54 protein-coding genes (2 of these 54 cut by a window edge) are annotated in these 57,671 nt (G+C 57.3%); 27 read left to right on the forward strand and 27 right to left on the reverse strand.

Annotated features, from left to right (window positions below; translation table 11 throughout):
• The 5 genes from mtrB to secA all read left to right on the forward strand — a co-directional run.
• Positions 1-825, forward strand: partial view of an MtrAB system histidine kinase MtrB gene (gene mtrB, locus FB555_RS06365; protein ID WP_182484643.1) — the 3' portion only. 786 nt of this gene lie to the left of the window's left edge; only the last 825 of its 1,611 coding nucleotides appear in the window; its start codon lies beyond the left edge, outside the window; the stop codon is at positions 823-825.
• 5 nt (positions 826-830) lie between these two features.
• Positions 831-2,513 carry an LpqB family beta-propeller domain-containing protein gene (locus FB555_RS06370; protein ID WP_182484644.1) on the forward strand — a complete coding sequence of 561 codons (1,683 nt, stop codon included), beginning with the start codon at positions 831-833 and terminating at the stop codon, positions 2,511-2,513.
• Between the two features lie 123 nt (positions 2,514-2,636).
• A complete protein-coding gene (locus FB555_RS06375; protein ID WP_182484645.1) occupies positions 2,637-3,623 on the forward strand; it encodes a ComF family protein in 987 nt (328 codons plus the stop codon).
• A gap of 87 nt (positions 3,624-3,710) precedes the next feature.
• Positions 3,711-4,406 carry a ribosome hibernation-promoting factor, HPF/YfiA family gene (gene hpf, locus FB555_RS06380; RefSeq protein WP_182484646.1) on the forward strand — a complete coding sequence of 232 codons (696 nt, stop codon included), beginning with the start codon at positions 3,711-3,713 and terminating at the stop codon, positions 4,404-4,406.
• A 148-nt stretch (positions 4,407-4,554) separates the two neighbouring features.
• Positions 4,555-7,374 (forward strand): preprotein translocase subunit SecA, encoded by a 2,820-nt coding sequence (gene secA / locus FB555_RS06385; RefSeq protein ID WP_182484647.1) that lies wholly within the window; start codon positions 4,555-4,557, stop codon positions 7,372-7,374.
• A gap of 11 nt (positions 7,375-7,385) precedes the next feature.
• Here the strand turns inward: secA and FB555_RS06390 are convergent, their stop codons facing one another.
• Entirely contained in the window at positions 7,386-7,940 is a 555-nt protein-coding gene (locus FB555_RS06390; protein ID WP_182484648.1) for an Rv3235 family protein, read from the reverse strand.
• On the opposite strand from FB555_RS06390, the gene FB555_RS06395 reads away from it, so the two are divergent.
• The gene (locus tag FB555_RS06395; protein ID WP_182484649.1) at positions 7,939-8,805 is read left to right on the forward strand and encodes a hypothetical protein; all 867 of its coding nucleotides are present in this window, start codon (positions 7,939-7,941) and stop codon (positions 8,803-8,805) included. The two genes, FB555_RS06390 and FB555_RS06395, sit on opposite strands and share 2 nt — an antisense overlap.
• On the opposite strand, the gene FB555_RS06400 is transcribed toward FB555_RS06395, so the two are convergent.
• On the reverse strand, positions 8,802-9,047 hold the full coding sequence (locus FB555_RS06400) for a helix-turn-helix domain-containing protein (RefSeq protein WP_182484650.1): 246 nt from the start codon (positions 9,045-9,047) through the stop codon (positions 8,802-8,804). The genes FB555_RS06395 and FB555_RS06400 overlap by 4 nt on opposite strands.
• A gap of 134 nt (positions 9,048-9,181) precedes the next feature.
• On the opposite strand from FB555_RS06400, the gene FB555_RS06405 reads away from it, so the two are divergent.
• Entirely contained in the window at positions 9,182-9,835 is a 654-nt protein-coding gene (locus tag FB555_RS06405) for an SAF domain-containing protein (protein WP_182484651.1), read from the forward strand.
• Positions 9,832-11,226: a nucleotide-binding protein gene (locus tag FB555_RS06410; RefSeq protein ID WP_182484652.1), complete on the forward strand. Its 1,395-nt coding sequence runs from the start codon at positions 9,832-9,834 to the stop codon at positions 11,224-11,226. The genes FB555_RS06405 and FB555_RS06410 overlap by 4 nt, the downstream gene beginning before the upstream one ends.
• Here FB555_RS06410 and FB555_RS06415 read toward each other — a convergent pair.
• A complete protein-coding gene (locus FB555_RS06415) occupies positions 11,159-12,181 on the reverse strand; it encodes an alpha/beta hydrolase (protein ID WP_182484653.1) in 1,023 nt (340 codons plus the stop codon). The genes FB555_RS06410 and FB555_RS06415 overlap by 68 nt on opposite strands.
• Positions 12,182-12,198: 17 nt before the next feature.
• Between FB555_RS06415 and FB555_RS06420 the strand changes: the two genes are divergently transcribed.
• The gene (locus tag FB555_RS06420) at positions 12,199-13,692 is read left to right on the forward strand and encodes a sensor histidine kinase (protein WP_182484654.1); all 1,494 of its coding nucleotides are present in this window, start codon (positions 12,199-12,201) and stop codon (positions 13,690-13,692) included.
• Positions 13,693-13,764: 72 nt separating this feature from the next.
• On the opposite strand, the gene FB555_RS06425 is transcribed toward FB555_RS06420, so the two are convergent.
• Positions 13,765-14,013 carry a WhiB family transcriptional regulator gene (locus tag FB555_RS06425; RefSeq protein ID WP_182484655.1) on the reverse strand — a complete coding sequence of 83 codons (249 nt, stop codon included), beginning with the start codon at positions 14,011-14,013 and terminating at the stop codon, positions 13,765-13,767.
• A gap of 204 nt (positions 14,014-14,217) precedes the next feature.
• Here FB555_RS06425 and FB555_RS06430 point away from each other — a divergent pair, with 204 nt between their 5' ends.
• Positions 14,218-14,616: a hypothetical protein gene (locus FB555_RS06430; RefSeq protein WP_182484656.1), complete on the forward strand. Its 399-nt coding sequence runs from the start codon at positions 14,218-14,220 to the stop codon at positions 14,614-14,616.
• 30 nt (positions 14,617-14,646) lie between these two features.
• Here the strand turns inward: FB555_RS06430 and bcp are convergent, their stop codons facing one another.
• Complete coding sequence (bcp, locus tag FB555_RS06435) at positions 14,647-15,114, reverse strand: thioredoxin-dependent thiol peroxidase (protein WP_182484657.1); 468 nt, start codon at positions 15,112-15,114, stop codon at positions 14,647-14,649.
• A gap of 83 nt (positions 15,115-15,197) precedes the next feature.
• On the opposite strand from bcp, the gene rfbB reads away from it, so the two are divergent.
• Both rfbB and FB555_RS06445 read left to right on the forward strand, forming a co-directional pair.
• Positions 15,198-16,196 (forward strand): dTDP-glucose 4,6-dehydratase, encoded by a 999-nt coding sequence (gene rfbB, locus FB555_RS06440; protein ID WP_182484658.1) that lies wholly within the window; start codon positions 15,198-15,200, stop codon positions 16,194-16,196.
• 2 nt (positions 16,197-16,198) lie between these two features.
• Positions 16,199-17,041, forward strand: a complete 843-nt coding sequence (locus FB555_RS06445) for a sugar nucleotide-binding protein (protein ID WP_182484751.1) — start codon at positions 16,199-16,201, stop codon at positions 17,039-17,041.
• 8 nt (positions 17,042-17,049) lie between these two features.
• Here FB555_RS06445 and rsgA read toward each other — a convergent pair whose 3' ends face one another.
• Positions 17,050-18,171: a ribosome small subunit-dependent GTPase A gene (gene rsgA, locus FB555_RS06450; RefSeq protein WP_182484659.1), complete on the reverse strand. Its 1,122-nt coding sequence runs from the start codon at positions 18,169-18,171 to the stop codon at positions 17,050-17,052.
• On the reverse strand, positions 18,171-19,586 hold the full coding sequence (gene aroA / locus FB555_RS06455) for a 3-phosphoshikimate 1-carboxyvinyltransferase (RefSeq protein ID WP_182484660.1): 1,416 nt from the start codon (positions 19,584-19,586) through the stop codon (positions 18,171-18,173). The genes rsgA and aroA overlap by 1 nt, the downstream gene beginning before the upstream one ends.
• 97 nt (positions 19,587-19,683) lie before the next feature.
• Here aroA and FB555_RS06460 point away from each other — a divergent pair, with 97 nt between their 5' ends.
• From FB555_RS06460 to FB555_RS06470, 3 genes are all read left to right on the forward strand, one after another.
• Positions 19,684-20,286: a sigma-70 family RNA polymerase sigma factor gene (locus FB555_RS06460; RefSeq protein ID WP_246323629.1), complete on the forward strand. Its 603-nt coding sequence runs from the start codon at positions 19,684-19,686 to the stop codon at positions 20,284-20,286.
• On the forward strand, positions 20,279-20,518 hold the full coding sequence (locus FB555_RS06465) for a zf-HC2 domain-containing protein (RefSeq protein WP_182484662.1): 240 nt from the start codon (positions 20,279-20,281) through the stop codon (positions 20,516-20,518). The genes FB555_RS06460 and FB555_RS06465 overlap by 8 nt, the downstream gene beginning before the upstream one ends.
• A gap of 91 nt (positions 20,519-20,609) precedes the next feature.
• A complete protein-coding gene (locus FB555_RS06470; RefSeq protein WP_182484663.1) occupies positions 20,610-21,827 on the forward strand; it encodes an ATP-binding protein in 1,218 nt (405 codons plus the stop codon).
• Here the strand turns inward: FB555_RS06470 and FB555_RS06475 are convergent.
• Positions 21,824-25,549: a multifunctional oxoglutarate decarboxylase/oxoglutarate dehydrogenase thiamine pyrophosphate-binding subunit/dihydrolipoyllysine-residue succinyltransferase subunit gene (locus FB555_RS06475; protein ID WP_182484664.1), complete on the reverse strand. Its 3,726-nt coding sequence runs from the start codon at positions 25,547-25,549 to the stop codon at positions 21,824-21,826. The genes FB555_RS06470 and FB555_RS06475 overlap by 4 nt on opposite strands.
• A 182-nt stretch (positions 25,550-25,731) precedes the next feature.
• Here FB555_RS06475 and FB555_RS06480 point away from each other — a divergent pair, with 182 nt between their 5' ends.
• The 4 genes from FB555_RS06480 (at position 25,732) to FB555_RS06495 (ending at position 28,733) form a co-directional block, all read left to right on the forward strand.
• Positions 25,732-27,054 carry a hemolysin family protein gene (locus FB555_RS06480; RefSeq protein WP_182484665.1) on the forward strand — a complete coding sequence of 441 codons (1,323 nt, stop codon included), beginning with the start codon at positions 25,732-25,734 and terminating at the stop codon, positions 27,052-27,054.
• Positions 27,047-28,105 (forward strand): hemolysin family protein, encoded by a 1,059-nt coding sequence (locus FB555_RS06485; RefSeq protein WP_182484666.1) that lies wholly within the window; start codon positions 27,047-27,049, stop codon positions 28,103-28,105. Before FB555_RS06480 ends, FB555_RS06485 begins: the two co-directional genes overlap by 8 nt.
• Positions 28,106-28,230: 125 nt before the next feature.
• Positions 28,231-28,464, forward strand: a complete 234-nt coding sequence (relB, locus tag FB555_RS06490; protein WP_182484667.1) for a type II toxin-antitoxin system RelB family antitoxin — start codon at positions 28,231-28,233, stop codon at positions 28,462-28,464.
• A complete protein-coding gene (locus tag FB555_RS06495; protein WP_182484668.1) occupies positions 28,461-28,733 on the forward strand; it encodes a type II toxin-antitoxin system RelE family toxin in 273 nt (90 codons plus the stop codon). Before relB ends, FB555_RS06495 begins: the two co-directional genes overlap by 4 nt.
• 19 nt (positions 28,734-28,752) lie before the next feature.
• Here the strand turns inward: FB555_RS06495 and FB555_RS06500 are convergent, their stop codons facing one another.
• Positions 28,753-29,850: an NADH:flavin oxidoreductase/NADH oxidase gene (locus FB555_RS06500; RefSeq protein ID WP_182484669.1), complete on the reverse strand. Its 1,098-nt coding sequence runs from the start codon at positions 29,848-29,850 to the stop codon at positions 28,753-28,755.
• A 23-nt stretch (positions 29,851-29,873) separates the two neighbouring features.
• Here FB555_RS06500 and FB555_RS06505 point away from each other — a divergent pair, with 23 nt between their 5' ends.
• Positions 29,874-30,767 (forward strand): ADP-dependent NAD(P)H-hydrate dehydratase, encoded by an 894-nt coding sequence (locus FB555_RS06505; protein ID WP_182484670.1) that lies wholly within the window; start codon positions 29,874-29,876, stop codon positions 30,765-30,767.
• 30 nt (positions 30,768-30,797) lie between these two features.
• Positions 30,798-32,057 (forward strand): hypothetical protein, encoded by a 1,260-nt coding sequence (locus tag FB555_RS06510; protein WP_182484671.1) that lies wholly within the window; start codon positions 30,798-30,800, stop codon positions 32,055-32,057.
• Here the strand turns inward: FB555_RS06510 and metX are convergent.
• The 3 genes from metX to FB555_RS06525 are packed head-to-tail and all read right to left on the reverse strand — an operon-like array spanning position 32,047 to position 35,423.
• Entirely contained in the window at positions 32,047-33,252 is a 1,206-nt protein-coding gene (metX, locus tag FB555_RS06515) for a homoserine O-acetyltransferase MetX (protein WP_182484672.1), read from the reverse strand. The two genes, FB555_RS06510 and metX, sit on opposite strands and share 11 nt — an antisense overlap.
• A 38-nt stretch (positions 33,253-33,290) precedes the next feature.
• The gene (locus FB555_RS06520; protein WP_182484673.1) at positions 33,291-34,088 is read right to left on the reverse strand and encodes a crotonase/enoyl-CoA hydratase family protein; all 798 of its coding nucleotides are present in this window, start codon (positions 34,086-34,088) and stop codon (positions 33,291-33,293) included.
• A gap of 24 nt (positions 34,089-34,112) precedes the next feature.
• Positions 34,113-35,423 carry a bifunctional o-acetylhomoserine/o-acetylserine sulfhydrylase gene (locus tag FB555_RS06525; RefSeq protein ID WP_182484674.1) on the reverse strand — a complete coding sequence of 437 codons (1,311 nt, stop codon included), beginning with the start codon at positions 35,421-35,423 and terminating at the stop codon, positions 34,113-34,115.
• 149 nt (positions 35,424-35,572) lie between these two features.
• Here FB555_RS06525 and FB555_RS06530 point away from each other — a divergent pair, with 149 nt between their 5' ends.
• The 5 genes from FB555_RS06530 (at position 35,573) to FB555_RS06550 (ending at position 40,009) form a co-directional block, all read left to right on the forward strand.
• Positions 35,573-36,340, forward strand: a complete 768-nt coding sequence (locus tag FB555_RS06530) for a potassium channel family protein (protein ID WP_182484675.1) — start codon at positions 35,573-35,575, stop codon at positions 36,338-36,340.
• Entirely contained in the window at positions 36,324-37,037 is a 714-nt protein-coding gene (locus FB555_RS06535) for a uracil-DNA glycosylase (protein ID WP_182484676.1), read from the forward strand. The genes FB555_RS06530 and FB555_RS06535 overlap by 17 nt, the downstream gene beginning before the upstream one ends.
• Before the next feature lie 10 nt (positions 37,038-37,047).
• Positions 37,048-37,626, forward strand: coding sequence for a GNAT family N-acetyltransferase (locus FB555_RS06540; protein ID WP_182484677.1), 579 nt, complete (start codon positions 37,048-37,050; stop codon positions 37,624-37,626).
• Between the two features lie 238 nt (positions 37,627-37,864).
• A complete protein-coding gene (locus FB555_RS06545; RefSeq protein WP_246323630.1) occupies positions 37,865-38,806 on the forward strand; it encodes an ABC transporter permease in 942 nt (313 codons plus the stop codon).
• 3 nt (positions 38,807-38,809) lie between these two features.
• Positions 38,810-40,009: an ABC transporter ATP-binding protein gene (locus FB555_RS06550; RefSeq protein ID WP_182484678.1), complete on the forward strand. Its 1,200-nt coding sequence runs from the start codon at positions 38,810-38,812 to the stop codon at positions 40,007-40,009.
• A gap of 22 nt (positions 40,010-40,031) precedes the next feature.
• Here FB555_RS06550 and FB555_RS06555 read toward each other — a convergent pair whose 3' ends face one another.
• The 15 genes from FB555_RS06555 to FB555_RS06625 all read right to left on the reverse strand — a co-directional run bounded on the left by FB555_RS06555 (position 40,032) and on the right by FB555_RS06625 (position 56,890).
• The gene (locus FB555_RS06555) at positions 40,032-41,009 is read right to left on the reverse strand and encodes a glycosyltransferase family A protein (RefSeq protein ID WP_182484679.1); all 978 of its coding nucleotides are present in this window, start codon (positions 41,007-41,009) and stop codon (positions 40,032-40,034) included.
• Positions 40,999-41,928, reverse strand: coding sequence for an NAD-dependent epimerase/dehydratase family protein (locus tag FB555_RS06560; protein ID WP_182484680.1), 930 nt, complete (start codon positions 41,926-41,928; stop codon positions 40,999-41,001). Before FB555_RS06560 ends, FB555_RS06555 begins: the two co-directional genes overlap by 11 nt.
• Positions 41,921-43,147 (reverse strand): rhamnosyltransferase WsaF family glycosyltransferase, encoded by a 1,227-nt coding sequence (locus tag FB555_RS06565; RefSeq protein WP_182484681.1) that lies wholly within the window; start codon positions 43,145-43,147, stop codon positions 41,921-41,923. The genes FB555_RS06560 and FB555_RS06565 overlap by 8 nt, the downstream gene beginning before the upstream one ends.
• A 49-nt stretch (positions 43,148-43,196) precedes the next feature.
• Positions 43,197-44,258 (reverse strand): glycosyltransferase family 2 protein, encoded by a 1,062-nt coding sequence (locus FB555_RS06570; protein ID WP_182484682.1) that lies wholly within the window; start codon positions 44,256-44,258, stop codon positions 43,197-43,199.
• Complete coding sequence (locus FB555_RS06575) at positions 44,255-45,487, reverse strand: glycosyltransferase family 4 protein (RefSeq protein ID WP_182484683.1); 1,233 nt, start codon at positions 45,485-45,487, stop codon at positions 44,255-44,257. The genes FB555_RS06570 and FB555_RS06575 overlap by 4 nt, the downstream gene beginning before the upstream one ends.
• Before the next feature lie 40 nt (positions 45,488-45,527).
• A complete protein-coding gene (rfbA, locus tag FB555_RS06580) occupies positions 45,528-46,397 on the reverse strand; it encodes a glucose-1-phosphate thymidylyltransferase RfbA (RefSeq protein ID WP_182484684.1) in 870 nt (289 codons plus the stop codon).
• Between the two features lies 1 nt (position 46,398).
• Entirely contained in the window at positions 46,399-47,007 is a 609-nt protein-coding gene (locus FB555_RS06585) for a dTDP-4-dehydrorhamnose 3,5-epimerase family protein (RefSeq protein ID WP_182484685.1), read from the reverse strand.
• 34 nt (positions 47,008-47,041) lie between these two features.
• Entirely contained in the window at positions 47,042-47,845 is an 804-nt protein-coding gene (locus FB555_RS06590; protein WP_182484686.1) for a glycosyltransferase, read from the reverse strand.
• Positions 47,835-48,086, reverse strand: a complete 252-nt coding sequence (locus FB555_RS06595; RefSeq protein ID WP_182484687.1) for a hypothetical protein — start codon at positions 48,084-48,086, stop codon at positions 47,835-47,837. Before FB555_RS06595 ends, FB555_RS06590 begins: the two co-directional genes overlap by 11 nt.
• A 124-nt stretch (positions 48,087-48,210) precedes the next feature.
• Positions 48,211-49,281: a glycosyltransferase family 2 protein gene (locus tag FB555_RS06600; RefSeq protein WP_220475877.1), complete on the reverse strand. Its 1,071-nt coding sequence runs from the start codon at positions 49,279-49,281 to the stop codon at positions 48,211-48,213.
• Positions 49,256-50,806: a DUF2142 domain-containing protein gene (locus FB555_RS06605; RefSeq protein WP_220475878.1), complete on the reverse strand. Its 1,551-nt coding sequence runs from the start codon at positions 50,804-50,806 to the stop codon at positions 49,256-49,258. The genes FB555_RS06600 and FB555_RS06605 overlap by 26 nt, the downstream gene beginning before the upstream one ends.
• A 690-nt stretch (positions 50,807-51,496) precedes the next feature.
• Entirely contained in the window at positions 51,497-54,601 is a 3,105-nt protein-coding gene (locus FB555_RS06610; RefSeq protein WP_182484690.1) for a hypothetical protein, read from the reverse strand.
• Positions 54,602-54,748: 147 nt separating this feature from the next.
• Positions 54,749-55,153, reverse strand: coding sequence for a DUF2304 domain-containing protein (locus FB555_RS06615; protein WP_182484691.1), 405 nt, complete (start codon positions 55,151-55,153; stop codon positions 54,749-54,751).
• Positions 55,150-55,884 (reverse strand): glycosyltransferase family 2 protein, encoded by a 735-nt coding sequence (locus FB555_RS06620; RefSeq protein WP_182484692.1) that lies wholly within the window; start codon positions 55,882-55,884, stop codon positions 55,150-55,152. The genes FB555_RS06615 and FB555_RS06620 overlap by 4 nt, the downstream gene beginning before the upstream one ends.
• Positions 55,885-55,912: 28 nt before the next feature.
• Positions 55,913-56,890: a GDP-L-fucose synthase family protein gene (locus FB555_RS06625; protein WP_425485601.1), complete on the reverse strand. Its 978-nt coding sequence runs from the start codon at positions 56,888-56,890 to the stop codon at positions 55,913-55,915.
• Between the two features lie 94 nt (positions 56,891-56,984).
• Between FB555_RS06625 and FB555_RS06630 the strand changes: the two genes are divergently transcribed.
• Positions 56,985-57,671, forward strand: the 5' portion of a protein-coding gene (locus tag FB555_RS06630; protein WP_182484693.1) for a glycosyltransferase. Its footprint extends 90 nt past the window's final position; 687 of the gene's 777 nt are visible here — the first part of the coding sequence; the start codon lies at positions 56,985-56,987; its stop codon lies beyond the right edge, outside the window.

A 57,671-nucleotide genomic window follows, 5' to 3' on the forward strand; every position in this document is an offset into this window, starting at 1 on the left:
GCCACCCTGGCGCGCAGCTTCAATCACATGGCCGACAGCATGCAGGGCCAACTCACCGAGCTCGCGGAGCTCTCGGTCATGCAACAACGTTTCGTTTCGGATGTCTCCCACGAGCTCCGCACTCCGCTCACCACCATCCGCCTCGCTGGGGACATGCTCTACGACCAGCGTGAAGATTTTGATGCCACAACGCGCCGCACCACCGAGCTCCTACATACTCAGGTGCAACGCTTCGACAAGCTGCTGGCGGACCTCCTTGAAATTAGCCGCTATGACGCTGGATCGGTTGAGTTGGAGACCGAACCAACCAACGTGGTTCAGCTGACGCAAGACATTGTGGGATCCATGACGGGCGTTGCTGAAAGATATGGGTCTGAACTTTCGCTCCGCGCCCCCGGGGGTCATTTCGAAGCCAATGTTGATCCTCGACGCGTGCGCCGAATCGTGACAAACCTGATTGGCAACGCCATCGAACACGGCGAGGGCAAGCCCATTGAAGTTGAGGTGGACAGTAATGCCACCTCCGTCGCCATCGCCGTTCGTGATTACGGTGTGGGCATGTCCGAAGACCAAATGAATCAAGCCTTCAGCCGTTTTTGGCGGGCCGACCCATCGCGCAAGCGCACCCTAGGGGGGACGGGTCTGGGGCTCGCCATTTCCCTCGAAGATACGCGAGTGCACCATGGAACTCTGGACGTCTGGGCAAGCCCTGGATTAGGCGCCCGCTTCCGGCTGACCCTTCCGCGCAGCCAATTCATCGCCATTGATCAGTCGCCGCTTTCCCTGGAGCCCCTTGTTCCCGTTGTGGGTGGTGATGAGACATGACCGGAATGACCCGTACTCTTCTTGCCGTGCTTGTGGCTACGGCCTTGACGATCAGTGCTGCCGCATGCTCCGGAATCCCTCGTTCTGGCAACGTCCAGAAGGGTGCGGCCGTCGCCCAAGATGATTCCAACGCCATCGAGTTTCTTCCCGCCAGTCCCGTCGATGGGGCAACGCAGGAACAAATTCTGCGAGGTTTTCTCGATGCAGCCTCGAGTCCTCAAGATGACTATGCGATTGCGCGGGAGTATCTTGCCGGCACGTTCGTCGCGAACTGGGACGCAAGCGCGAGCGTAACCGTTGATTTTGGGGTGCGCTCCGTTGTGTTGACGTCAGATACCGCGGCCGTGCTGCAAACGGTGGCCTCGGCAACAGTGGATGGGCGGGGTGCGTACGCCGAGATAAAACCCTCCTCGCCGCTCAGCCTCAGCTATAAATTTGTTAGTGAAAAGGGACAGTGGCGACTGGTTGCGGTGCCCGCCGGAGTTGTCATCGATCGTTTCACTTTTGATCAGGTCTTCTCCACGCACGCTCTGTATTTCTTCGATCCGACCTTCATGCACCTTGTGCCGGACCTCCGTTATTTTCCGGCAGGCTCTTTCACCACCACGCGCATCATGAAGGCCCTCTTGCAGGGCCCGGCCGCATGGTTGGCCGACGGAGGGGCGGTCGTGAGCGCTTTTCCTGCCGGAACCGCTTTGGTCGCGGAAACTGTGCCGATTGCGGCACGCATTGCCATGGTCGATCTCACCTCTCAGGCGTTGCAGGCGACGCGTGAGGGCTTCATCCACATGCAGGCCCAGACGACGGCGAGCTTGAACTCGATCGATAGCGTATCGGGCGTTCAGCTTCTGGTCGCCGGCAACCAGCAAGACATTGCCGCGTCCACCAATCCCGACCTCGACATCACCACCCGTGTCGATGCCCGGCCGCTGGGAATGTTTAACGGCACGTTTGGGTTCCTGAACGGTGAAACCGCCGAACCAATCGCTGGACTTTCGGAACTTCTGCAACCGCTGAATGCCACCGCCATCACGGTCGCTTCCTCCCTCGTATTAGCGGCCGCGCGCACGGAAGCGGGCGTCGTCCTGGTTCGCTCCACATCGGGCGTGACAATGTTGGATACCCGGCCGGGCCTCATTTCTCCGAGCTTGGACCCCTCGAATTACATTTGGTCGGTTCCCGCCAATGCCCCCATGGAGATAAATGTGTACTCCACCGACGGGCAGGTTACGCAGGTTGCGGCACCCTGGCCAGAGGCTTCCCGAATTGTCTCGCTGAACATCGCTCGCGACGGAAGTCGTCTCGTGGCGCTGCTCGCGCTGGGAGACCAAACGCGGTTCGTCGCCGCAAATATCCAACGGGGAGACCGTAATCGCCCCGTCAAGATTGGCACACCGATCAATGTAATAACGGATGCTGGCATCCCCCTGGACGCAACATGGGCTGATCCCACCACCGTGGTCTCGCTCGTGAAGGGAGCGGATGGTTCTTCGCACCTCGCCAGCCAAACCATCGGCGGCCAGAGCCAAGAACTGCCATCGAGCGCTCCCGTGGTCTCCCTGGCCGGGGCCAACATGATGACACAATTACGCATCCGCGCCGCTGACGGCAGTCTCTACGTTCTGCGCGGAACGTCGTATTGGCAGTTGATCGCGAGCAACGTTTCTGTTCTCGCCACCCTCCAGTAGCCGCTTCCTGGCCTCCTTCTGGCTGCGCCTGGCCACTCCTCCACACGTGGTCAGAGCACTGGGCGGTTGAGGGGTTTCGGACGGTTGGGCTTGAGGCACCGTTTCGGCCGCGAGGCTGAGCACATGACCCCACCATCAACCACTAGCCTTTCGCCCCTTGCGCCCCTTGCGCCCCGTTCGCCGTGGTCAGCGCCGTGGTCAGCACGATGGTCAGGTGCCTGGGCGGCTTCTTTGGCAGAGTCGGCGAATGTGGGCGTCCTTCGCCGGGCAGGGCGCGATGCGCTCGCGATTGTTTTTCCGGTGAGTTGTGCCGGGTGCGCTGCCGAGGACCGAGTCGTCTGCGAGCAGTGTTGCGAAGATCTGGAGCCGCGCGTGCGTCGCGTGGATATTGAGGCCTCGGGGCGACCAACACTGGCAGTGTGGGCCGGCCTGCCGTATGACGGACCGCTTGCGGCTGTGTTGCACGCTTTCAAAGAGTCCGGGCGCACGAACCTGGGCAAGATTCTCGCGATACCCCTGGCCGCCGCCCTTCGGCAGGCACTCATGGCGCTTTCGCCCACCGAAGGCGTAACCCTCGTGTGTCCACCCTCCACGCGAGAAGCCCACCGCGCTCGTGGTTACGTGCCTTTGCGCGTATTAGCCAGGCGCTTGCGCGTTCGGCCGGCGGCCTTGCTCGTCGCTTCCAAGGGGCGACGGGACCAATCGATTTTGGGGCGTGAGGAACGCTGGCAGAATCTTGAGGGATCCCTTCGCGTTATTGCCCCCGATCGCGCGGCTGCTCCCTCTCGCTTTGTCGTGGCCCCCGGTGATCCCTCTCCTCAGGGCCGGCCCTTGGTGGGACGCCGCATTATTTTGCTGGATGACGTGGCCACGACGGGGGCGACCCTGCACGAGTGCGCCCGAGCGCTCCGTGCGGCGGGAGCGACCGTTCTCGGTGCCGCGGTACTGGCGCATACCGAGCGACGCATCCCCCTCCTCATTTCTCCCGTCCTTGCGCCGTCACCCCGATCCCTGAGCGGTATGCCGTTAGAAATAAAAACCGAGAATTCTGAAATGGGCGCAGCACGAGAACTTTTCGGCACTCTCTCAGCAAAATTACGTGACAGATAACGCTGGGCGCACTACCGTGAAGTAACACACGGCGTGAAATACCTCGCCCTCTTGGTTGGGCGGCACGCCAGGAACCGGGAGGCCACCATGGAACTCATCATTGTTGCTCGACACATTGAGATAACAGACCGATTCCGACGCTATGTCGATGACAAAGGTAGCAAGATTACGAATCTTGCGGATCGACCACTGGAACTCCACATCACCGTCAGCCGCCACCACGGCGGTAAAGGGCTTGTGGGCAGTGACCGCGTCGAACTGACCCTTATCGGAGCGGGACCCGTTGTGCGGGCCGAGTCCGATGGTGAAGACAAGTACGCCGCCTTTGACCTAGCTCTAGGTCGATTGCTGGAGCGGTTACGCCGGGCCAAGGATCGCAAGAAGGTGCATCGTGGAGGGGCTCACCGCCCTACGTCCCTACAGGAAGCCAGCAGTGAGGGGTTCCGTCAGGTTGACCTCACGCCGGCGTCGCCTCAGGATTTGGAACGTGTTGCTACGGGCGCGATCCCCACCACGACGCTGTCCCACCAGCAGGCTGCCGCCGCCGAGGTAGAAGCCGAGCGTGCCGCCGCAGTCGACGAAGACGAGATCTACACCCCCGTCATTATTCGCAAGAAAGTATTTGAGGCTCCGGCAATGTCGCTCGATGACGCGATGTACCATATGGAACTCGTGGGGCATGATTTCTATCTCTTTGTGGATGAAGAGACGCAACGCCCCAGCGTTGTCTACCGTCGCAAGGGCTGGGACTACGGCGTCATTGGGCTGGACATGGCAAGCTAAAGGGCTCCATCAAGAAACGTGCCCGCTAGCGTCCTGAGTTCCCAGAGATCACTCAGTGCATTGTTAGGTAGCATGGAGGGCGGCCCGACTTCTCATAAGTTTGGCCGCCCTTATGCCTTTGGGCACCCACAATCACGGGAGAGTTTTCGTGGCCACAATTCTTGACAAAGTTCTTCGCCTAGGCGAGGGTCGCATCCTTCGCAAGCTAGAAAGCAGCGCGAAGTCGATCAACGCTCTCGAGGAAGACTTCACGCACCTAAGCGATGAAGAACTCCGAAATGAAACCACGGAGTTTCGGAAGCGCTTCGCCGAGGGGGAGTCCCTCGACCACATGCTCCCCGAGGCGTTCTCTGCTGTTCGTGAGGCCGCCCGCCGCACCCTTGGTCTTCGCCACTTCGACGTGCAGCTCATGGGCGGCGCAGCCCTCCACCTCGGCAACATCGCCGAGATGAAGACCGGTGAGGGCAAGACGCTCGTCGCCACCCTTCCCGCGTACCTCAACGCCATTGCCGGCCGGGGCGTGCACATCGTTACCGTTAATGACTACCTCGCCAGCTATCAGAGTGAACTGATGGGGCGCGTCTTCCGCGCGCTGGGCATGACCACCGGCGTCATTATCGCCGGTCAAGACCCCGCGCTTCGCCGCGAGCAGTACCTCGCTGATGTCACCTATGGCACCAACAACGAGTTTGGTTTCGACTATCTCCGTGACAACATGGCGTGGCAAGCTTCGGACCGCGTGCAGCGTGGCCACTACTTTGCTGTTGTCGACGAGGTCGACTCCATCCTGATCGATGAGGCACGCACCCCGCTCATCATTTCTGGTCCGGCATCCGGTGAAGCAAACCGCTGGTTTAAGGAATTTGCCTCCATCGTCGAAACCCTCACCCCGGACGAGGACTACGAGGTAGACGAGAAAAAGCGCACAGTCGGTGTGCTCGAACCGGGTATTGAACGTGTCGAGGATTACCTCGGAATCGACAACTTATACGAGTCGGCCAACACTCCGCTCATCTCATTCCTGAACAACTCGATCAAGGCAAAGGCTCTCTTCAAGCGCGACAAGGACTATGTCGTGATGAACGGCGAAGTTCTCATTGTGGATGAGCACACGGGCCGCATCCTGTCTGGTCGTCGTTATAACGAGGGTATTCACCAAGCCATTGAGGCTAAGGAGGGCGTGGAGGTCAAGGCCGAAAACCAGACTCTCGCTACCGTCACGTTGCAAAACTACTTCCGCTTGTACGAAAAGATCTCGGGCATGACCGGTACGGCGGAGACCGAAGCCGGCGAGTTCATGTCGACATACAAGATTGGCGTTGTCGCGATTCCCACGAACAAGCCCATGCGCCGCCTGGACCAGTCTGACCTCGTCTACAAGAATGAGGTCATCAAGTTCGAGCAGGTAGCCGAAGACATTGCCGAGCGCCACGCCGCCGGGCAGCCCGTCTTGGTGGGTACCACCAGCGTAGAGAAGAGCGAGTACCTCTCCAAGCTTCTGGCCAAGAAGGGCATCCGTCACGAGGTCTTGAACGCCAAGAACCACGCTCGCGAGGCCGCTATCGTCGCTCAGGCCGGTCGCCTGGGCTCCGTCACGGTTGCCACCAACATGGCTGGACGTGGAACCGACGTCATGCTGGGCGGTAACGCCGAGTTCCTGACCGTCGCCGAGCTTGCGTCGGCGGGGCTCAGCCCCAGTGACACGCCGGATGACTATGAGGCCGCGTGGGATGAAGCATTTGCCCGTGTGAAGGCTCAAGTCCAGACCGAGGCCGACAAGGTTGTCGAGGCCGGTGGCCTCTACGTTTTGGGAACCGAGCGTCACGAATCACGCCGAATTGATAACCAGCTTCGTGGACGTAGCGGTCGTCAGGGCGACCCCGGTGAGAGTCGTTTCTACCTGTCGCTCACCGATGACCTGATGCGGCTGTTCAACTCTGGTGCCGCCGAGGCCATCATGTCCCGGAGCAACATCCCCGATGACACAGCGATTGAATCCACCATCGTGAGCCGCGCCATCCGTTCGGCTCAGTCGCAGGTTGAGGCGCGCAACGCCGAGATCCGCAAAAATGTGCTCAAGTATGACGACGTCTTGAACCGTCAGCGTGAAGCCATCTACAGTGACCGCGCTCATATCCTCGAAGGTGACGACCTGAGCGATCGTGCTCATGCGTTCTTAGAAGATGTTGTCGATGAGGCACTGAATGCGCATGTCGGCGAAGGCAATGGCGATGATTGGGATTTCGACGCGTTGTGGAACGAGTTGAAGAACATCTACCCCATCGGCCTCACGATCGATGAAGTCATTCAGGAGGCCGGCAACAAAGGTCGAGTGAACCGTGAATTCATGCGTCGTGAGATTCAATCGGATGCGGTGCAGACCTACAAGGCGCGTGAGGCCGCTCTGGGAGCTCCCGCGATGCGGGAGCTGGAACGTCGTGTCGTACTGTCGGTCATTGACCGTCGCTGGCGTGATCACCTCTACGAGATGGACTACCTCAAAGACGGCATCGGCCTGCGTGCCATGGCCCAGCGTGACCCGCTGGTCGAGTATCAGCGTGAGGGTTTTGCGCTGTACCAGGGCATGATGGCGCAGATCAAAGCCGAATCGGTGGGGTTCTTGTTCAACCTCGAGGTCGAGGTCAGTCAGGCACCCGGCGACCCCGCTCACCCCAGCATTGCGGCCAAGGGCTTGGCTCGCGACGACGCTGCTGTCGGTGACCTCAGTTACATTGCTCCGTCGGAAGATGGCAACGTTGAGGTCAAAGACGAGAGCGGACGCTTGGAACAGGCCGCTACGGCCAAGGCGCAAAACCTTGCCGACAATGGGAGCCAGGTGACGCCCGAGAAGGCTCAGGGGAGCGCCCCGGCGAAGGGCCAGACACCTCAGGCTAGCCGCGGGGCCTTCGGCCAGAAGTCAGCCGATGCTCCTCCCGCCGTGAACCGCGCCGACCGTCGCAAGAAGTAGTTTTCTTCAGATTAGAGAACGTGCACGGCGCTGGCTCGCCACCGGTTGTCCATGCCTTCAAGGCGGATGGCAACGGAACGCGAGCGGGCTTTGCCGTGAATAATGACAACGGCTTCGACGACCCCTTCGGCCGGGTGTGACACGAGAGTGCGGCCCACGGTGAAGCTGGGACGGTGCGCGGGGAGGTTCTTCAGCGTGCGGGCGCGTTGAGAAATGTGGACGCGCTTCAACAAATGTTGGTACACCTCGTCGGTAACCCATCGGGCGATTTGATCAAGCTCACGGGCTCCCGCGAGAATCTCGAGAACACTCCGAGCTAGGTTTTCGGCGAGAAGAGTGGGGTCGGGCAGGGCGTCGGTGGTTGTTGGTTGGTGGCCGAAGTAGTCCTCCGAGACAAAGCTGGCGAGACGTGTGTTGACGGCGCGCATCTTCGGGGCGGCGCCATTGCCACTGCCGGTGTTGGCTGTGTTGGCTGTGTTGGCAGTGTTGGCGGTGTTGGCCTTGCTCGCTGTGCTGGGCGCGGTCAACGTTTTCTCTTGTCGTACTCGGGGGATGGGAACACTCATGTTCGAGCTCCAAATTGAAGGGGAGAACACCGGCCGTGATGGTGCACTTTCGTCACTCAAGCAGGTGCGGGCCATGTCGCGGGGCTTTCACAGCCAATTTGTGGATAACTCACGCACATTCTCAGGAATGACTTCTAGCGTGCTCGCTATGCGCTGGGATAATTTGTTCGACGACCTCGAAGGCCAACTTGAGTCAGAGATTGGTCTGGCCGAACGCACTGCCGATGATGACGAGGAGCGGCAGCGTCAAGCCCATCTGACACTGCAGGAGCGTCTGCGAAACCTCACCGTGGCGTTCCCAAGAACTGCCGCGGGGATGACGGCTGAACCTTCAGCCACATGCGAAATGGCCGTGGAATCTCTGCAGATCACACTGACGTCGGGTCGCGCGTTAGAGGTATCTCTCATTCGGCACGGGCGCGATTGGTGCGCCGTTGATGTCATCTCACCGCCGGCCCTCGACGGGCACGCCATCCTTCCCATTGCGTCAATTGCTGCGCTACATCTTCACGCGGGCCAGCTCAGCGCAAGCATGGGGTTGAGTGATACTCGCGCGGTCTCGAGCCCGAAGACAATGGACGGCATGGTCCATCCGGCTCCTGCACTCCCGGACGGCCGGCAGGCGATTGCTCCTCGGATCGCCGACACCATCGGCCTGGGTTTTGTCTTGCGAGACCTTGCCCGTCGTCGGCGAACGCTTGAAATCCATTCGCTCCAGGGCGTTTTCGTGGGAACCCTCGACCGGGTGGGCGTCGATCACTGTGACCTCGCGGAGCATGCGCGGGGCGAGGCGCGGCGTGCGACCCAGGTTCGCGGCTACCGCGTGGTGACGCTGGCGAGCATCACGCTCATCCGCATTCTTTAGATTGCGCCGCTGTCGGCGAACTCCGACTGGTGCCAGAGGGCACGGCGGCGCGCCATTTCATACTGATCGTCAATGAAGGACTGCACCACGCTGACGTCGACGCGCCAGGGTCCTCGCTTGCCAACCCGCATAGCCGCTAGTTCACCGCGATGAACAAGGTTATAAACCTGTGTCACCGAGACAGTGAGTAGTTCAGCGGTTTCGCTAATCGACAGGAATCGCCCGGGGGTGAAATCGTTCATGGGCACAGCATATTTTGAGAGGCGATGTCGTGACCAAGAATGTGGGGCATGTGGATAACTCAGTCACCATCCCGCCGTGCGCCGCCACGATGGGGTCTTGCCCCGCAGTCTGCTGGGCGAGATGGGGGATTTTCATGGTGAACCGTGACGCTCGAATCTTTGGTTCTCGGCACATTGGCATTCGACACATTGACATTCGGCTTGTGATTGGTCTTGTGCTGGTCGTTGCCTCAATTGCGGGAGTCTACGGCCTCGTTGCCGCCGCTGATCGAACGACCGCGGTCTACATCGCGAGCAGGCCCTTGGCCGCCGGATACCAGATTCAGGCCCGCGATCTTGACGTGGTGCATGTGCGGTTGGCAGGAGCCTCCGCATCTTATGTGGCCGAAGACGGGTTGCGCCGGGGTGCCGTCCTGTTACGTCCCCTGGATGCTGGCGAGCTCATTCCGATAGCAGCAATCGGATCCGCGAAGGACGTTACATCCAGCACCCTGGTTCTTGCCCTCACGTCACCGTTACCGATTGATACCCAACCCGGTTCGATCGTGGACCTGTGGACGGCCCGGCAGCTGGGGCAAAATAGTTTCGGGCCCCCCACAATTTTGGTTCCCCAAGCGCAAATTCTCCGTGTCATTGAGAGCAGCGGTATTGGGTCGGCATCCCGCGTCGTCAATGTTGAAATCACCATTCCGAGAGACAAGGTCGCGCTGGTTCTGCAGGCCCAAGCCAACGGCGACGTGACCTCGCTCGTCCCCACGGCCGGCGCGCTCTCGGGGGCAGGGTCGTGAGTCGGGTCGCGTTATGGGTGGGCGGTTCCGTGGGGGAGCGTCTTGCTGCCGAGGTCGTCGGATCAGAGGATGAGTTGGTGGCCCAGGCAACGACCGCACGTGAAATAATGGCGCTCATTTCCGCCTCCGGCGTTGATATCGTTGCCGTGAATGCAGATCCAACGCACCTGACACTCGAGCTCATTGACGCGTGCGACATTGCGGGAGTTCGCTTGATCGTCATGATTCACGTGGACTCCGACCGACGGCATGCGCTGACCTTGGATTTTCGCGAAACCTGTCGCTCGGATGCGTCGTGGGAATCCATGATTGAACTCTTGCGCGCACCCTCGTTCGGTGGGGGAAATATTCCCGATCTGGCATTCTTCGACATTACCTCTGATGCGGTTCCCCTGCTTTCCGGCACGGCGACCTCACGGGTTGCGTCGACTTCGTCAGAAGACTCAGCCGCGGTGGTCTTTGCGTCGGGGGAAACCGGGGTTGCGCCGTTGGTTGCGCCAGTTGTCGCGCCGGTGATCGCGGTGTGGGGTCCAACGGGTGCACCGGGGCGAACATCCGTTGCCATCAATGTTGCAGCTGAACTTTCGCAAGAAGGGCTCGCCGTTCTGCTCATGGATGCTGATCCTTATGGAGGCACAATTGCCCCCAAGCTCGGCTTGCTCGATGAAACCCCCGGCTTTGCGGCGGTCTGTCGATTGGCAGATCAGGAACTGCTGACCCGTCACGAACTCCAACGCTTGGCGCAACTCGTTGATGTTGGTGGCGTGCGCGATACTCCATTGTGGGTTCTCACGGGCATCCTCCGGACCGATCGATGGCCGGAGCTTTCGGCGGCCCGCGTTGCCCGCGTTCTGGAATTCTGCCGCGGTGAATTCGACGTCATCATCGTCGATGTTGGCTTTAACGTGGAACGAGATGAGGAGATCTCCAGTGACCTTTTTGCCCCGCGCCGAAACGCTGCGACCCTGACCGTGCTCGGCGAGGCTGACACGATTGTGGCCGTCACGGACAGCGACGTCGTGGGACTAGCAAGGTTCTTGCGAACGTCCTCAGACGTGCGAGAACTCTTCGTCGGCACGCCCATTATTGCCGTGGCCAACCGTGTTCGCTCCGCTGTGGCGGGCCTTGCACCGCGTACTCATGTTCGGCAAACGCTCGAGCGCTTCGGGGGTCTCACCGACATCATGGTTATTCCTTTTGACGATCGAGCATTTGATGCCTGCACGCTTCGGTCCGAGCCGCTCTGCACCGTTACACCGCAGTCGGCCGCGCGAATTGCCCTCCGCCAACTAGCACTTCGTCTTGCCCCGGGCTACGCTTCCGCTAGCCAATCTCCTTCGCGAGAAACGCGAGTGTCTCTGTCAACGCTGTTTGCGCGGCGTCGAGGTTGAGTCGAAACTGATACTCGTGGGGGAGGGGAGGCGTGTAATCCGTGGGCCAGAACAGGGTCGTCACATCGACGCCGAGGCTCGTGAGCGTTGCGGCCATGGGCACGGACTCCATTTCGGTGAGGGGATCCGCGTTGCCCCCCGAAATATAGGTCGGCGGGAAGTCGGCGGTCACATACCGAATCGATGACATCTGGGCCAATGCGGGCGAGTTCGCGAGATCTCGATCTCCGGTGTAGGCCCACATCGAAATATCATCGCCCCAGCCCAGGAGCCCCTTCGAGCCGATTAGCGACGTCATCTCGTAGATGCCGCAGTTGAGCACTACTCCCTTGAGCTCCGAGGGTTTCAGAGCGGGCGTGATGCCAACCTCGGTGGCATACGCCGGATTGGTGATGATGGCGGCCATCTGGCTGGACAGTTGCGCACCGGCCGAGTCGCCGGCGAGAACAATCCGTGTCGAGTCAACGTGGTATTCCGCCGCATGATCGAGGATGAACTGGTGTGCCGTGTTTAGCTGAAAGACTGCCGTGGGGTAGACCGCTTCGGGGCCGTAGGTGTAGTTCAGCCCCACCACGGTGTACCCGTGAGACGCTAGGAGTTGAAAGTACGTGCGATCGGTCAATTTATTGCCCGAAATCCAGGCGCCGCCGTGCGTCCAAATTACGGTGCCCTGCGCGGTGGTTGTGCCGTTGGGGTAGAAGACGTCCATCGTGGTGAAGCTGTCGCCGGTGCCGTATTGGACATCCAAAATGCTGGTCACGTTATCGGGAGCAAATGGCTCCATGATGCCCGCAACCTTTTCGGCTCCGTTCGTGAACACCTTGCGAATGATGAGGGCGCCTGGCCACGGACTCACGGTGAACGCAACAACCGTCACAATGAGCAATCCGGCGATGATACTCACGGGCCACACGAAGCCCGGACGACGCAAAAGAGGGCGGCGAATTTTGCTCATGACCCTAGGCTAGAGGAATGTCGACTCTCAGTAACATCATGGAATCCCAGGGCATCGGCACCGCGGCGGACATCGAGTGGTTGCACATGCTCATTGGTGACTGGCAGCTCATCGCTGACCTCGCTTTCGCGGACATCGTGCTGTGGACGCCGACCGATGATGGCGGGTTCGTCGCTGTTTCCCATGCCCGGCCTTCCAGTTCCGCGACGCTGTTTTATCGTGACTTCGTGGGCCAGAAAATCAAGGCAGAATGGCGTGCTCAAGTCAACGAGTCGTTCTCCTCTGCGCGCATTATCGAATCCTCAGCACCGGCTTGGTATGAAGAAACGCCCACGCGGGTGCGAGCCGTCCCCGTCATTCGCCGGGCACGACCGAACTCGCAGGAAGTGCAGTCCGGCCCGATTGCCGTCATTACGCTGCACACGAATCTTTCGGAGAACCGAACCCCGAGTCGTCAAGAGCTCACCTTCAATGCGTGCGCGAGCGACCTGTTCGACATGATTGCCTCGGGTGATTTTCCTGATCTGGATGCCGCACCGGCACCTCGCCGCGGCGCTCCGCGCGCCAATGATGGTTTGATCCGGCTGGATGCTGATGGGCTGACACTTTTCGCGAGCCCCAACGCTCTCTCGGCTTTCAATCGCATCGGTTTTTCTGACGAGCTCGAGGGGGAGTACCTTGCTGAGGTCACGACCCGGGTGCTCACCGGCAAGCTTGTGATCGATGAGTCGTTGCCCGTGGTGGTTTCCGGGCGCGCGCCGTGGCGTGCGGACATTGAATCGCGTGGGGTCACGATTTCCCTCCGAACCATCCCCATCCGGCATCTTGGCGAGCGCACCGGCGCCATCGTGCTGTGCCGCGACGTCACCGAGTTGCGTCACCAGGAGATGGAACTCATCACTAAGGACGCGACCATTCGTGAGATCCACCACCGTGTGAAGAACAACCTGCAGACCGTAGCCTCCCTTTTGCGCATCCAGGCCCGACGCACGCAATCGGACGAGGCACGGGAAGCACTAACGCAGGCCATGCGCCGGGTCGCGAGTATTGCTGTCGTGCACGACACTCTCTCCGAAGGGTTGAGTCAAAACGTCGACTTCGACACCGTTTTTCAGCGGGTGCTGATGCTGAGCGCGGAGGTCGCCTCGATTCATGGAACCACGGTGCACCCGAAGCTGAACGGCTCCTTCGGCGTGCTTCCGAGTGAGTATGCGACTCCGCTGGCTCTTGCCCTCACGGAATTGGTCACGAATGCCGTCGAGCACGGTCTCGCGGGCCGCGAGGGGACCGTCGAGATTGAGGCGGTTCGCACGGAAGAAGCGCTGACCGTGCACATTCGCGATAACGGAGCGGGAATGCTCAACGGTCAGGTGGGCGACGGCCTCGGCACTCAGATCGTAAAAACGCTCATCCAAGGCGAGCTCAGCGGTTCGATTAGGTGGGATTCTCGCGACTTGGGGGGAACTGATGTCTCGATCGAAATTCCCCTGCGGTACCTCGACCTCGCCTAAGGAAGGCTCACCGTCGCTTAACGAAAGATGGCCTCGAACCCAATAGGTCCGAGGCCATTCGCGTGCAGATTATTAGCTGGCGCGACGGGCACGTGCAGCGCGACGCTTCAGGGCGCGACGCTCGTCTTCGCTGAGACCACCCCAGACGCCGGAGTCTTGACCGGTCTCAAGAGCGTACTGCAGGCACATTTCGGTGACGGTGCAGCGTGAGCACACGGCCTTCGCCTTGTCGATCTGGTCGACGGCGGGTCCGGTGTTGCCGACCGGGAAGAAAAGTTCTGGGTCAACGGTGAGGCAGGATGCGTTATTGCGCCAGTCCATGGTGGAGCTCCTTTATATCGCTTGGGGGCATGGGTAAAAAACCTATAGATGCATTCGGACTTTCGGAATGCTGTCAAATGCCAGTCCCACGTAAGCTCCAGAGCGGAATACTACGTGCCCACGTCAATGTAGGGGGCAACTCGACCTTCATAATGGTGACATACCCTCGTCAGAAGAGCAAGGGTTTTTTGAAAAGGATTCCAATTGAGTAACGAAAATATTCGCAAACCGCCGTTACTGATTGTTTTGGTGGGGATTTTGTTTCTGGAAGCGGCTGCTTTAGCGGCCACAGCGCTGTGGTTTCTCAGCAGAATCTTCTTTGAAAAGGCGGAGTCTTTGGGGGGCGCCGTTGTCATCCTGATTATTGTGGCGCTGGTGGCCGTGTGGGTTACGGTGACAGCGATTTACACGTTGCGTGCCCGCCCGTGGGTTCGCGGCGCCATCTTTACGTGGCAAGTTTTGCAGATTGCCGTCGCTGCGGGCGCGTTCCAAGGTTTCTACGCCCAACCAGCCGTTGGCTATGCGCTCCTGGTTCCCGCTGTTCTTGCCGTGCTCCTGCTGTTCTCGCCCTCGGTGTTGAAGGCCACCACTCGCCCCGAGTAGATGGCCTGCCGGCATCACGCAGGTCGCGCGCTACAAGCCCAGCTTCGTGCGGAGCATTGCCACGTGTCCCGTGGCCTTCACGTTGTAGAGTGCCAGCTCGATCTTCCCCGTCTCGTCGATGACGAAGGTGGAACGAATGACACCCATGACGGTCTTGCCGTACATCGACTTCTCGCCGTACGTGGCGTAGGAGTTATGAACGGTGAGTTCGGGGTCGCTCAGCAGCGGAAACGTGAGGGCCTCGGTAGCCTCGAATTTCTTCAGTTTGGCCAGTGTGTCTTTGGAGATCCCCAACACGACATAGCCGGCGGCCGCCAGAGACGCGAGACTGTCGCGAAAATCGCAGGCCTGCTTTGTGCACCCGGGCGTCGATGCCGCGGGGTAGAAGTAGAGGATCACTTTTTTGCCGACAAAATCGCCGAGGCACACATCCTGCCCATCCTGGTTAGGCAGGGTAAAAGCCGGGGCAGTTTGGCCAATGTCGAGTCGCGATGTCATATCCCCAGCGTATCCGGGGCTACGGATAAACTGGACAGCGTTCGTGATCGTTCCGTAAAAATTAAGCACGCAAGGGTAGTCAGATGAGCAAAATTCTCGTAACCGGGGGCGCCGGCTTTATCGGCTCCAACTTCGTGCACTACCTCCTCGAGAACACCGACCACTCGGTGACGGTTCTCGACTCCCTGACGTATGCGGGAAACCGAGCTTCGCTTGATGGCTTGCCCGCCGACAGGTTCAGTTTTGTTCAGGGTGACATTTGTGACGCCCACATTGTCGACGAATTATTCGCCACCCATGACACCGTCGTCCACTATGCAGCCGAGTCTCACAATGACAACTCGCTTGACAACCCCCGCCCGTTTTTGGACACCAACATTGTCGGCACCTACACACTTCTCGAAGCGGCCCGCAAGCACGACACCCGCTTCCATCACATCTCCACCGACGAGGTCTATGGCGACCTCGAGCTGGATGACCCCGCTCGTTTCACCGAGGCCACTCCCTACAACCCTTCGAGCCCGTATTCCTCGACCAAGGCCGGCAGTGATCTGCTCGTGCGGGCGTGGGTGCGCTCCTTTGGCGTGCGGGCCACGATATCGAACTGCTCGAATAACTATGGGCCTTACCAGCATGTTGAGAAGTTCATCCCTCGTCAGATCACCAACGTGCTGCGGGGAATTCGCCCCAAACTCTATGGCGCCGGTGAGAACGTGCGCGATTGGATCCATGCTGATGATCACTCACGGGCCATCATGACCATCGTCGACAAGGGCGTCATCGGCGAAACCTACCTCGTTGGTGCCGACGGCGAGAAGAACAACAAAGAGGTCATCGAGCTCATCTTGACCACGATGGGCCAGCCCTCCGATGCCTACGATCACGTAACGGATCGTGCCGGTCACGACATGCGTTATGCCATCGACTCCAACAAACTCCGTACCGAGTTGGGGTGGATGCCCGAGTACGGTGACTTCGAAACCGGTCTCGCCGCGACCATTGACTGGTACACCGCCAACGAGGCGTGGTGGGCCCCCGCCAAAGACGCTACTGAGGCGTTCTACGCGACTAAAGGGCAATAGTGATGTTGGTTCTCGGAGCAAACGGACAGCTCGGGCTTGCGCTTCGGGAACACTTTCCCGATGCCCGTTTTGTGAGCCGCCAAGAATTTGATGTGGCGGATGCTTCTGCGTGCGAGGCTTTTCCCTTAGCGGATTTCTCTACCGTCATCAATGCGTCCGCCTACACAGCGGTTGATCTCGCGGAGACCGAGCAGGGCCGCCGTGATGCGTGGGCAACAAACGTCACCGGTCTAGGTTTTCTCGCGCGAGCCTGTACCACTCGCGATATAACGCTCGTGCATGTTTCCAGCGACTACGTCTTTGACGGCACAGCAACGAGCCCCTACCTCGAAACAGATCCGCTTTGCCCGCTCGGTGTCTACGGTCAAACGAAAGCCGCGGGTGACGTTGTCGTAGCGACCGTGCCGAAGCACTTCATCGTGCGCACAAGTTGGGTCATCGGGGAGGGTAACAATTTTGTTCGCACCATGGCCTCGCTTGCAGATCGTGGCATTGCCCCGTCGGTCGTTAACGATCAAATTGGACGGTTGACGTTCACTGATGATCTCGCCCGAGGCATCAAGCACCTGTTGACATCGGGCGCGGCGTTCGGCACCTATAACCTCACCAACGCCGGCGAGCCCGCGAGCTGGGCAGATATCGCTGCCCAAGTTTTTGAGCTCACCGGGCACGACCCTGCCAGTGTCACGGGCGTTTCGACGGCCGAGTATTACGCGGGCAAGGATGGCATCGCGCCGCGGCCGGCCTACAGCGTGCTCGACACCTCGCGCATCGAGGCCACAGGTTTCGCGGCATCCCCTTGGCAAGAAAAACTTGCCGGGTACGTCTCCGCACTCAAGCTCTAGAGCGTCGGCTAAACGGTAGCCTGATCGGTGGGGCGCTGGTCGGGATCTGAGCGGGAGACCGTGTGGGAGCCCTTGTCCGCAAACGTCGTCAGCAGGCGCTGTAGTGAGTCCAGGCGGCCCGCGCCAGCGGCACCGAGGGCTCCAGCCTCGACGGCCTCAATCATCGCGCAATCGGGCGAATCGGGCAGGTGCGTGCAACCACGCGGGCATTTTTCTGCCAGCACCGCGAGGTCGCTGAAAGATCCGAGAATGTTCTCGGGATTAACGTGCCCGAGGCCGAACGAGCGAACGCCGGGCGTATCGATGACCCAACCTGAGCCGTACGGGGATTCCAGCTTCAGGGTCACGGTGGAGCTGGAAGTGTGGCGTCCGCGCCCGGTGACCAGGTTGACGTGACCAATCGCACGATGGGCGCCCGGCACGAGAACGTTGACAAGAGTGGATTTACCCACGCCAGAGTGGCCGACGGCCACGGTGGAGTGCCCGGCGAGGGCGCGCTGCAGGGCATCCAGAGGCACGTTATCGGTGGCACTCAAAAACACGGGCACATCGAGGCCTGCAAAGTTGGAGAGGAACTCGGTAGGGTCGGCCACGTCGGTCTTGGTGATGCACAGGATGGGCTTAATGCCGGCATCGAAGGCGGCAACAAGGTAGCGGTCCACGAGACGCAGACGGGGCTCGGGGTTAGCGGCGGCGACCACGATGAGGAGCTGGTCGGCGTTGGCCACGATGACGCGCTCCACGGCGTCGGTGTCATCGGCGCTGCGGCGAAGAATGGTGCTGCGCTCCTGCACCCGAACGATACGCGCAAGGGTTCCAGGTTCGCCGGTCACATCGCCCACCAGGTCGACGCGGTCACCGTTAACGACGGCCTTCTTGCCGAGTTCGCGGGCTCGGGATGCCGTGACGATTGTCGTTCCGACATCGGGATCGGTATCGTGCCTGGGAGCGGGAACCAGCACCGTGAAGCGACCGCGGTCGACCGCGATGATCATGCCGGTCACAGCATCCGCATGTTCGGGACGGTTCTTGGTGCGGGGGCGGGAACCGTGACGATTGGGGCGTTCCCGAATCTCGGAATCGTCGTAATCGAACGGATCACTTTCGGTGTCGTCAGACCACCACGACATCAGGCGGTGAGCCCATCCGTTTGCTCGGCCATGTGCCCACCCACGTGTCCATCGACCAGGGCTGCCCACAGGTCAACAAACTCAGGCAGCGTCTTCGCCGTAGTGCCGATGTTCTCGACTTCGACCCCGGCAACGGCAAGGCCAATAATGGCGCCGGCTGTGGCCATGCGGTGATCCTCATAGCTGAGCCACACGCCACCGTGCAGGGGTGCGGGTTCAATCATCAGCCCATCGGCGAGCTCGGTCACGTTGCCGCCGAGCTTGTTGATCTCCGTCGCGAGTGCCGCAAGACGATCCGTTTCATGGTGACGGATGTGGCCGATCCCCGTGATCGTGCTGGGGGTGCTGGCGAGGGCGGCGAGGGCAACGATTGCCGGAGCAAGTTCGCCGCCTGTGCTCAAATCTAGGGCGATCCCGAAGATCGCGGGGGCGCCGTTCTCATCCAGAGCGCCGGTCACCGTGACGTCGCTGCCAACGCGGGTGACCGTGGCCCCGAACAGGGGGAGGAGAGCAATGAGGTCGTTCCCGACTTGGGTCGTTGACGCGGGCCATCCGGTGATTGTGACCGAACCACCCGTGACCAAGGCCGCCGCCAAAAACGGTGCCGCGTTCGAAAGATCGGGTTCGATGTCAACGTCGCGGGCAGCGATAGAGGAGGGGCGAACGAGCCAGCGGCCCACTTTGGGGGACTCCACGGTGACTCCGCGATTTTTCAGGACCTCGATGGTCATCTCGATGTGAGGGAGGCTCGGAAGGCGCTCGCCGGAGTGTGTGAGGTCCATCCCGTTATCAAAACGAGCGGCGGCGAGCAGGAGGCCGGAGACGAACTGACTGGAACTGGAGGCATCGATGGTGAGCGTGCCGCCGGCAATGTGACCGGTGCCATGAACTGTGAAGGGGAGAGCTCCCCGACCCTCGTCGGCAACGTCGGCGCCGAGAGCCTTCAGCGAAGAGATGGTGGTAGCCATGGGGCGACGTCGCGCTCCGGCATCCCCATCAAACGTTGTTGGGCCGAGAGCCAGGGCGGCGACGGGGGGAAGAAAACGCATGACAGTTCCGGCAAGGCCGCAGTCAATCGTGGTGCTGCCAAAAAGCTCGCCGGGCGTGATCTTCCAGTCCGGGCCAAAGCTGCCAGTACCCGCAATCTCTTCGATGGTGGTGCCGAGCGAGCGCAGGGCTTCGACCATGAGTTTGCTATCACGGGAGTGCAGGGGAGCGCGCAAAATAGAGACGCCATCGGCCAGTGCAGCGAGCACTAATTCGCGGTTAGTCAGGGATTTAGATCCCGGAAGGGACAGTGTTGCGTGCAGAGGCGAGGTGGGGGTGGGGGCTCGCCAGTTGCCCGCGTCGGCATCCGGTACATCGTTCACGTTGTAGGGATCAAACTCGGGGCGGGAATAAGGAGAGGTCAGCATCCGTTCTAGGTTATCGAGGTTTGATGCACGGGAAGGATATTGGCACATGCAATCAGCTGTACTCACGCGTGAGCGCCCTCGCGTAAACTTAGGGCCGATGTCCACTTCACCTAATCCGTCGGCCAAGAGTGTGCTCTTTGAAGAGCAGGCCATGCAGTACATCGATAAGTTGTACGCGCACGCTATGCGCAAAACGTCCAACCGGGTAGATGCTAACGACCTCGTTCAAGAGACGTATATGAAGGCTTTTGCCGCCTTTGATCAGTATGAGCAGGGCACCAACCTCAAGGCATGGTTACACCGCATTCTTGAAAACACCTACATCAACCAATACCGCAAGCAACAGAAGCAGCCCTTCTATGCGCCGCTTGATGATTTGGAAGACTGGCAACTCGGTGATGCGGAGAGTCGTACCGCCATGGCGAGTCGATCCGCTGAGGCTGAGGCGATTGACCATCTGCCGGCCAGCGCCGTCAAGGACGCCCTGCACGCGCTTCCCGAAGACTTTCGTATTGCCGTTTACCTTGTTGATGTCGAGGGCTACTCGTATCAAGAGGTTGCCGACATTATGGAGACCCCCACCGGCACCGTCATGAGTCGCCTGCACCGAGGCCGCCGACTCTTGCGGGAACAACTTGCCGACTACGCACATGAGCAGGGTATTGGCCTGCCAAAAAAGACAGGAGCAGACAATGACTGACTGCGGATGCGAGAAAGCCAAGAAGGCCCTCGAGGAATACCTTCACAACGAACTCTGTAGCACGGAGGCGGCGGATATCCGCGAACACATGGCCAACTGTGTCGACTGCTCCGACGAGCTCCGCGTGGGGCAAGTGCTCACCGAGGCAGTGCAGCGGGCGTGCGACGAGACTGCTCCCGAAGATTTGCGGGCCGAAGTTCTCATGAAGCTGCGGAGCATGCAGGCGCACTAGAAGTTTCGCGACATCTTTTTGATCTAACTCAATCTATTTGCATCAAAGACCATCTATTTAGTTTTAGATAAAATGCGCTTAGACTTGAAAGATGAGAGCTGTCGACAACCCTTATACGCCAAATGCCGGTCGCGAACCCGTGTTGCTCGTGGGCAGGGATGACCAAATTGAATCCTTTGACCTGTTACTCCAGCGTCTTGAAAAAGGAAGATCCGAGCAGTCTCTGATTGTTACAGGATTGCGAGGAGTAGGCAAAACAGTGCTTCTCAATGTTTTTGGGCAAAAAGCTGAAGAGCGGGGATGGGCCGTCGTCGAGTACGAAGTCGCCAAGAATGACGAGACGCAATTCCGCAGGGAAATCGGTGGGTTGTTTCGCAGGGCGCTATTTCAACTGAGCAAAAAGGAACAGTGGAAAGAACTTGGACGAACGGCAGCGGGGGTTCTTCGCTCATTTACGTTTTCCATAGATCCACATGGTGCACTGACCGCTGGCTTAGACGCCGACGTGGTCGAAGGCCAAGCGGACTCAGGGCTCCTTTCCGCTGACATTGTTGACGTGATGGTCGCCATGGGCGAAGCCGCCCGCGAGCAGAACAAAGGCATCCTGCTTCTCATCGACGAGATCCAGTTTCTCAAGAAAGAGCAACTCGAAGCTCTTGTCATGGGTCTCCACAAGGCTGTGCAGAAGAAGCTACCGATCACGCTCGTTGGTGCGGGACTGCCTCAGATTGCGGAACTTGCAGGGGAGGCCAAATCCTACTCTGAGCGACTATTCAAGTTTCCTATGTTGGGGCCCCTCTCTCGAGAAGACGCGGATGAAGCACTCGTCGGCCCCGCACGAGCAGAAGGCGCAGAATTCGACGGGGAGGCCCTTTTGCGGGCTTTCGAATTCACGGGCGGCTACCCTTATTTCATCCAGGAATTGGGTTATGCAGTGTGGTCAATTGCTGAAGATGACAATGTTCACCTGCGCGATATCGACGTAGCCATGCGCGTCGTAGAGGACAAGTTAGATTCGAGTTTCTTTAAAGTTCGCATGGACCGCACAACGGAACTTGAGTCGGCATACCTGCGCGCGATGGCACAGTTGGGTCCTGAACCGCAGCAGGCTTCCGAGGTCGCAAAGCTTCTTGGGCGAACGTCAGAACAGTGTGGGCCAACTCGTTCGAATCTCGTGGCAAAAGGTCTTCTTTACACGCCTTCACACGGGCTGGCGAGTTTCACTGTTCCTCACTTTGACCAATTCATGCTCCGGTTTATTCCCAAACTCATCGTGCCTCCGCTTCGCCCGCGTAAGGGACAGAGTTAGTTGATCGTGAGTGCCCGAGACAGAATATCGGCGGCTTCGATAGCGTGGCGCTTGGCTGATCCGGCAGCCGGTGATGCTGCCGAGGGACGCGACACGTTGCGAATGGTGCGGCCAGGCAACAATGGTGAAACCTCGAGGAGGATGAACGGCCAGGCGCCTTGGTTCGCAGGTTCGTCCTGGTACCAGACGAGTTCGGCGTTCGGATACGTTGCGAGAACGCCATTGAGCTGATCCATGGGTGCCGGGTAGAACTGTTCGAGGCGCACAACCGCAATGCGGTCGTTCGGGGTTTTTTCCAGCTCGGCAATGAGGTCGTGGTATGGCTTGCCGGCCGTGATGATTACGCGGGCAACCCCAGCACGGTCAATCTGGCGGGGGTCATCCAAGACGGGCTCGAATTTGCCAGTGGTGAAGTCTTCAACGGGGCTGGAGGCACCACGCAATCGCAACATTGCCTTCGGGGTGAAGACGATGAGGGGCTTGCGGGGCTTGGCGTAGGCCTGGCGACGCAGAAGGTGGAAGTACGAGGCCGGCGTCGACGGGCGAGATACCACCATGTTGTTTTCCGCGCACATCTGCAGGAAACGTTCGATGCGAGCGGAGGAATGGTCGGGGCCTTGGCCTTCGTAGCCGTGTGGCAAGAGCATGACGACAGAGGAACTCTGCCCCCACTTTTGCTCGGCAGAAGAGACAAATTCATCGATGATGGTTTGCGCTCCATTGGCAAAATCACCGAACTGGGCCTCCCACAGTACGAGAGCCTTCTCACTCTGCACGGAATACCCGTATTCGTAGCCGAGGACCGCGTACTCGCTCAGCAGCGAGTCGTAGATCCAGAGGCGACCCTGCTGGTCGCTCAGATTCATGAGCGGCAGCCATTCCTGGCCGTTCTCGCGGTCATGGAATACGGCGTGACGCTGCACGAACGTGCCACGGCGAACATCTTGCCCCGTGAGACGCACGGGCGTGCCCTCAAGCAGCAAAGAGCCGAAGGCCAGCAACTCTCCGAAGCCCCAGTCAATCGAGCCTTCTCGGCTCATCTCGAGGCGCTTAGCCAAGAGTTGTTGAAGCTTTTGGTGCACGGTGAAGCCATCGGGAACGTTGTTGAAGGCATCGCCGACGGCGTGAATAACCGAAACGTCCACGCCGGTTGTTGCCGGCACAAAAATTTCGTTCGCCTGAGCGGCTTTGGAGGCAACCTGCTCGGAGTTCGAAATTGCGGACATCGAGCCGGTCTGGGCGGCATGGGTCTCAGAAAAAGCGGTCTCGAGTTGTCCTTGGAAGTCAGCTTGGGCGGCATCAAACTCTTCTTGAGTGATGTCGCCACGGCCAACGAGAGACTCTGTGTATAGGCGACGCACGGAGCGTTTCGCCTCGATCAAGTTGTACATCAGCGGCTGAGTCATTGAGGGGTCGTCACCCTCGTTGTGGCCGCGACGACGGTAACAGATGAGGTCGATGACGACATCTTTTTTGAACTTTTGGCGGAACGCAAAGGCTTGACGGGCCACACGGACGACCGCCTCGGGGTCGTCACCGTTGACGTGCCAGATGGGGGCCTGAATAGTCTTGGCCACATCCGTAGAGTAAACGGAAGTTCGTGAATCCTGCGGGGGAGTCGTGAAGCCAACCTGGTTGTTGATGACCAGGTGCATGGTGCCACCGATGCGGTACCCGCGAAGCTGAGACATCTGAAGTCCCTCGAGAACAACACCTTGACCGGCCATGGCAGCATCACCGTGGATGAGAACGGGAAGCGTCGTGAACGTTCCGATGGGCTTCAAGTCTTGTTTGGCACGCACAATGCCCTGGAGCACCGTATTGGACGCTTCCAGGTGCGAAGGGTTGGCAGCTAGAGATACGGGGAGTTGCTTGCCGTTGGGTGCAGTGAACGTGCCCTCGGTTCCGAGGTGGTACTTGACGTCGCCCGAGCCCTGAACGGTGCGAGGGTCTTGGGTTCCCTCGAACTCGCGGAAAATTTGGCCATAGGTCTTGCCCGCAATGTTGGTGAGCACATTCAGGCGACCGCGGTGGGCCATGCCGATTCCAACACCGTCGAGGTCCGCATTGGCCGACTCTTGAAGCACGGCATCTAGCAAAGCAATCGTCGACTCGCCGCCCTCGAGGCTGAAGCGCTTCTGTCCCACGTATTTTGTCTGCAAAAAAGTTTCGAATGCTTCTGACTCGTTTAGCTTGGAGAGGATGCGCATCTGATCATCGTGACCGGGCTTTTCGTAGGTTCCCTCGATGTGCTCCTGAATCCACCTGCGTTGAATGGGGTCTTGAATATGCATGTACTCGAGGCCAATGGTGCGACAGTAGGAATCGCGCAAAATACCAAGAATCTTGCGCAGCGGCAAGGTCTTGGTCCCGGCGAGTCCACCGGTGACGAATTCGCGATCCAAATCCCAGAAGGTGAGGCCGTGCGTTTCAATTTCGAGGTCGGGATGCGACCGCTGGAGGTATTCCAGCGGGTCGATATCGGCCATGAGGTGACCACGAACCCGATACGAGTTGATGAGCTCCTGAACGCGAGCGGACTTGTCGACGGCCGAGCTCTTGTCGATATTAATGTCGTTTGCCCACTTGACGGGAACATACGGGATGCGCAGGGCGGCAAAGATTTCTTCGTAGAAATTCCGTTGACCGATAAGACATTCGTGCACGATTTTGAGGAACTCGCCGGAGCCGGCGCCCTGAATGACGCGGTGATCGTATGTGCTGGTCAACGTGATGATCTTGCCGATACCCAGCTTGGAAAGTGTGTGCTCGCTCGCCCCCTGGAATTCGGCCGGGTACTCGAGAGCTCCGGCGCCGATGATGCAGCCTTGGCCGCGCATGAGGCGTGGAACGGAGTGCACCGTTCCGATGCCGCCCGGGTTGGTGAGGGACATCGTGATGCCCTGAAAATCATCCGCGGCAAGTTTGTTGTTACGAGCCTTGGCAACGAGGTCTTCGTAGGCAGCAAGAAACTCGCCGAAGGTCATCGTGTCGGCGCGTTTGATGCCAGGCACCATGAGGGCACGGGTGCCGTCCGGCTTGGGCACATCTATAGCCAGACCGAGGGTGACGTGGGCCGGGGAGACGACGGCCGGCTTGCCCTCAACTTCGTCATAGAAAACGTTTTGACTGGGGAACTCTTTGAGCGCCTTGACCAGTGCCCACCCAAGAATGTGGGTAAAGGAGACCTTGCCACCGCGGCTGCGCTTGAGGTGGTTGTTGATCACGATGCGGTTATCGATGAGCAACTTGGCAGGAATGCTGCGAACGCTGGTCGCCGTGGGGATGGAGAGGGATGCGTCCATGTTGGTGGCGAGGGCTTTAGCCATGCCTTTAAGAACGGTTGTGACGTCTTGCGCTTCCGACACGGCGGCACTGAAGTCAGGCGCAACGACGGGTGCCTCCGCAGGGATGGGGGCGGCCTGAGCGGGGCGCGATGTGGTCGTCGCGATGGGTTGCGTGGGAGGGGCAGCCGAGGTGATGGATGTCGTCACGGGTATTGTGACCGGTGACGGGCTTGATGCCCTCACGGGAGAACCGGCGGGGCTAGCGAGAGCTGGAGCCGTGAATCCTGAGCGGGCGGAGTACTTCTCGAGCGTGGGCCACCAGCTGGCATCGACCGAGTTCTTGTCTACGACGAAGCGCTCGTAGAGCTCCTCGACGAGCCACTCGTTTGCACCGAACTCATCAGCCGATTGGCCTATATCCGTCTGGTTCGACACAGCGCTGCCGCCCACTCTCCGTTGATTAATCAATTCGCACACGGGCGGTTACATCGCCCAGAATGTCCGTCTTCCAGCCTAAACCTAAATTGATATGCTGAAGTATCTAATGGACGACTCTTCACCTGCTCATAAACCCGTGACCACTGGGCCAGCCACCTCGACACGAGGGGGATGCGTTTATGTGGTCTGAGTGGATTTTCTTTGGTCTCGGTGTGGTACTTACCGTCGGTACAGGGTTCTTTGTCGCGGCTGAGTTTGCGCTGGTCAATCTTGATCGCCCCGAGCTTGAGGCGCGGCGGGAGCGCGGTGAACGCGGCCTCGGTTTAACGATCTCGGCGCTAAAGATAACGTCGACGCATCTCTCGAGCGCGCAGCTTGGGATTACTCTGACGACGCTACTGACAGGCTTCACCATGGAGCCCGCACTGAGCTCACTGCTGAGAGGACCCTTGACCTCGGTTGGCCTCCCCGACAGCGTCATCGTCGTGGTCGCGGCGACTCTCGCGATCGTTTTGGCGACGACCCTGTCGATGATTGTGGGCGAGCTTATCCCCAAGAATTTTGCTTTGGCTATTCCTGAGCGCACGGCCAAAGTGGTCATGCCCTTTCAAGTGCTTTTCACCACGGTTTTTCATCCGGCGATTCGAGTTTTGAACCACTCGGCGAACACAGTCCTCCGAGCCTCCGGAATTGAACCCAAAGAGGAGCTTTCGGGCGCCCGCTCTCCCGAAGAGTTGGCCTCTCTCGTTCGCCGCTCAGCCTTGGCCGGACTCTTAGAAAAAGACACGGCAACGCTGCTGAGCCGCACTTTGGCTTTCAGCGAGCGCACGGCATCTGACGTCATGACACCCCGCTTGCGGCTCGCTACCCTGGAGCCGGGAGATTCCGCGCGCGCTGTTCTTGATCTTGCGCGCACCACCGGTTATTCGCGTTTCCCTGTCGTTGGTGATGAAGGCCTTGATGACGTGCGAGGTGTCGTTCATGTGAAAAATGCCATGGCCGTGCCACGCGAGCGTCGGGCCGAAGTACCAGTCTCGGCCCTGATGAGCGAGCCCTTGCGGGTGCCCGAAACGATGCCACTGGATGCGCTGCTCACGGAACTTCGCGGCCGCGGCTTTCAGCTTGCCATTGTGGTCGATGAGTATGGTGGCACGGCGGGAATCGCAACACTGGAAGACCTCGTTGAAGAGCTCATCGGCGAAGTGAGCGACGAGCATGACCGCACTCGGGCGGGGGTCGTCGCCGGCCGTGACTTCTTGACATTCCCAGGGAGTCTTCGCCCCGATGAACTCTACGAGCGTGCCCACATCCAGGTGCCGGAGGACGGCCCCTACGAGACTGTGGCCGGTTTTGTCATGAGCGAATTGGGCCGTCTGCCCCGGAACGACGACGAGGTCGCCGTCGAAGGTGGCGTCTTGAAGGTTGTGCGGATGGATGGCCGACGGATTGATCGCATCCGTTTCACACCAATCACCGTGGAGCTGGAGGGGCGCGATGTCTGATTATTCGGGACTCGCTTGGCTCGTTGTGTTGCTCGCTATGAATGCATTTTTTGTGGGTGCGGAGTTCGCTGTAATCTCTGCCCGTCGCTCCCAGATTGAGCCGCTGGCGCTTAAAGGCAAGCGCAGTGCCAAGACGGCGTTGTGGGCGATGGAGCACGTCAGTCTCATGTTGGCGACAAGCCAACTGGGCATTACGGTTTCGTCTCTGCTGATCCTGAATGTCTCGGAGCCCGCTATTCATCACCTTCTCGAGGTGTGGCTCGCCCCAACTGGCTGGTCTGACTCGCTGATCGGTGGAATCAGCTTCGGTGTTGCCCTGGTTATCGTGACGTTCTTGCATGTTGTCTTTGGCGAACTCATTCCCAAGAATGCGTCTTTCTCCGTTCCGGATAAGGCAGTCCTCCTTTTGGCGCCACCGTTGGTGATTGTCGGACGCATTGTGCGCCCCATCATTGTGGTGATGAATGCCGTGGCCAACATGGTCTTGCGTCTGTTCAAGGTGGAGCCCAAGGATGAAGCCACCAGCGCGTTCACCCTTGAAGAGGTGGCCACAATCGTGTCGCACTCCACGCGCGAAGGCATGATTGAAGATTCAACGGGCGCGCTCAGTGCTGCCTTCGAATTCACAACCAAAAAGGCGGCGGACATTCAGGTGCCGTTGAGCCAACTGGTCAGTCTGCCAGAAGACGCGACCGTCGCAGACCTGGAACAGGCTGTGGCCAAACATGGCTTCTCTCGTTACGTCATCCGGGCAGACGACGGTGATCCCATTGGGTACTTACATCTCAAAGACGTGCTCACCTTCGATGATGAGATTTCCGAATTCGGAACTCACTCCGGCCCGATCAAGACCAAGCGAATCAGGCAGCTTGCCACGATGACCCAAACCACGGATCTTGAGGACGCGCTGGCCGAGTTGCAACGCTCGGGGATTCACCTCGCCCGCGTTGTTGACCAGGTCGGCAAGACCACGGGCGTGTTGTTCCTTGAAGACATCATTGAGGAGCTCGTGGGCGAAGTCCATGACGCCACAAGGCGCCGCGAGTACTAGCGCACGCTAACGAACTTGGCATGCGCAGCCCAATCTGGGACGATAGCCCGTCGAAATATTGTTGTCATTAACTTCCGACCGGAGTAATGTTTACGTGTAAACATTTTTTAGGGGAGGGACCCACGATGGCAATCACAAAACCAGTATCGGTCAGGCTCTCACCCGATGTTGAGAAACGCTTGCATGCTTTGGCCGAAGCAACCGGACGAACGGCCACCTTCTATGTCAAAGAAGCAATCGAGGTTCACCTCGAGGAGCTCGAAGAACGCTATTGGGCCGACAAAGTAGTCGCACGATGGGAAAATTCGGATCAGAAAACACGTCCTGCTTCTGAGCTGTGGGCCGAACTTAATCTATGAGCCGTTGGTCGCTTGAAACCAGTCCAGAGTTTGATAAGAGCATGCGCAAACTTGACCGCCCGATCGCCTCGCGGGTCAAGGAATATTTGGAACAGGTGTGTGAACTCGACGATCCTCATTCGAGGGGGAAAGCCCTCACAGGTAATTTGGTCGGTTATTGGCGTTACCGAATCGGCAGTTACCGCGTCTTAGTAATCATTCGGGAAGAATCTCTCATCTTGATTGCCATTGACGTAGCTCACCGGGCAGATGTTTATGACATTACCTAGCGGAATCATTGGGCCGACACTAGGCGCTGGGCTTCGGCTTTGCCCGCAGGTACTGTGACGGCCAGTAGTCGATCTCGGCACCCAGTTCGATGGCGGCACGGAGCGCGAAGTGCGGGTCGCGAAGCATTTCGCGACCGATGAAGACGGCATCCGAACGCCCATTTTCGACAATGGAATTGGCGAGTTCTGGAGTGGTGACGAGGCCCACGGCCGCCGTTGAAATGTGCGAATGTTGCTTCACGAAGTGAGCGAGGGGAACTTGGTAACCAGGGCCGACTGGAATTTTCACTCCGGTGACGTTTCCTCCGCTGGAAATATCAAAGAGGTCTGCGCCCGAGGCTCGTGCCCAGTCGGCAATCTTGGCGGTTTCGGCTTCGTTCCAACCACCATCAACCCAGTCGGTGGCCGAAACTCGAACGAAGAGCGCCACATCGTCACCAATGACGCCGCGAACGTGTTCGATAATTCGCAGCAACAATCGCGCGCGGTTCTCCAGCGGCCCACCGTATGCATCCGTCCGCTCGTTGCTCAGCGGCGAGAGAAACTGGTGAAGCAGATAACCGTGAGCGGCGTGCAATTCGATGACACGAAAGCCAGCCTCAACGGAGCGGCGAGCAGCGTGACCCCAGGTCTCGACGAGGGCGTCGATTTGGGCAATGGTAAGCGCATCCGCTGGAAGGTATCCATCAAAGGCTGTATGGGAGGCAGAGACCGTCTGCCAGCCGCCTTCCTGATCGGGCATTGTGCCTTGGGCTCCTGGGTAGTCCCAGTCAGGGTAGATCGATGCTTTGCGCCCGGCGTGCCCCAGCTGAATGCCCGCAACCGCACCGTGCGCTGTGATGAAGTCAACGATGGGCTTCCACGCATCGCGCTGTTCATCGTTCCAGATACCGGTGTCGCGGTTCGAGATTCGCCCGATGGCTTCGACCGCCGTTGACTCGGTCATAACCAAGCCCGCCCCGCCGACAGCCATGGCGCCGAGGTGCACACTGTGCCATGCGGTGGGAGCCCCATCGAGCTTCACGACCGAGTATTGACACATGGGCGAAACCCACAGCCGGTTACGAAACGTAACATTACGAATGGCAAGAGGCGTAAACAATGCGGGTTGACTCATGTATCCAAACTATCGTTGATGCCATGGATACATCACACGCTTCCGTGCTCTGGGATGCCAAAAGTTCCGCACCTTTCCTCGCGGTGCCGACGAAAACGGACACGAAGTATTCTCGCGGGGTTCTCGGTGTTGTCACTGGCTCGAAACTGTATCCCGGTGCTGCTGTCCTCAACGTAGAGGCGGCCTACCGCACGGGCCTCGGCATGGTGCGCTTCCTCGGCGCACGGCGAGGAGGTGATCTTGTTCTTGCCCGCCGCCCCGAGACGGTGTGTGTTCCAGGCCGCGTTCAAGCCTGGCTCGTGGGATCAGGAATGGATGCGGTCACGCGTTCTCACACCGCATCCGTTCGCCTTCAAGCGGCTCTACAGAGTGGAATGCCTGTGGTTGTGGATGCGGGCGCTCTTGATCTGGCTCGTTCCTCTCGCGGCCCGGTCGTCATCACCCCTCATGCTCGCGAACTCGCGATGCTTATATATTCTCTGAAGTTGGCGCACGTCGAGGCGTTCGCTGACGTCGACCAGCTGGCAGCCTCGATTTCGCAAGATCCCGAGCGCTGGGTCGAAGTTGCCGCCGACGAATTCAACGTCACGGTCCTTCTGAAGGGTCATGTCACCCATGTCGCAACGCCAGCGGATGATCGGGGGGCACGCTTCCATGCCCGAATCCAATCCCCGACAACGTGGCTAGCCACCGCCGGAACCGGCGATGTTCTGGCGGGAGTCCTCGGAGCCCTCGTCGCCACGCATGCCGAGCAGGTTCTGAAGGACCCCGAAATCTTGGGACCCTTGGCAGCAACCGCCGCGTTCCTGCATGGAGTGGCCGCTGGGCGCGCGGCCAACGGCGGCCCGATTGTGGCCCTGGATGTGGCTGAGGCTTTGCCGACGACCATCGCCGCGACCCTAGTGGCCATCCTGTAATCTCAAAGGACCATGGGGAAGAGAGGTTCGATGTCGCGAGCGCGCTCTCCTTTGTTCTTCTGGATTGCCTTTGCGCTCGTTCATGGATGGCTGGGGTGGCAGGGCTTCATTGCCGAGTCGGTACCGTACGGCGATGTCTCCTTTGTTTACTCATTTTGGGCTCATCAAGCTGTTTCTGGCGGACCTGTGGTGGGCATTGACACCCAGTGGGTCTACCCGATTCTGGCCTTCATTCCCATGGTCATCCCCACGCTGGGGGGCCTCGTGCCTGCGGCGGGTTATCCCTTTGCGTGGATTGTGCTCGTTATTCTTATCGATGCCGTGGCGTTCAGTTTTCTGATTGGCTCGTGGACACGCGGGACGGTTCGAACGGTGGCGGCCTGGTGGTGGCTCGCCTTCTTACTGTGCCTTGGCCCCATTTCGGTGGCTCGGATCGACTCGATCGCAACGGCGATTGCGCTGGTCGGTCTCCTGTTCGCAATTTCCCGGCCAATCGCCGCAACGGCACTTCTTACCATTGCCGCGTGGATTAAAGTCTGGCCAGCAGCGATTGTCGGCACACTGTGGGTTGCCGGGCGAGGACGCACGCGCATTGTGGTTGCCGCCGCCGTGACCTCGGCCGTCGTCCTCAGCATCGCCCTCGTGCTCGGTGCCGGGGGTAACGTCTTGAGCTTCCTCACACAGCAAACTGGGCGTGGCCTGCAAATAGAGTCACCGGCATCCAACTTCTTCGTCTGGATGTCGGCCGCACGGGTCCCTGGATTTGCGGTCTACTACGACCAGGCGCTCCTCACCTTCCAAGTTCGCGGCCCAGGTACCGAGGTCGTTGCCCAGCTTTCGACGCTCGTTCTTGTGGCCGTTGCCGTTCTCGTTCTGGCCCTTGGGATGGATGCCAAAAAACACGGGGCCGTTCCCTTACGCATTTTGGGACCGTTGGCTCTGGCAATGACAACAGCCCTGGTTGCGTTCAACAAAGTTGGGTCGCCGCAATACATTGGCTGGCTGGCTGTTCCCATTGTGTTTGGCTTGGTTATCGATCGTCAGCGCTTTCAGGTGCCTGCCCTGATCACGCTTGTGATTGCACTCCTGACGCAAGCGTTCTATCCCTACCTCTACCTTGAGCTGCTTCGTCTGAACCCGTGGTTGATTGCGATCATGAGCGTGCGCAACGTGCTCGAGTTTGTGTTGCTGGGCTACGCCATCGTGATGGTGGCGCGGCTCCGCCTAGAGGCGCGGGCTCGCGAAGTTCGCCACACCGCTCGGGCTCGACGCCGAATGTCTATTCGCTGAAAAGCCGTCTCAGCTGGGCGCCGATAAAGTCGGATTCGATAAGAAAAGCATCGTGCCCAAAATCAGATTGCAGGATTGCCGGTACGGTGCCGTCGATGTTGTGGGGAAGGTGGCGCGCGATGCGCTGCTGCCCGGGGAGTGGGAAAAATCGGTCTGAATCGATTCCCACGATGAGGGTGCGTGCCGTGATGGATTCCAGAGCTTCTTCCACCGAGCCGCGACCGCGACCAAGATCGTGTGAGTTCATCGCCTCCACCAACGTCACATAGCTGTTCGCGTCAAAACGCCGGGTGAATTTGTTGCCGTGAAAGTCGAGGTAACTCGCGACGGCAAAGCGCCCGCCGCGCCCCAGCGGGCTGATGTCACTTTGAGAACTTCTGTCAAAACGCTCGTTGAGCTCATGGGGCGTGCGAAAGTTTTGGAACGAAATTCGGCGGGCGAGGGCGAGACCGCGGTGAGGGCCGTCGCCGTCGACAGCCTCGTAGTAGTGGCCGGCCCGAAACCCTGGGTCGAGAAGAATAGCTTCAATTTGCACGGTGTTCAGGGCGATTTCATCGGCACTCGTGGAGGCGGGGGCCGCCAAGATCGCAAGGCGTTCGACGCGATCTTGAAACATTGCCCCCCACTCGAGGGCGTGCATGCCCCCCATGGAACCGCCCACGATGGCAAACCATTTCTCAATACCGATGAGGTCGGAGAGCTGAGCTTGAGCACGCGTTTGATCCCGGATGGTGGTGTACGGAAACCGAGAACCCCACTCGTAGCCGTCGGGTGCCAGCGATGCGGGCCCCGTGCTTCCTTGGCAGCCGCCCAAAACATTCGGAGCGACAACGAAGTAGGTATCGGTGTCGATAGCGAGACCCGGACCAACAATCTCATTCCACCAGCCACCCGTGGTGTGGCCTTTGCCGGAATCACCCGAGACGTGGCTATCACCGGTGAGAGCGTGCAAAACGAGGATGGCATTGTCTTTGTTGGGGGAGAGCGTGCCCCACGTCTCATAGGCGATACGAACGTGAGGGAGGCTTCCGCCGCCCTCAAAATCAAAGGGGCCAAGGTTTGCGAATTCACGCTGGCCGACGGGGTCGCCATCTCTCCACGCCCCCGTCGCCGACGGCTTACCCGCGATGGAGCGCACCTGTTCGTCGGTGATGAAACTCGACGGAACGGTGTCCTCAGAATTTTGCCAGTCCATTGTTCCTTAAGCCTATGGCAGGGGTCGCCCCGCGAACGTTAGTGGCCCTCAAACGTGGGGGTCGAACGCGTAGCGAAGGCTGTCATTCCCGCGGCAAAATCCTTGGTCTGGGCTAGGCCGGCAAGGGTCTCGTTGAGGAGAGCCAAGGATTGGGCTTCGGCGGCGCGGGCGGCGAGGCGCGCATTGGCGAGAGTGGCCTGCACCGCGAGGGGCGCTTGCGCCGCAATGGAGCGGGCAATCTTGAGGGCGCGCTCGACATGCTCCCCGGCGGGGACGAGTTCTTGAACGAGGCCGATGCGGTGGGCCTCGACGGCATCAAAGGTGTCTCCGGTGAGAAGCCACCTCATGGCATTCCCCCAACCCACGCGGGCGGGAAAACGTGTTGTCGCACCGCCAAAGGGCAAGATTCCCCGAGATACCTCTATTTGCCCAAAGGTTGTTGTGGTGTCGGCGACGGCAATATCGGCCGCCAGGATGAGTTCCACACCGAGCGTGAAGCAGATTCCACTCACGGCCACGACAATCGGCTTGCCGACAGCTGCCGTCTGGACCCCCCAGGGGTCGGTTGAACCATCGGGGATGATTTTCAGGCCATCGTTTATCTCACCAGCGCCTTCGTTGCCAAAGATATCCCCCAAGTCCAACCCGGCCGTGAAATGTGGGCCGACGGCTGAGACGACGGCAACCCTAACTTCTGGATTGGCGTCAATCTCGCCGAAAGCATCACTGAGTTCAGCGAGCAACTGTCGGTTCGCCGCATTGAGCTTGTGAGGGCGGTTCAGCGTGATGTGCAGAACGTGCTCGGTGAGCTCGGCGGTGACGAGTTTCTCAGACATGGGGCCCCTGACGTTGTGGTGCTTTTAGGCTACCTTTCCTGCGGCAGCCAAACCTGTCTCGAGATCGGCCGTAATGTCCGCGATGTTCTCTAGACCTACGGAGAGGCGAACGAGCCCAGGTGTAACACCGGCGGTGAGCTGCTGCTCAGGGGTGAGCTGCGAGTGCGTGGTCGAAGCCGGGTGAATCACGAGGCTCCGAACATCACCGATGTTGGCGAGGTGACTGAATAGCGTCAGGCTGTCCACAAAGGCCTTGCCAGCTTCAACGCCACCCTTGAGCTCGAAAGAGAGCACTGCGCCGACGCCCTTGGGGGCGTAGCGGTTTGCGGCCGTGTGCCAGGGGCTGGAAGGCAACGAAGCGTAGTAGACGGACTCTACCTGAGGATGAGCCTCAAGCCACGTAGCGACAGCCGAAGCGTTCTCCACGTGACGCTCCATCCGAAGACTCAGGGTTTCGATGCCCTGAATAATCTGCCAGGCGCTTGCCGGAGCAATAGCGGCACCCAAGTCACGCAGCAGCTGCACGCGGGCCTTGATGATGTACGCAATCGCGTCACCCAAAACAGTGGTGTAGCTGGCCCCGTGGTACGAGGGGTCGGGCTCGGTGAGACCGGGGAACTTCTCGACGTTCTTCGACCAGGCAAACTTTCCACCGTCGACGATCACACCACCCATGACCGTTCCGTGACCGCCTAAGAACTTGGTGGCGGAGTGAACGACGATGTCGGCGCCGAAGTCGAAGGGACGAATCAGGTACGGGGTCGCAATCGTGTTGTCGACGATGAGGGGAACGCCGGCTTCGTGTGCAACATCGGAGACCAGCTTGATGTCCAGAATGTTGATGCGGGGGTTACCGATGGTCTCCGCAAAGAACAACTTTGTGTTGGGGCGAACAGCGCGACGCCATTCATCCGCGTCATCTTGGTTCTCCACAAACGTTGTCTCGATACCGAGCTTGGTCAGTGTGTACTTAAACAGGTTGTAGGTACCGCCATAGATGGAGCTGGAGGAGACGATGTGGTCGCCGGCCTGCGCGATATTGAGGATGGCCATGGTTTCGGCCGCCATTCCGGACGAAACGAAGAGGGCAGCGGTGCCACCTTCGAGCGCTGCAACGCGCTGCTCAACGACATCTTGGGTGGGGTTCTGGATGCGTGTGTAGATGTTCCCAAACTCGGCGAGAGCGAACAGGTTCTTCGCGTGCTCAGAGCTATTAAAAACGTACGCGGTGGTCTGGTAAATCGGTGTCGCCCGCGCGTTGGTCACGGGGTCAGGCTTGGCACCTGAGTGAATCTGCTTTGTTTCAAATTTCCAGTCGGCTGGTTCGGTGCTCATGAGGTGCTCCTTGTGAGATGGCGCCGAATTCGGCGGGTGGCTTGGATGAGACGCTACGCGGCCGAAGCGATGACTTCAAGACCGCGTGTCATAGGCGGTAACACTCGTTCTATTGCCGTGGGGTATGGCTTTTTCACTACCCTAGAACTATGAGTATTCCAGCGAAGCCGACCATGCGCGACGCTGACGGCGATATCGTGCAAGATTCTCGGAGTCCTAAAGAGGCGGCGTGGGAGAAGGTTTCCACGATACCGCTCATACTCTTCTCCTTTGTTTTCTTGGTCGGCTTCTCAATTCTCATCTTGGATGATGAGGTTTTTACGACCGGCATCGATAAATACATCCTCACGACCCTGGCTGTCATTTGGATCGCCTTTATTGTCGACTACGTCGCGCGTTTCACTCTGGCGAACAACAAAGCGGTTTTCTTCCGGCGCAATCTCATCGATTTGCTGTCGGTCGCCGTCCCCTTCTTCCGGCCGTTTCTGCTCCTCATGTACTTGAGCCGCCTGCGGTACTTCCGTGGACGAAAGGGCAGTTCGGTTCGTGCCCGACTAATCGCCTACGCCGCATCATTTGCCGTGATGTACATCTATGTTTTGTCCTTGGCCGTGTACGCCGCCGAGAGACAGGCTCCAAAGGCCTCGATTACGTCTTACGGGGATGCGCTCTGGTGGGCCATGGAGACAATCTCCACGGTTGGTTATGGGGACTTGATTCCTATTACTATTCCCGGTCGAATTTATGCGTCGATGCTCATGCTCGGGGGAATGGTCATTGTTGGGCTCACGACGGCCACCGTTGTTTCGTTCCTGGGGGAGCGCGTTCAAACTGCTCATCGCGCGGCCTTGGAGCAGGCGGAGCGTTCCAAGAAGCACCAAAGCACGGATCAACACCGCGATGACGTCGAATCTTGACCTTGAACAGCTCCGCGACGATGGGGTCATTGATGCGTCCTGGGCAACGGCTCTGGCGCCGGTTCAATCCACACTCGATGAGATTGCTGTTTTTCTCCAACAAGAATTAGCAAGCGGCGTCATTGTCCTTCCCGAGCCGCGCAACATCATGCGTGTCTTCAATATTCCAGTGAATTCGGTTCGGGTTCTCATTGTGGGGCAAGACCCCTATCCGACGCCCGGACACCCCATCGGGCTCGCCTTCGCTGTTGACGAGCACGTGCGAACGTTACCGCGAAGCCTGAACAATATTTTTACCGAACTCGAAACTGACACGGGTCATTTACGGCCGGCTACTGGTGGTCTAGGGGGATGGACGAACCAGGGCGTCATGCTGCTCAACCGAGTTCTCACCGTTCGCGCAGGGGAAGCTGGATCCCATCGTGGTAACGGCTGGGAAGCCGTTACGGAGCGAGCGATAAAAGTTCTAGCGACGCGTAATTCTTCGCACCCTGGCACCCCCCTCGTCGCAATTTTGTGGGGCAAACAGGCTGCGTCCCTTCGCCCGCTCCTGGGAGAAACTCCGATTGTCGAGTCTGCTCATCCGAGCCCACTCTCTGCGAGTCGAGGTTTCTTCGGGTCCAAGCCTTTCACGCGCACGAACGAGGCGCTCACGCTGCAAGGCCCATCTCCCATTGACTGGTCGGGCCTCGGCTAGACTTTTTAACGTGCTACCCGATGAGTATCAGCCACGCCGTGAACTGCCCCTTCACTTGCGCGCGCCGGTCGAGCCCGAACCGGCGTTCACGTTTGAAATACGTGAAACCGTGGCCGAAGATTTGCCCGACATCCGCGAAATCTACAACTACTACGTTGCCAACAGCGTTGTTACCTTCGATGAAGATGCGATGACTCTTCGAGAATGGCGCTCAAAGTTCGCCTACCTGTCCAAACAGGCAATGCCCTTTATCGTGGCTGTTTCTCCATCGGGGCAGATACTGGGTTACGCACTGGTCTCACCGTGGAAGCAAAAACGTGCTTACCGGTTTACTGTTGAGAACTCGATCTACCTTCGGGCCGCTTCAACGGGCAAGGGCCTCGGACGAGCCCTGATGGCTGCCCTTATCGTACGCTCGCAATCCGCTGGGCTTAAGGAAATCATTGCTGTTATTGCCGATGGTGGGGCTGAGGCGTCACTTAAGCTCCATGAGGACTTCGGTTTCAAAGAAATCGGACGGATGGGTCGAGTCGGTTTCAAGTTCGACCGTTGGCTCGGCACGGTACTCCTTCAAAAGACCCTTAAGTAACCATCAGGCAACCTACTCGTTCTGCTGATTTACGTTTTGACCTCTGAATCTGGACTCTATGCAAGAGCCGAGACAAATAGCGCGAAGGACAGACTGATATTGTTAGCTAGTATTTTCTTCGGTATTCAGGGGCAGTTTTTCCCTCCAAGATTTGGTGATCAACATCGCCTCGACTTTGGCACTGGATTACTTAATGCAACACGTTCCGATAGTCGTTAGTTTCTTGAAGGAGAGCAGCATGATCCAGCGAGACATTCGTAATCTCTCCCGCGAAGAACGTCGAGAAATGATTAATCAGCAGCCGCTTACTCGGGTTGGACAGCGACCGGAGTTCTTTCGAGGTACGTTGTTTTCCTATGTCGACATTTGGCGCCACCGTGAACTCTTGGGTCGCCTAGTCGGGCGTGAAGTTACGGCGCGTTACAAGGACAGCTCCTTAGGCATCGTGTGGAGCCTTTTTCGGCCCCTAGTTCTGTTGCTGATTTACTATTTTATTATTGGACAAGTCTTAGGTACCGCCCGCTCAGTTCCCGACTTTGCTGTCTTCGTCTTCATTGGCATAACGATGTGGACTCTTTATTCTGAGATATTGTCTCGCGGCACCGTGTCCATCATGGACAATGCCGGTCTCGTAAAGAAGGTCTACTTGCCGCGCGAGGTTTTCCCGCTCAGCGCTGTGGGCAGCGCCCTTGTGAACCTAGGAATCCAGTCGATTGTGCTCATCGGCGGGATTGCGTTATTTAGTCATTTCACGTGGAGCCCAACGGTTCTCCTTGCACCATTGGCCATCCTCACAATTTTGGTTTTTGCCTCGGCTTTGGCGATGCTTCTTGCTGCCGTAAACGTCTACATGCGCGATACTCAGCATTTCGTTGAGATTTACGTTGCGGTTTTCTTCTGGGTCTCCCCCATCGTTTATCCCTTTACTTACGTGAAGAAAGCTCTCGGCAATTCCTGGCTCGTGGAGGCCTACCTGGCAAATCCGGTGACGATTTCGATAATCGGAGCTCAGAAAGCACTGTGGTCAGCCGGGTCAGGGGCTACAGGTCAACTTGCCCAAATTTGGCCTCCAGACATGGAACTGCGATTACTCTTTTGGCTCATCGTGAGTGTTCTGTTTTTTTGGTTTGCGCAGAGGGTCTTCTCTCGGCTTCAAGGTAACTTTGCCCAGGAGATTTAAACGTTGAGTACAACAATTGCAAGGCTCGAAGATGTTTCGAAACGATTCACCATTCATCAACAGCGATCTCTCAAGGAGAAGATCGTCAACTTCGGACGCGGTCGAGAGTTTAGAAAAGACTTCTGGGCCCTCAACGATATCAACCTCGAAATTGAGTTCGGCACCACTGTTGGTTTGGTCGGCCACAACGGTTCCGGTAAGAGTACGCTCCTCAAGATAATTGGCGGAATCCTGGCACCAACGACGGGGTCAGTCGCTCGGCGAGGTCGCATGGCGGCCCTCCTTGAACTGGGGGCGGGGTTCCACCATGACCTCACGGGGCGCGAAAACGTTTACCTCAACGCTTCCATCCTTGGCCTTTCAAAGAAAGAGATCGATCGGGTTTTCGATACCATCGTTGACTTCTCCGGAATTGAACAATTTATTGACACTCAAGTCAAGTTTTACAGTTCTGGAATGTATGTCCGTCTTGCATTCGCGGTCGCAGTGCATGTCGATCCGGACCTTCTCCTCGTCGATGAGGTATTGGCCGTCGGTGACGAGCCCTTTCAGCGCAAGTGCATCGACAAGATCGTGGAATTTCAGCGCGAAGGCCGCACGATTGTGGTCGTTTCTCATTCTGCTGCGCAGGTAAAGCAACTCTGCGACCGCGTTGTCGTTCTTGATCACGGACTCATGCTCTTTGATGGCGACACGGCCGAAGGGGTTCGTGTGCTCCAACGGGGATACGAAAGAGGAGAGACTTCGATGGCCAAGGTTGGCGCCGTCGTTGAACAGGAATTTGCAAATAAGACAGCGATAACCCGCATCGAAGTTAGCCAACCCGAGATCGAAACGGGCGATGTGTTCATTTCGGGAGAGCCACTGAGCATCACGTATCGCTACCGGGTAGCCCAAAACGAGGGACCTCTCGTTGCGTCGATCATGATCGAGAACGCGGACCGAGACTGTCTGTATCTTCTCGACACCAGAATGTTGGGACAGTCCGTTAACGGCAACCTAGGCGAGCACGAGCTGACGTTCAATTTTGCCGTTGCTTTGATTGGCTCAGGGGAGTACTTCGTTCGTGCGCAACTTTGGCTGCCAGATGGCCGTCTCATGGATGAGTTAGATCCCCTTCCAAGATTCACCATGTCTAACCTCCATCCCGGCGCTGGTGTCATCTCTATGGATGTTTCCATGAGCTCACGGACCTTGGCCTAAGGCGACTCCTCAAACGTTTACCCTAATATCGGCGCTGACCTTCAAGCGACTGTGTCGGGTCGCTTGACGCGACAGCCAAGTCAATTCGGGCGGCGTGGTTATAAGATCGCCACTTCCTTAGAATAAATACTGGATTGACCCACAGCCAAAAGAATTTTTCACGAGACGACATTTGATGGTCTTTCACGATGCGGCTCGCGTCACCCAACGTCTTGCGCACGACCATCCGAATAGTGTGTGAAAACGACAGGGGCGCAATCACAATTCCCATGTTGCGCAATCCGATTGTCTCATCGAAAATTCTCGGTGCAATCTCTTTGGTCGTTAGGTCGTTGGAGTGGATTACTGACGCGTCTGGGGAATAAGCCTTGAGATAACCCGCCGCAAGAAAGTCCTCTGCGAACATTTGGTCCTCGGCATAGGGGACGTCACGGTAGGGAATAATATCTTTCAAGAAATCAACCCTCGTCGCCGAGTTGACGTCTGAATAGAAACCAACTGCCTGTTGATCAAAAGAAGAATGACCATCGAAGCTGTGACGTGACGAGATCGTCGCTCCAAAATTTGCCCCCTGGCGCGCGAACGTCATGAGGATTTCGTACTTGATCATCGGGACACAACCCGGTCGCGGTTCCTGACGCCCCAAGACGCCGACGATGAGCGGGCTCAGCGAGAACGGTGCAACAAGGTTGGCGAGCCAGTGAGAATTTGCGGGAATCGCATCATGGGTAAGAAACGCAATTAATTGCCCCCGGGCGATTTTCGCAGCAAGATTGCGGGTGCGCCCGTGCCCGAACTCGCTATTGGGAATGTGGCGGACACGTGTTCGTGGAAAGTCTTGCAGAATTTTCAAAGTTCTGTCAGTCGAACCAGAGTCGATGACTAGTACTTCGAATTCGAAATCACAGTCTTGGGCCTCGACGGCCTCGAGAATCTCTTTGATGTATTTCTCGCCGTTGAATGTCAATATTGCGACGGTGACGAGCGGTTCATTTACCAATGTTTTCTCCGGAACCTTCTAGCGTTCGCAGAATCCCTTCATCGAGTGTGCTGAAAGAAACGGCGCCAAACTCCTCAATATACCGAGAAATATCGAGAACCACTTTTCGAACGAACGTCGCAGGCGCGGGTTGGATATCTAGTTCCACCGGCCTGTTCGTCGCCCTCCCAACAGCGGCAATTACCTCGGCCACGCTCGCAGCTCTCCCGCTTCCCAAGTTGTAAATTGGCCAATTTGGTGTGTGTGCTGCAATTTTGAGAATCATCGCAATGAGGTCATCGATGTAGATAAAGTCGCGTACCATCGACCCATCTCCCATTTGAACGACGGGTTGAGCGTTGAGAATGCGCCTGATGGCAATAGGAATCAGGCCCTGCTTCTTATGGAGAGCTTGCCCAGAGCCATAGGGATTTGAAATTCGAAGTGCGACCGACGAAAGGTCGTGGGTGGCGTGAAAGTATCGAAGATAGTTTTCCACAGTGAGCTTGCCAATTGCATAGGGCGAAACGGGTAGCGGCATGTCTAACTCTGAGTAGCTTTCCAAGCCCTGATTGCCATAGATGGCGCCTCCTGTCGATGCGTAAAAAAAACGCTGGACGCCCGCGTCAACACAGGCTTCGAGGAGCTGCACCGTTGGCTCGACATTAGTTCGGATGTCAAGAGAGGGGTCACTCTGCGCGGTAGCCGGCGTGGTCGTCGAGAGGAAGTGAAAAACAAAATCCTGCCCCTTGACGGCCTTTTCAATGTCGCCACGATTGAGAAAGTCACCGATGAATTCGGTCACGGAGGTTGCAGCGAACGTTCGTTTGCCGTTACTAAAGCGATCAAAGGCAGTCACGTCATAGCCGGCATCGCACATGGCGTCCACGAGGTGGGAGCCGATGAATCCATTGGCGCCAATAACCAGTGCCCTAACCACGCATCGTCCGTTCAAATTCAACCACGAATTGGGCTCCCGAACTTTCCCACGTCGTCTGTGACAATGAAAGACTCATTTCCCGAGACTTATCCACGGCCGACGGGTCTTCGACTACCCGAACCAGGGCCCGCGCCAGGTCTCCCGGGGTAGGAGCCACGTATTGAATGAATGGACTATCGGCCACCATTCGGTTATTTGGCGCATCGTTGACCACTGGCGCTGCTCCAGCGGCCATCAACTCAAGGGGCAGTAGTGACATGTTGGTCATTGAGATAACGAGTCCCGCAGCACAGCGGTTGTAAATCTCGTTGAGATGCGAAATATCCACACCACCCAAATTATTGAAGGCAAATGGGAGGTCTCGAGACGAAACGTCCCACCCAGCCATATTTATCTCAATGTCGGGTCGCAATTTCGAAAATTCCTCAAGGGCCATGACGCCGAGCTCAAATCCTCGCCTTGCCGTCACGGGACGAGCATAAAAGAAGATTTCTTTGCGGTCGTTGTTGTTCGTTCGAAAGTAACGGTTGTGTTCCACTCCAAAATCAAAGTGGCTAGCTTTCATTCCGTATTCCGTCGACAATTTGTGGGCCAGCCACCCGCCCGCGGTAATTGCCTCGAAGCCAAATTTGTAGGTATTTTCTGCGAGAACCGACTCACTTCCGACGGGATAAAAATACGGCTCGAAATCCTGCACGAAGTAGAGACGACGGGCAAGCGATTTATCCAGGAACGCCGGGTATGCAGTTTCCCAACCCGTCGCGAAAATAGCTTGCACACTGCTCGAGACTCCATCGTCGCGGCTGTATTCAAACATTTCTGCTTGGAGGTGGGGAAACGCGTTGGATTTTGCCATCATCTTTCGAATCTCAGCAATGTCAATCTTGGTTACGTGGTTTGAATAGAAGTAAATTGTGCACGTGTGGCCGGCTTTTTCGGCAAAATCGATGAAACGGAACAAATTGTGGTGGCCGCCACTTGTTTCGCCTGGGGGCGACATTATCCACGCGATGTGCACCGGACCCTCATTCACGGTTACCGGCATTGCGAGATGCGCCGGAGGAGAGTTAAAGACGACGTCGAGCGCGTCGACCGTCTTCACATGGCTGACGCTGTGAAAGTCGCCTAGTAGTCGTTCAAGAATGAGGATGAATAAAGGCTTCCAGCCTTCGCGCGAAAGAACTCTATACGCAATTTTCACGGTCTTCACAGCACTCACCAATTACTCCAAATCACACCCAAAGCACCAAAAACCGCACGGTCTCAGTCTACCGGTGGCTCTGAGACAGCCCCGGGGCAACTTCTGCCGCGGCCAATCTGGCGCTCTCCAGCGAACCTTTGTCGACCAGAACTTTGTCATTGAGGTCGACATGTGTGCTTCGATAGAAGGAGCGCCATTTGGCCCAGTGGAAAAAGGGATTCACGACCAGCCACCTAAATTTTGAACCAAGGGACATTTCTTTATCAGCGACAATTCGAAGTGAATCAATGCCGGCTCCGTAGAGGGGGTAGATAAATTGTCTGCTCCACCGCAAGGGCGGAAGGTCCTTTCCGATTCTGCGCAAACCCGTAATCTCATCGAAAAGACGCATCCGATATTCCCGAAGGGTCAGATCGTTGGAGTGTTCCACGACGGCTTGCGGTGCATACGCCTTGATGAAACCGCCTTCGATCACGTCAAGCCCAAAGGCCATGTCCTCCGAATACAGCACATCCTGGTAGGGAATGACGTCTAGAACGAAACTGCGGCGGGTAGCAGAGTTGACGTCCGAATAAAACGCCATGGCATTGACATCGTCTCGCGACCGGGCAAAATCATCAACATAGAAAAGCGTGGTTCCATAGTTTGGTCCGAAGCGCTGGAAAACCTCGCGAATCTCATACTTGAGGAGGGGGAAACAACCTGGTCTGGCCACCTGTTTTCCAAGAACTGCTGCCGCGTTGAGCCCCTGCGGATCAAGCGGCTTCGTGATTTCATGGAGCCAAAAGGGGCTTGCGGGAATCGCGTCGTGCGACAGGTAGGCGACGTATTCTCCGCGGGCAAGCGTTGCACCGAGGTTACGAGTCTTGCCGTGACCAAACTCACTATTAGGGATTTGATGCAATCGAACGAGTGGGTGCTCTTGGACACGTTCAACAGTGCGATCCGACGAGCCCGAGTCGATGACGAGAACTTCAAAGTCCCACTGGGTCTCCTGCACAGCAAGGGACTCTAGAATCTGGGAAATGTATTTTTCCCCGTTAAAAGTTGGAATAATGACGGTGGCTTGAGGTGTCCCACGAAGGCCTACAAAAGTCCCTGAAGGGACGTTTGATCGCGGGGCCGTCAACGTCGAGCCGTCATAACGCTCAAGAACTCGTCGATGAATGACTCAGCAGGATCAGACCAATGTGTCGCCGCGACACTTTCAGCGATGGTCTTCGAGTACGCAATGGCATCGGGGTTGTTAACAACGCTGATAATGCGCTCGGCAATTGCGCGGGGAGACAAAGGGACATACTCAATATGCGGGCTATCAAAGACGTCACGAGTGTTATCCGCGTCATTAATCATCGGCACAGCCCCAGACGCCATGACTTCCATGGGCAGAAGGGAAAGATTGGTCAATGAAAGGACGAGCGCAACGCTGCAACGGTTGTAGAGGCTGTTCAGCTGCGAAATGTCGAGGGCGGTATTGTTGACATAGGGGAACGGCACGTCGAAGGAACTCATGTCCCAGCCCACTAGGTTAATCACGATGTCGGGTCTAATGCGGTTCAACTCGCTGAGCGCGATGAGTCCAAATTCCGTGGCACGGCGAGGAGTGGGGGGCCGGGCATAAAAGACAACTTCGGTACGTTTTTCAGTATTTTGAAAATTGTATTTTTCTGAATCCACGCCGTAGTCGTAAGAGCCGCCGGGCATGTTGAACTCGTTCGTCAGCTTTCTCGCGAGCCACCGACCAGCAGAGATTCCGTGAAAACCAAAACGGTATGTGTTCTCTGCTAACACATAGTCTGAGCCTCGTGAGAAAAACCACGGTTCAAAGTCCTGGGTAAAGTAGAAACGTTTCGCGGGCTTCGCGTACCTGAACGAGGCATACGCCGTCCCCCAGTCAGAAGCAAAAATTGCATCATAATTTCCGAGAATTCCGGATGAAGGCTCGTAGACAAGAATTTCGGCCTTTAAATCGGGATATGCCGTCGTGACCGACATCATGTTGCGAACACTTTCCACGCTGACAATCGGTAATTTCGCAGGAGAGTAAAGGAATATCGTGACCCGATGACCAGCGTCTTCTAAGACCTTCATGAATCGGAAAGCGTTTTGGTGCCCGCCAGAGGTTCTTCCGGGTGGAGAGATAACCCACGCGACATCAAAGCCTTGAGGTTTCAATTCGAGTTTAAAATCGTTGAAACGTTGCGGGACTGTCCAATCCACGGCGGCGGCATCCTCGGCGTAGACAAAAGCCAAAGGCCCCTGCCGAAACGGATTGTATTTTGTGGCAAGCTCTCGGAGCGAAGAAAATGCCATGGACTTCAGCCCTTCGTTTTTCACCCGGTCGACAATGTGACTCATCAATACGTCCCCTCAGTCACCGTGGAAATCTGTGAGCGTTTCATTTACCGAGCGCCAGTAACCGCTGAAGATACGTGCCATAGCCGCTCTTAGCAAGAGGGGCAGCGATAGTTTCTAGCTCACCATCGTTTATCCACCCTGCCCGCCAGGCGATTTCTTCGATGCACCCGATCTTGAATCCTTGTCGGTCCTCAATGACACGAACATATTCGGACGCCTGCATCATTGATTCAAATGTTCCCGTGTCGAGCCACGCAGTACCTCGGTCCAAAACATCGACTCGAAGGGTGCCCTGCATCAAGTAATGTTCGTTGACGGAACTGATCTCAAGCTCTCCGCGGGCGCTTGGCTTCACGTTGTGTGCCACTTCGATGACGGTATTGTCATAGAAATAAAGGCCCGGAACGGCATAACTGCTCTTGGGCTGACGCGGTTTCTCTTCGATTGAGACAGCGCGCATCTGGGAGTCGAATTCCACAACCCCGTAGGCCTCAGGATTGCTGACTTGATATGCAAAGATGAGCCCGCCGACAACGTCAGAATGTGCCTGCAATGACGTTCCCAAGCCGGCCCCGTGAAATATATTGTCGCCGAGAACGAGCCCTACGCTCTGATCTCCGATGAAGTCCTCACCAATAATGAATGCTTGAGCCAACCCATCGGGGGAGGGCTGTGAGGCGTACTCAATCTGCATCCCCAGTTGGGAACCATCGCCAAAAAGCGAACGAAACTGTTGGTTGTATTCCGGGGTAGTGACGATCAGGACTTCACGAATCCCCGCCAACATCAGCGTTGACAAAGGATAGTAAACCATTGGTTTGTCATAAATCGGCATGAGTTGCTTTGAGATGCCTTTGGTGATGGGCCAAAGCCGCGTTCCGGAGCCACCGGCCAAGATAATTCCGCGCATGTTACTTTTGCCCCTTCAACGTTGAATAGTAGTTCTGAGCTACTTCGAATTGCGGCAGCAACCCCGAGGAAAGCGCCTCCTGAAGCGAGGGTGCCGCTGTGTCTTTTGGAGAAATCCTCAGTTGACTCTGCGGAAGAGGAAAAATCAACGCTAGGTCCGAGTCAAGCGGATTGATCGCGTGCTCACGTTCGGGGTGAAAAACATCGCTCACGAGATAGGTCACGACGGTCCCCTCTTCCAAGCTTAGGAATGCATGGCCGAGGCCTTCGGGCAGATAAACGGCCTTGCCTTCACTGCCGTCGAGAAGGAGCGACTCCCACTTTCCAAACGTTTCTGAGCCCACACGAAGGTCCACAACGTAATCGATGATGGATCCGTGGGGAACTGTCACGTATTTTGCTTGACCGCGCGGGATATCAGCGAAGTGGACACCCCTTAGAACGCCTTTACGCGAGACAGATAGGTTTGCCTGACGTAGGTCAAGGGAATGGCCGACGTTCTCCTCAAGGAGGTCATATCGATACGTTTCGCAGAACATGCCACGATCATCCTTGAACTGTCGCGGAATCACTTCGAAGGCACCAGAGATTCCCATTTCACGAATTTTCACAGTTCTAGACTACCAATCCGTTGTCGGCGAATATTTACCTTTGACGGGCCGACGTAAGGAAGCGGTCTGGTCCGCGAAGTTCGGGTCCCCATCGTTTCTGGAGGAAGGACAACTCGAAATCATGTACAAACGTCTTGCGGCTGACCGATTCAAAGTGAAAAAGTTCGGCGGATGGCTGGATGACGATTCGATGGCCGAGTTTTCGAACCTTGAGGCAAAAATCGACGTCATTGAAGTTGCCAGGGAGGAAAGCCGTGAAGCCACCAACGTCAAAGTAAACAGAACGACGAACCAGCGAGCAAGCGGCAGTGACGCCACTGACGTCACGCTCTCCGTTGGCGGCGGTCGCGGGCAAGCGAATGTCGTCAAGGGACAAAACGTGGTCTGGCGCACCATTTTCATAAGAGTGCCCCGCGTGTTGCACGCTCCCATCTTGAAAATAAAGCAGAGCGCCCACAAGCGCGATCTGAGGCTGCTGGAGAGAGCCCACCATGTCTGTTAGCCACGTCGCGGAAATAATTTCAATGTCATCATTCAGAATTAGAAAATAGTCACCGCGAGCGTGACATGCGCCTAGATTGATTTTTTCTGAGAAATTGAAGGGTTTGTCGAACCAAACGATGCGTAAGCGAGTCCGCTCTGCCAACTGCTCCAATCCCTGGATCACCTCCAGTGAGGCACCGAGGTCAAGCACGATGACAAATTCATAGTCTAAGAATGTGGAACGTTCGATGACAGACTGCACGGCATGAAGTAGATCGCTGGCCTTGGTTTCGTCCCTCTCGCGCAACAGCCCACGACTCGGAATGATGATGGAGACAAGAGGATTACTTTCCACGGGCTCGCCCGCGGATCGAATGAGGAATTCTCCGAGTCCAGAGAATTGGGGCCAAGACAAGCGAACCGATCCGCCACGTCGTGGTGGATCGCAGTGACGCGAGAAGCTCCTCAGTATTGGCATTGCTCTTTAGTGCTGCGATCTCGGATTCAAGCCCAATTATGCGATCCACCAGCGCGAGTTGGCGCAACTGAAGCTCAACGTTAGTGGAGCCCTCGGATCTTTCGACTTCCTTATTCATCTCGGCTGCCATTCTTTCCTCCAACATAGGTCGTTTTTTCTACATTTTGGGTTGTGGGTAAAGTTTCCCAGGGATTCAGGAGGGTGACTCTTGTTGCTCCTCCTGCCCGGCCGTCTTCAGCCCCTTACCGACGCTCAAAAAGATCGAGCATGACGGCGCGCCAGCCTCGCGAAAAGGCGAAGTAGCGCCCTCTGATCAACTGCCGAGTGATCGGGATGACCCGCCTGAGCCTGCTGGGCGAATAGTTCGCCCGAGCGAGCTCGAAAAGGTATTTCATTTCGACGAGCTCACTTTTGCTATCGGGCAGGGCCCACTCGGAGGAGCGTTGATGAAGATCTCGAGCCCGGGCAAAGTTTTTTTGACTTCGCGTCGGTTGACTTCCCTCGATGAGCTGAAGTGCATCCTTGAGCGAACGTCTTCGCGCACCGACCTGGTTCGCAGAATGTTGGCGGTAGGAGAACAGTGGATCTTGGATCACATTGAGTTCCGAACGAAGGGCAGCGACGATGCCGAGCCACTCATCGTGCAGCCATGTCGTTGGAAACGGTGCAGCCAGAGCCAATAGGTCTTTTCGAATCATTGTGCCGGCGCCTGTGATGGTGTTTCTTCGGAGGAGTGCCCGATAGGCCATTCCCGCACGTTCGTCTCGGAGCTCGGACTGTCTAATGCGTAACACGTCGAAGAGAGTCGCCGATTCAGGGGTGCCAATCTCATCCACCAGCAAAGCATTTGAGTGAAGAAGACGGAGATGCGGGTTCTGCGCCATGTGCCGACTCATGACGTCAAGCTTGTTCGGTAGCCAGATGTCGTCTTGATCGCAGAGGGCAATCAACGGCATCGAACAATGAGCCAATGCCCGATTGAAATTTTGGACGACACCGATGTTATCTTTCCCTGCGATGATGTGGACGGAAATATTGGACATATTCCCGGCTTTCTTTTCAAAATCGCCCAATGTCTTTTCGATAACGTCGAGGGTGCCGTCAGTCGAGGCGTCGTCAGATACGACGATTTCTCTCGGAAGAATTGACTGGCTCAGAATGCTCTCGAGCTGTTCCCCAATAAATCTTTTGCCGTTGTAAGTGGCTAAGGCCACCGATATCCCCTCGAGAGAAGCGGCCGTCATTCCTGAAATCGGAGCGGAAGCGGTCGTCACGGGGTGCCGACCATCATTTTGTCGCGGTGAAGGCAGCATGCGTCTTGACATGCTTCTCTCCGGAGAGGTGAAGATTGTTAAAGATCAAAAGGAGGAGTAAGAACCACGAGATACTCCCAATAATCCACACAGTTTGGGGTCCAACGGACGTGCTCCACCACCACTCGATGTTCTGATTGAGATTCATCGACAGTACGTCGGTGCCGGTAATGTAGCGTCTCATATTAACGTGCAGTGCTAATGACTGAGCTACACCGAGCATGCCTACCCAGACAACAATCTGGCCGCGGGACACAAAAAAGTCATGTCCCGACTTAACATACAGAGCCACGGCCATGATGACGACGATAAGGGGCAGAAGGTATCGCGGTTGAAGGTCTGAACCAACACGGGACAGGGAAACCTGGAGGACGTAGAGAGGAAGCGCGATGAGCGCGGCAGCGACCCCGCACAAAGCCAACGTTTTCCTCATATCAAGATGCCTCAACCCAGTGAAGAAAGCTGTCATCGCGACAAATAGCGCGGGAACCCAGACGAGCATGGGCATTTGAGTATCGAGCCAACCCAAATTGCCCAGCGTGACAGGTACGGAGCCAAGCCCGCTTTCCCCAAAGACGCCAATCCAAAGTGCCGGCAACTGCATCACGTTGCTCACGAGTACACCGAGATTCTCGGCCAAGGATTTCGAACCGGCGGTCGCGCCACCGAGCCCCGTCGAGGCAACTCCGGCCTGCTGTGACATGAAGTAGAAAATCAAGGAGATTCCCAACCCGGCGAGCGGGAGGAGCGCCTTCCAAGCGAAAGCACGTGACTTTGTGAATGAAAGTGTCATTGCCGCGAGCGAGGCTATGACCGCGTAGATTGCCGCGTCACCGCGTGCGCCGGCCGCCATCACCGTGGAAATGAGGAACAGCCCACCGAGAGCAACGAGAGGGCCTCTTTTTGTCACTGCGAAAAACGAGAGTAATGATGTAAAGGCAAATGCCACGCCCATGATGGCCCAAGAGCTGGGGTTATTGGAGGTCACGAGAAAGAGGCCAAGGGGCAGAAGGGTGACTGGCCACATAATCGCCGACATTCGTCGAATTCGTGGAGGGCTTAAAAACCATAAGGTCGTCGTAAAGGCAACGAAAATCAATGAATTCACGAGTCTCATCACCAGCACTGATCCCTCAATCGATGAGCCGACAAATAACCTCATAAACGAGTAGAAAACAGGAGGATAGTTGTTTTGAAAATTTCCCCTGTCCGTCGTAGCCATGACACCGCTTTCGATCGTGGCCGGGCCGCCTTGGCATGCTGCTGATTTTGATGGAATGAAGGAGTAACAGGGTGCATGAGGGAGGAAGCGCGGGACAATGCGTTCGGTCGTCGTCGGTCCTGCTTCGCAGACTCCCGTTTGGAAGCTACCCCCGCACCAAATGCTGTCGAGGTGAAAATCGTCGTCCGGCGCGGAACCGACCGGTGAAGCCAGCGACCAGCTGGCGAGAACTAAAAGTAAAAGTATGGGCGCAATAGAAATCGGCTTAAATCGCGATCGCAAACCTTGGAAAAATATTCTCACGTCTCGGCCTTCCAGATGGTGTTGAAGCGACGCCCAAGACGGAACTTATGCGGGATTGAATGACGTACGTAATAATATCGTCTCGGTTTCGAATGTTCGAATGTTCGAATCTCGCGTTGCGGTTATACCTACTCAAACGTTGACGAGACTTCGGTGGGCATACGGCCGCAAGTCTCAATCCCGTGTTATCTTCGACCATATGAAACGAAGTTCGCGCATTGTTGCCTGCCTGGCGGGGCTCGTACTGTTATCCAGCTGTGCAACAGTGCCAGAACCGACGGCTGGACAGAGTAGTTCAGGGAGCCAAGCCAGTGAAACGATTTCTCCTGCAAAGCAGAGAATTCTCACTCAGTCGCCAGCGCCGTCGGCTGCACCCACATCAGTAGAAACGTCAAAACCACGTCCTGGGCAACCTCAGGCTCGAACAGATGTTGTGTGGGCTGATTATGACGCCGGCATAAAGTCTGATATCGATCGGGCAACTGATGCCCGAGATTGTCAGGGTATTGAGAGCTTCTACGGCATGGCGACAGCCACGGAAGACTCCGTAATGGCCCGTTCAGGCCATGGAAATCAAGCCCTGGTCACCTACCTCGACGAAGCCGTGATATTGGCTAATTGTCCTTGACGCTACCCGAGGATCCTTAGGTTAAAGCTTGACTGGCTTAAATTGGATTGCGCCAGAGGAGGCTATGGCACGGTGACGTAGGTGCAGCCCCAGTCGTAGTCGGTGCCCGTTGATGTTTGGGGGTAGCCGCAGATGCGGTGGGTTCCGGCGCTGGCGCTGATGCTGGTGGTGAAGCCGTGGTTGCTACCAGCGGAGGGGTAGTTGGTTAGTGATGCGGTGTTGGCACTGTTGGCGGTGACGGGGCTTTGGCGTATTCCATCTACGGTGAAGATGACGGTGGTGGTCGCGGATTGGTTGGCGGGGGACAGCAACCAGCCGGAAGTGTTGATTTGGCCGGGGCTTCCGGTGAGGGTTGCCCACGCACCGGCGATTAACGGGGTGACGGGTACGGTGACGTAGGTGCAGCCCCAGTCGTAGTCGGTGCCCGTTGATGTTTGGGGGTAGCCGCAGATGCGGTGGGTTCCGGCGCTGGCGCTGATGCTGGTGGTGAAGCCGTGGTTGCTACCAGCGGAGGGGTAGTTGGTTAGTGATGCGGTGTTGGCACTGTTGGCGGTGACGGGGCTTTGGCGTATTCCATCTACGGTGAAGATGACGGTGGTGGTCGCGGATTGGTTGGCGGGGGACAGCAACCAGCCGGAAGTGTTGATTTGGCCGGGGCTTCCGGTGAGGGTTGCCCACGCACCGGCGATTAACGGGGTGACGGGTACGGTGACGTAGGTGCAGCCCCAGTCGTAGTCGGTGCCCGTTGATGTTTGGGGGTAGCCGCAGATGCGGTGGGTTCCGGCGCTGGCGCTGATGCTGGTGGTGAAGCCGTGGTTGCTACCAGCGGAGGGGTAGTTGGTTAGTGATGCGGTGTTGGCACTGTTGGCGGTGACGGGGCTTTGGCGTATTCCATCTACGGTGAAGATGACGGTGGTGGTCGCGGATTGGTTGGCGGGGGACAGCAACCAGCCGGAAGTGTTGATTTGGCCGGGGCTTCCGGTGAGGGTTGCCCACGCACCCGCAATCGTTGGTGGCGCTGGAGGCACGGTGACGTAGGTGCAGCCCCAGTCGTAGTCGGTGCCCGTTGATGTTTGGGGGTAGCCGCAGATGCGGTGGGTTCCGGCGCTGGCGCTGATGCTGGTGGTGAAGCCGTGGTTGCTACCAGCGGAGGGGTAGTTGGTTAGTGATGCGGTGTTGGCACTGTTGGCGGTGACGGGGCTTTGGCGTATTCCATCTACGGTGAAGATGACGGTGGTGGTCGCGGATTGGTTGGCGGGGGACAGCAACCAGCCGGAAGTGTTGATTTGGCCGGGGCTTCCGGTGAGGGTTGCCCACGCACCGGCGATTAACGGGGTGACGGGTACGGTGACGTAGGTGCAGCCCCAGTCGTAGTCGGTGCCCGTTGATGTTTGGGGGTAGCCGCAGATGCGGTGGGTTCCGGCGCTGGCGCTGATGCTGGTGGTGAAGCCGTGGTTGCTACCAGCGGAGGGGTAGTTGGTTAGTGATGCGGTGTTGGCACTGTTGGCGGTGACGGGGCTTTGCAGTACCCCGTCGACACTGAAGATGACGGTGGTGGCGGCGGATTGGTTGGCGGGGGTGAGGAGCCATCCTGATGTAGCAATTTGTCCAGGGATGCCGGTCAGCGTTTCCCAGGAACCACTGACTAAGGGGGCAGTGGGCACGGTGACGTAGGTGCAACCCCAGTCGTAGAGGGCGCCGGTTTGGGTTTGGGGGTAGCCGCAGATGCGGTGGGTTCCGGCGCCAGCACTGAAGGTGGTGGTGAAACCGTGGTTGCTGCCAGCGGAAGGGAACTGTGCCAACGACGCCGAGTTCGCCGTATCCGCAGTCAGGACCGCTTGGCGGATTCCGTCGATGGTGAAGACGACGGACGTAATTGCGGTCTGGCTCGCGGGATCTAGTAGCCATCCCGACGTACCAATTTGTCCAGGGATGCCGGTCAGGGTTGCCCAGGAACCACTGACTAAGGGGGCAGTGGGCACGGTGACGTAGGTGCAACCCCAGTCGTAGAGGGCGCCGGTTTGGGTTTGGGGGTAGCCGCAGATGCGGTGGGTTCCGGCGCCAGCACTGAAGGTGGTGGTGAAACCGTGGTTGCTGCCAGCGGAAGGGAACTGTGCCAACGACGCCGAGTTCGCCGTATCCGCAGTCAGGACCGCTTGGCGGATTCCGTCGATGGTGAAGATGACGGACGTAATTGCGGTCTGGCTCGCGGGATCTAGTAGCCATCCAGATGTGGTGATGCCGCCGGGGGTTCCCGCGAGAATATCCCACCCGCCAACAAGCGGCGGCGTCGAACTTTGAGTTGAGCCGAACCAGTCAACATAGTTCTGGAAAAAATTGCGGTTTCCATACGCCGAGCAAGCATCTCCCCTGGCGTAACCAGCCGCGAGGGAGGCAGCGTTAGGAGTGTAAGGAGTGTAGTAATAAAGGGCGGCTGTAGCGCGGTTCTGGATGAGCACGGGTTTGCTTCCACATTCAGGCATGTTCGCTTGATAAAGAACGGGGGTGACTTGACCCACGGGATACCACGTGTAAGGCGAATTGCCATAACGCTGAAATTGACTCGCCGCAGCCCACACCTGATAGAAGAATCCTGCATAGTCTTGAACGCACGGTTGACCGTTGTCGTAGCAGGCGAATCCCGTTGCTTGATTTAATTGGCGAACGGTGGGCCAAGAATCTGAAACTAGGGATTGTTCTTTTTCAAGTAAAACCAGGAGAACTTTCTGGCTGATGTTGCACGCTATACCAACTTTGGCAATGATGTCGGATGCTCTTTCCGAAGGCCCTCCTGCATAAGCATTGCAAAGCCTTGGTTGGGCAGACATATTCGGTGTCGATTGATAAAAGTCCTTGAGGCAGACGTCAGAAATCGTTGTTGATCCAAACGGTGCTCCCGCTGCGTGTGATGGTTGCCCGTTGTTGATGGTGCACGACGGAACTTGCTTGTTCAGAAAGTCCTGAACTACCACGGCCGACATGGCACTGCCGTTAAAAAACACATCGTCACTAATGATGTTACCGGCGTTGAACTGACTCAAATCTGCCGCTGTGGCCGAGGACTGCGTTGCTAGGGGGTTAATGCCTCCAAATCCTGAAATGACCAATGTGCATGCCAGAAAGATTCCTCCAGTGGCTAGCCAAATCGCTCGGCGTAAAGAACTCATATCTTCAAATTGTAAACGCAAAAATCAATATTTGCTTTGAAGTTGCGCGTGTGGTGACCTTTTTTAGGTTGCCGTCTTGCGGGAGAAGTTTCAGGTCGCTCTCGCGCGGAGTTTGGGCGATTACTACTCTTACGGGCTCTGATTGAATCAGTCTTCATCCGCAACGGGCAACGAGGCAGAATCATCCGAGGTATTTCCGAGACACTTTTCTTGAAGGTTTTCGACTCGGAGCTCAACGACGATCAGACGTTCGACAATCGCACGGTTGTGCGATTCAAGCTGCGTGAGTTCGGAGCTGTGCTGGAGAGCGACTAGGAATAGTGTGAACAAGCTCACAAAAAATACGAGGTTTACAGGAACTTCGAAGCCCAGCGCCCGAGAAAGTATTTGAAGGGTTGAGGGAAAGACACTGATGACAATCGCAAATATTCCGGCGATGAGCCACCACCCTGCGTGCCGTTCTCTGAGGTGTCGGCGCCGAAGCATCTCGATGACGATTCCAAACGTCGCCAGAGCCGCAACGATGCCGAGGGTGTATTGAACGGGGCTCAAGAAAATTGTCCATTTCGTGACGTCACGGGAGGTCGCAGGAATGCGAAAAGTATGGCCACGCCGACTCGTACGAGAAAGACGGACGCTTTCAGTGAGCCGTGGGACGGCGTTCCCCCTGCGCGAGTGCGCATTGCTACAGGAACCTGCGTGATTCTGAAACCGACGCGAGCGGCAATAACCAATGACTCGACGGTGTCTCCAAGGTACTCGGCGGGATAATTCTCCGCGAAAAGCCGAACCGCTCGTGGTCCGGAAGCCCGGAACCCGGAGGTGGTGTCCGTAAGTTTCGAGTGTGCTGAGCGGCTCAAAATTTTGGCCAAGATAACGATGGCCCATTTGCGGGGTCCTCGGGCTTCGTACTCTCCCGATCCAGCAAATCGCGCACCCAATACAAGGTCAGCATTTCGCAGTTCAGCTACCAGCCGCGAAACATCATCTGGGTTGTGTTGTCCATCAGCATCAACTTGCACCACGTTTTCGAAGTCATTTGCCAAGGCATAGTTGAAGCCGACGCGCATGGCCCCCCCCACGCCCAAGTTGTATGGCAAGGTCGCCACGATGGCCCCGGCGGACCGTGATATTTGGCTCGTTCTGTCGCGCGAGCCGTCATCGACCACGAGGCACTTGATGCCCGGGTTTGTCTTGAAGACTTCTGCTAGGACGCCACCGATGGCGGCTTCTTCGTTGAACGCAGGCATCACGATGAGCGTTTTCCTGAGATCTACCACCATGTTCAGAATCTTAGCAATCGGGGGCTCATTATTTAGATCTGAGGTTGTGCTCATGTTCCAGGAACCATCGATAGGTGATTTCGAGGCCGTCTTCCAAGGAAACGTGGGGCCTCCAGCCCAATGCTTTCAATCGAGAAACGTCCAGGAGTTTTCGTGGAGTTCCATCGGGCTTGCTCCTGTCTTGCGAAATCGTCCCTGAGTAACCGACGACTCCCGCGACGAGTTCGCTAAGGTCGCGAATCGAAATATCGTCTCCGAACCCCACATTTATGATTTCCGGGGAATCATAGTTTTCTAGTAAGAAAAAGCATGCGCGTGCCAAGTCGTCGACATAAAGGAATTCACGACGAGGGGTTCCTGTTCCCCACACAGAAACATCGTTGATTCCCGAGAGTTTTGCTTCATGGAAACGACGAATGATGCCGGGGAGCACGTGAGAATTCTGGGGGTGAAAATTATCACCGGGGCCGTAGAGATTAGTGGGCATAGCACTAATCCAACGACGTCCATATTGACGGCGCGAAGCTTGGACGTGCATAATTCCGGCGATTTTTGCAATCGCATACGAGTCGTTTGTGGATTCAAGTGCCCCCGTGAGAAGTGACTCTTCTCTAATTGGCTGGGTTGCAAACTTGGGATAAATACAGGAAGAACCGAGAAAGAGGAGACGGTCAACGTCAACCGAATTTGCGGCATCCATCATGTTGACTTGAATTTGCAAGTTGTCGCTCAAGAACTCGGCAGGGTAAGAGTTGTTTGCAAGGATGCCACCGACTCTCGCGGCAGCATCGATTACGACGGTCGGTCGTTGTGTGGCGAAGAACGTAAAAACTGCGTCGCGGTTCCTCAAATCCAGTTCCGCAGATGTTGCACCGATCAGGTTTGTAAAACCTTTTCTATGAAGTTCACGCCAAATCGCCCCGCCCACAAGACCACGGTGGCCGGCCACATAAACAAGGCTGTTTCTTTCTAGCGGGAAAGCGGGGGAATGTGGCTCAGTCATCATTCTCAGTTCTCTTGTGCAGCGACGAAAGTGCCGACGGGGAAAGGGGCTGTCCAATAGAGTCTATGACGAGACCAGTGATAGAAAGACGGTATACGTGAGCACACGCAATCCCAGAATATTGGTCGTTCTGCCGACCCTTGGGGATCGAATTGAGTCCCTTCGCGAGACGTTGGCGACAATTGAGGCGCAGAAGCTTGACGTCAGCCTGCGTCTCGTTCTCGTCGCCCCCGTGGGGGCAACAGAGGCGCGGGGACTTGCCAGAGAATTCGGTGGGACGGTGATTGATGATCCCAAAACTGGTATTTCCGCGGCTATCAACTGCGGCATCATGGCACGACAGGATGAGGAATTTTACGCGTGGATGGGAGACGACGATCTCTTTAGAGCTGGAGGCTTGAAACGTCTCCAAGATCTTCTCGATGCATCACCCAAAGCAATAGTTTCTTACGGTGGCTGTGACTACATTGATCCCAAGGGCAAGATTCTAGCCCGAAGCCGAGCGGGCAAACTCGCGCAATTCCTCCTTCCCTGGGGCCCCGATTTGATTCCCCACCCGGGGGCGATGATTCGTCTCGATGACCTTGAAGTGATTGGAATGTTCGACACGTCACTCAAATACGCCATGGATCTCGATGCTTTCTTGAAGCTTCAAAAACGTGGAAAATTTGTGTCAACCAGATTTCCCGTATCGGCATTTCGGTGGCATCCGAATTCCCTCACTGTGGCAAATCGCCTCGACTCCAGTTTGGAGTCTGAAGCGGTTAAAACGCGACACCTTCCT

The organism is Alpinimonas psychrophila, from assembly GCF_014137865.1.
Taxonomy (GTDB): Bacteria; Actinomycetota; Actinomycetes; order Actinomycetales; family Microbacteriaceae; genus Alpinimonas; species Alpinimonas psychrophila.

What these genes read in the sequence shown, in the direction of transcription:
- FB555_RS06370 (WP_182484644.1), top strand. Translation starts at nt 831, where the DNA reads ATGACCCGTACTCTTCTTGCCGTGCTTGTGGCTACGGCCTTGACGATC.
- FB555_RS06375 (WP_182484645.1), top strand. Translation starts at nt 2,637, where the DNA reads ATGACCCCACCATCAACCACTAGCCTTTCGCCCCTTGCGCCCCTTGCG.
- hpf (WP_182484646.1), top strand. Translation starts at nt 3,711, where the DNA reads ATGGAACTCATCATTGTTGCTCGACACATTGAGATAACAGACCGATTC.
- FB555_RS06395 (WP_182484649.1), top strand. Translation starts at nt 7,939, where the DNA reads ATGTTCGAGCTCCAAATTGAAGGGGAGAACACCGGCCGTGATGGTGCA.
- FB555_RS06390 (WP_182484648.1), bottom strand. Translation starts at nt 7,940, where the DNA reads ATGAGTGTTCCCATCCCCCGAGTACGACAAGAGAAAACGTTGACCGCG.
- FB555_RS06400 (WP_182484650.1), bottom strand. Translation starts at nt 9,047, where the DNA reads ATGAACGATTTCACCCCCGGGCGATTCCTGTCGATTAGCGAAACCGCT.
- FB555_RS06405 (WP_182484651.1), top strand. Translation starts at nt 9,182, where the DNA reads ATGGTGAACCGTGACGCTCGAATCTTTGGTTCTCGGCACATTGGCATT.
- FB555_RS06415 (WP_182484653.1), bottom strand. Translation starts at nt 12,181, where the DNA reads ATGAGCAAAATTCGCCGCCCTCTTTTGCGTCGTCCGGGCTTCGTGTGG.
- FB555_RS06420 (WP_182484654.1), top strand. Translation starts at nt 12,199, where the DNA reads ATGTCGACTCTCAGTAACATCATGGAATCCCAGGGCATCGGCACCGCG.
- FB555_RS06425 (WP_182484655.1), bottom strand. Translation starts at nt 14,013, where the DNA reads ATGGACTGGCGCAATAACGCATCCTGCCTCACCGTTGACCCAGAACTT.
- bcp (WP_182484657.1), bottom strand. Translation starts at nt 15,114, where the DNA reads ATGACATCGCGACTCGACATTGGCCAAACTGCCCCGGCTTTTACCCTG.
- rfbB (WP_182484658.1), top strand. Translation starts at nt 15,198, where the DNA reads ATGAGCAAAATTCTCGTAACCGGGGGCGCCGGCTTTATCGGCTCCAAC.
- FB555_RS06445 (WP_182484751.1), top strand. Translation starts at nt 16,199, where the DNA reads ATGTTGGTTCTCGGAGCAAACGGACAGCTCGGGCTTGCGCTTCGGGAA.
- rsgA (WP_182484659.1), bottom strand. Translation starts at nt 18,171, where the DNA reads ATGTCGTGGTGGTCTGACGACACCGAAAGTGATCCGTTCGATTACGAC.
- aroA (WP_182484660.1), bottom strand. Translation starts at nt 19,586, where the DNA reads ATGCTGACCTCTCCTTATTCCCGCCCCGAGTTTGATCCCTACAACGTG.
- FB555_RS06460 (WP_246323629.1), top strand. Translation starts at nt 19,684, where the DNA reads ATGTCCACTTCACCTAATCCGTCGGCCAAGAGTGTGCTCTTTGAAGAG.
- FB555_RS06465 (WP_182484662.1), top strand. Translation starts at nt 20,279, where the DNA reads ATGACTGACTGCGGATGCGAGAAAGCCAAGAAGGCCCTCGAGGAATAC.
- FB555_RS06470 (WP_182484663.1), top strand. Translation starts at nt 20,610, where the DNA reads ATGAGAGCTGTCGACAACCCTTATACGCCAAATGCCGGTCGCGAACCC.
- FB555_RS06480 (WP_182484665.1), top strand. Translation starts at nt 25,732, where the DNA reads ATGTGGTCTGAGTGGATTTTCTTTGGTCTCGGTGTGGTACTTACCGTC.
- FB555_RS06485 (WP_182484666.1), top strand. Translation starts at nt 27,047, where the DNA reads ATGTCTGATTATTCGGGACTCGCTTGGCTCGTTGTGTTGCTCGCTATG.
- relB (WP_182484667.1), top strand. Translation starts at nt 28,231, where the DNA reads ATGGCAATCACAAAACCAGTATCGGTCAGGCTCTCACCCGATGTTGAG.
- FB555_RS06495 (WP_182484668.1), top strand. Translation starts at nt 28,461, where the DNA reads ATGAGCCGTTGGTCGCTTGAAACCAGTCCAGAGTTTGATAAGAGCATG.
- FB555_RS06500 (WP_182484669.1), bottom strand. Translation starts at nt 29,850, where the DNA reads ATGAGTCAACCCGCATTGTTTACGCCTCTTGCCATTCGTAATGTTACG.
- FB555_RS06505 (WP_182484670.1), top strand. Translation starts at nt 29,874, where the DNA reads ATGGATACATCACACGCTTCCGTGCTCTGGGATGCCAAAAGTTCCGCA.
- FB555_RS06510 (WP_182484671.1), top strand. Translation starts at nt 30,798, where the DNA reads ATGTCGCGAGCGCGCTCTCCTTTGTTCTTCTGGATTGCCTTTGCGCTC.
- metX (WP_182484672.1), bottom strand. Translation starts at nt 33,252, where the DNA reads ATGGACTGGCAAAATTCTGAGGACACCGTTCCGTCGAGTTTCATCACC.
- FB555_RS06520 (WP_182484673.1), bottom strand. Translation starts at nt 34,088, where the DNA reads ATGTCTGAGAAACTCGTCACCGCCGAGCTCACCGAGCACGTTCTGCAC.
- FB555_RS06525 (WP_182484674.1), bottom strand. Translation starts at nt 35,423, where the DNA reads ATGAGCACCGAACCAGCCGACTGGAAATTTGAAACAAAGCAGATTCAC.
- FB555_RS06530 (WP_182484675.1), top strand. Translation starts at nt 35,573, where the DNA reads ATGAGTATTCCAGCGAAGCCGACCATGCGCGACGCTGACGGCGATATC.
- FB555_RS06535 (WP_182484676.1), top strand. Translation starts at nt 36,324, where the DNA reads ATGACGTCGAATCTTGACCTTGAACAGCTCCGCGACGATGGGGTCATT.
- FB555_RS06545 (WP_246323630.1), top strand. Translation starts at nt 37,865, where the DNA reads ATGATCCAGCGAGACATTCGTAATCTCTCCCGCGAAGAACGTCGAGAA.
- FB555_RS06575 (WP_182484683.1), bottom strand. Translation starts at nt 45,487, where the DNA reads ATGAGTCACATTGTCGACCGGGTGAAAAACGAAGGGCTGAAGTCCATG.
- rfbA (WP_182484684.1), bottom strand. Translation starts at nt 46,397, where the DNA reads ATGCGCGGAATTATCTTGGCCGGTGGCTCCGGAACGCGGCTTTGGCCC.
- FB555_RS06595 (WP_182484687.1), bottom strand. Translation starts at nt 48,086, where the DNA reads ATGAATAAGGAAGTCGAAAGATCCGAGGGCTCCACTAACGTTGAGCTT.
- FB555_RS06600 (WP_220475877.1), bottom strand. Translation starts at nt 49,281, where the DNA reads ATGCTGCCTTCACCGCGACAAAATGATGGTCGGCACCCCGTGACGACC.
- FB555_RS06610 (WP_182484690.1), bottom strand. Translation starts at nt 54,601, where the DNA reads ATGAGTTCTTTACGCCGAGCGATTTGGCTAGCCACTGGAGGAATCTTT.
- FB555_RS06620 (WP_182484692.1), bottom strand. Translation starts at nt 55,884, where the DNA reads ATGGTGGTAGATCTCAGGAAAACGCTCATCGTGATGCCTGCGTTCAAC.
- FB555_RS06625 (WP_425485601.1), bottom strand. Translation starts at nt 56,890, where the DNA reads ATGATGACTGAGCCACATTCCCCCGCTTTCCCGCTAGAAAGAAACAGC.